The sequence below is a fragment of the Diaphorobacter ruginosibacter genome (assembly GCF_014395975.1).
In the GTDB taxonomy this organism is placed as follows: Bacteria; Pseudomonadota; Gammaproteobacteria; order Burkholderiales; family Burkholderiaceae_C; genus Diaphorobacter_A; species Diaphorobacter_A ruginosibacter.
In genome coordinates this window covers 5060001-5116016 of the sequence record NZ_CP060714.1, presented here as the reverse complement: position 1 = coordinate 5116016, position 56016 = coordinate 5060001, and the positions used below count along the sequence as shown (strand labels likewise).

At 64.9% G+C, this 56016-nt stretch carries 55 protein-coding genes and 2 rRNA genes (2 of these 57 running past the window's edge); 19 read left to right on the top strand and 38 right to left on the bottom strand.

Features of this window, described 5'->3' with window-relative positions; translation table 11 throughout:
- Together H9K76_RS23075 and H9K76_RS23070 are read left to right on the top strand one after the other, a co-directional pair.
- On the top strand, positions 1 to 179 hold the final stretch of the coding sequence (locus H9K76_RS23075) for an arginase family protein (RefSeq protein ID WP_187597561.1). It extends 733 nt beyond the left edge of the window; 179 of the gene's 912 nt are visible here — the last part of the coding sequence; the start codon falls outside the window, past its left edge; the stop codon is at positions 177 to 179.
- Between the two features lie 27 nt (positions 180 to 206).
- A complete protein-coding gene (locus tag H9K76_RS23070) occupies positions 207 to 1493 on the top strand; it encodes an SAM-dependent methyltransferase (protein WP_187597560.1) in 1287 nt (428 codons plus the stop codon).
- Here the strand turns inward: H9K76_RS23070 and H9K76_RS23065 are convergent.
- From H9K76_RS23065 to H9K76_RS23025, 9 genes are read right to left on the bottom strand one after another with little or no spacing between them, the layout of a single operon-like run.
- Positions 1429 to 2661 carry a DegT/DnrJ/EryC1/StrS family aminotransferase gene (locus H9K76_RS23065; RefSeq protein WP_187597559.1) on the bottom strand — a complete coding sequence of 411 codons (1233 nt, stop codon included), beginning with the start codon at positions 2659 to 2661 and terminating at the stop codon, positions 1429 to 1431. The genes H9K76_RS23070 and H9K76_RS23065 overlap by 65 nt on opposite strands.
- The gene (locus H9K76_RS23060) at positions 2662 to 3093 is read right to left on the bottom strand and encodes a DMT family transporter (RefSeq protein ID WP_187597558.1); all 432 of its coding nucleotides are present in this window, start codon (positions 3091 to 3093) and stop codon (positions 2662 to 2664) included.
- Positions 3090 to 3464 (bottom strand): DMT family transporter, encoded by a 375-nt coding sequence (locus tag H9K76_RS23055; protein ID WP_187597557.1) that lies wholly within the window; start codon positions 3462 to 3464, stop codon positions 3090 to 3092. Before H9K76_RS23055 ends, H9K76_RS23060 begins: the two co-directional genes overlap by 4 nt.
- Entirely contained in the window at positions 3454 to 4380 is a 927-nt protein-coding gene (locus H9K76_RS23050) for an alpha/beta hydrolase (RefSeq protein WP_187597556.1), read from the bottom strand. Before H9K76_RS23050 ends, H9K76_RS23055 begins: the two co-directional genes overlap by 11 nt.
- On the bottom strand, positions 4377 to 5075 hold the full coding sequence (locus H9K76_RS23045) for an MtnX-like HAD-IB family phosphatase (protein ID WP_246475209.1): 699 nt from the start codon (positions 5073 to 5075) through the stop codon (positions 4377 to 4379). The genes H9K76_RS23050 and H9K76_RS23045 overlap by 4 nt, the downstream gene beginning before the upstream one ends.
- Complete coding sequence (locus H9K76_RS23040) at positions 5068 to 6003, bottom strand: efflux RND transporter periplasmic adaptor subunit (RefSeq protein WP_187597555.1); 936 nt, start codon at positions 6001 to 6003, stop codon at positions 5068 to 5070. Before H9K76_RS23040 ends, H9K76_RS23045 begins: the two co-directional genes overlap by 8 nt.
- Complete coding sequence (locus H9K76_RS23035; RefSeq protein WP_343066359.1) at positions 6000 to 6773, bottom strand: ABC transporter ATP-binding protein; 774 nt, start codon at positions 6771 to 6773, stop codon at positions 6000 to 6002. The genes H9K76_RS23040 and H9K76_RS23035 overlap by 4 nt, the downstream gene beginning before the upstream one ends.
- Positions 6774 to 6786: 13 nt before the next feature.
- On the bottom strand, positions 6787 to 7932 hold the full coding sequence (locus tag H9K76_RS23030; protein WP_187597554.1) for an FtsX-like permease family protein: 1146 nt from the start codon (positions 7930 to 7932) through the stop codon (positions 6787 to 6789).
- Positions 7929 to 9359 carry an efflux transporter outer membrane subunit gene (locus H9K76_RS23025; protein WP_246475207.1) on the bottom strand — a complete coding sequence of 477 codons (1431 nt, stop codon included), beginning with the start codon at positions 9357 to 9359 and terminating at the stop codon, positions 7929 to 7931. The genes H9K76_RS23030 and H9K76_RS23025 overlap by 4 nt, the downstream gene beginning before the upstream one ends.
- A gap of 281 nt (positions 9360 to 9640) precedes the next feature.
- Here H9K76_RS23025 and H9K76_RS23020 point away from each other — a divergent pair, with 281 nt between their 5' ends.
- The 5 genes from H9K76_RS23020 (at position 9641) to H9K76_RS23000 (ending at position 14979) form a co-directional block, all read left to right on the top strand.
- Complete coding sequence (locus H9K76_RS23020; RefSeq protein ID WP_187597553.1) at positions 9641 to 10363, top strand: response regulator; 723 nt, start codon at positions 9641 to 9643, stop codon at positions 10361 to 10363.
- Entirely contained in the window at positions 10348 to 11514 is a 1167-nt protein-coding gene (locus tag H9K76_RS23015; RefSeq protein ID WP_187597552.1) for a sensor histidine kinase, read from the top strand. The genes H9K76_RS23020 and H9K76_RS23015 overlap by 16 nt, the downstream gene beginning before the upstream one ends.
- 133 nt (positions 11515 to 11647) lie before the next feature.
- Positions 11648 to 13327, top strand: a complete 1680-nt coding sequence (locus H9K76_RS23010) for an acyl-CoA dehydrogenase family protein (RefSeq protein WP_187597551.1) — start codon at positions 11648 to 11650, stop codon at positions 13325 to 13327.
- 100 nt (positions 13328 to 13427) lie between these two features.
- Entirely contained in the window at positions 13428 to 14627 is a 1200-nt protein-coding gene (locus H9K76_RS23005) for a threonine ammonia-lyase (RefSeq protein WP_246475206.1), read from the top strand.
- Positions 14628 to 14814: 187 nt separating this feature from the next.
- Positions 14815 to 14979 (top strand): hypothetical protein, encoded by a 165-nt coding sequence (locus H9K76_RS23000; RefSeq protein WP_187597549.1) that lies wholly within the window; start codon positions 14815 to 14817, stop codon positions 14977 to 14979.
- A 146-nt stretch (positions 14980 to 15125) separates the two neighbouring features.
- Here the strand turns inward: H9K76_RS23000 and H9K76_RS22995 are convergent, their stop codons facing one another.
- On the bottom strand, positions 15126 to 15344 hold the full coding sequence (locus H9K76_RS22995; protein WP_187597548.1) for a hypothetical protein: 219 nt from the start codon (positions 15342 to 15344) through the stop codon (positions 15126 to 15128).
- A gap of 14 nt (positions 15345 to 15358) precedes the next feature.
- Here H9K76_RS22995 and H9K76_RS22990 point away from each other — a divergent pair, with 14 nt between their 5' ends.
- Positions 15359 to 17230, top strand: coding sequence for a phosphoenolpyruvate carboxykinase (GTP) (locus H9K76_RS22990; RefSeq protein WP_187597547.1), 1872 nt, complete (start codon positions 15359 to 15361; stop codon positions 17228 to 17230).
- A 337-nt stretch (positions 17231 to 17567) separates the two neighbouring features.
- Here the strand turns inward: H9K76_RS22990 and H9K76_RS22985 are convergent, their stop codons facing one another.
- The 15 genes from H9K76_RS22985 to H9K76_RS22915 all read right to left on the bottom strand — a co-directional run bounded on the left by H9K76_RS22985 (position 17568) and on the right by H9K76_RS22915 (position 33346).
- On the bottom strand, positions 17568 to 17927 hold the full coding sequence (locus H9K76_RS22985) for a hypothetical protein (protein WP_187597546.1): 360 nt from the start codon (positions 17925 to 17927) through the stop codon (positions 17568 to 17570).
- 233 nt (positions 17928 to 18160) lie between these two features.
- A complete protein-coding gene (locus H9K76_RS22980) occupies positions 18161 to 19285 on the bottom strand; it encodes a porin (RefSeq protein WP_187597545.1) in 1125 nt (374 codons plus the stop codon).
- Between the two features lie 237 nt (positions 19286 to 19522).
- The gene (locus H9K76_RS22975; RefSeq protein WP_187597544.1) at positions 19523 to 21322 is read right to left on the bottom strand and encodes an LVIVD repeat-containing protein; all 1800 of its coding nucleotides are present in this window, start codon (positions 21320 to 21322) and stop codon (positions 19523 to 19525) included.
- A 47-nt stretch (positions 21323 to 21369) separates the two neighbouring features.
- Positions 21370 to 22416: a porin gene (locus H9K76_RS22970; RefSeq protein ID WP_187597543.1), complete on the bottom strand. Its 1047-nt coding sequence runs from the start codon at positions 22414 to 22416 to the stop codon at positions 21370 to 21372.
- A gap of 717 nt (positions 22417 to 23133) precedes the next feature.
- Complete coding sequence (locus tag H9K76_RS22965; protein WP_187597542.1) at positions 23134 to 24135, bottom strand: amidohydrolase family protein; 1002 nt, start codon at positions 24133 to 24135, stop codon at positions 23134 to 23136.
- The gene (locus H9K76_RS22960) at positions 24132 to 24731 is read right to left on the bottom strand and encodes a 3-hydroxyanthranilate 3,4-dioxygenase (RefSeq protein WP_187597541.1); all 600 of its coding nucleotides are present in this window, start codon (positions 24729 to 24731) and stop codon (positions 24132 to 24134) included. The genes H9K76_RS22965 and H9K76_RS22960 overlap by 4 nt, the downstream gene beginning before the upstream one ends.
- A gap of 26 nt (positions 24732 to 24757) precedes the next feature.
- The gene (locus tag H9K76_RS22955) at positions 24758 to 25189 is read right to left on the bottom strand and encodes a RidA family protein (protein ID WP_187600806.1); all 432 of its coding nucleotides are present in this window, start codon (positions 25187 to 25189) and stop codon (positions 24758 to 24760) included.
- Between the two features lie 41 nt (positions 25190 to 25230).
- Positions 25231 to 26016 carry a 2-keto-4-pentenoate hydratase gene (locus H9K76_RS22950; RefSeq protein WP_187597540.1) on the bottom strand — a complete coding sequence of 262 codons (786 nt, stop codon included), beginning with the start codon at positions 26014 to 26016 and terminating at the stop codon, positions 25231 to 25233.
- Between the two features lie 17 nt (positions 26017 to 26033).
- The gene (locus tag H9K76_RS22945; protein WP_187597539.1) at positions 26034 to 26837 is read right to left on the bottom strand and encodes a 2-keto-4-pentenoate hydratase; all 804 of its coding nucleotides are present in this window, start codon (positions 26835 to 26837) and stop codon (positions 26034 to 26036) included.
- 22 nt (positions 26838 to 26859) lie between these two features.
- Positions 26860 to 27243, bottom strand: coding sequence for a RidA family protein (locus tag H9K76_RS22940; RefSeq protein ID WP_187597538.1), 384 nt, complete (start codon positions 27241 to 27243; stop codon positions 26860 to 26862).
- A 2-nt stretch (positions 27244 to 27245) separates the two neighbouring features.
- Positions 27246 to 28736 carry a 2-hydroxymuconic semialdehyde dehydrogenase gene (locus tag H9K76_RS22935; RefSeq protein WP_187597537.1) on the bottom strand — a complete coding sequence of 497 codons (1491 nt, stop codon included), beginning with the start codon at positions 28734 to 28736 and terminating at the stop codon, positions 27246 to 27248.
- A gap of 113 nt (positions 28737 to 28849) precedes the next feature.
- Positions 28850 to 30208, bottom strand: coding sequence for an MFS transporter (locus H9K76_RS22930; RefSeq protein ID WP_187597536.1), 1359 nt, complete (start codon positions 30206 to 30208; stop codon positions 28850 to 28852).
- A gap of 128 nt (positions 30209 to 30336) precedes the next feature.
- Positions 30337 to 31308 (bottom strand): LysR family transcriptional regulator, encoded by a 972-nt coding sequence (locus H9K76_RS22925; protein WP_187597535.1) that lies wholly within the window; start codon positions 31306 to 31308, stop codon positions 30337 to 30339.
- Positions 31309 to 31417: 109 nt separating this feature from the next.
- Entirely contained in the window at positions 31418 to 32401 is a 984-nt protein-coding gene (locus H9K76_RS22920) for a pyridoxal-phosphate dependent enzyme (RefSeq protein WP_223196267.1), read from the bottom strand.
- 51 nt (positions 32402 to 32452) lie between these two features.
- Positions 32453 to 33346, bottom strand: coding sequence for a GntR family transcriptional regulator (locus H9K76_RS22915; protein WP_187597534.1), 894 nt, complete (start codon positions 33344 to 33346; stop codon positions 32453 to 32455).
- Between the two features lie 158 nt (positions 33347 to 33504).
- Between H9K76_RS22915 and H9K76_RS22910 the strand changes: the two genes are divergently transcribed.
- The 4 genes from H9K76_RS22910 (at position 33505) to kynU (ending at position 37720) form a co-directional block, all read left to right on the top strand.
- Positions 33505 to 34494, top strand: coding sequence for an ABC transporter substrate-binding protein (locus H9K76_RS22910; RefSeq protein ID WP_187597533.1), 990 nt, complete (start codon positions 33505 to 33507; stop codon positions 34492 to 34494).
- Between the two features lie 95 nt (positions 34495 to 34589).
- The gene (locus H9K76_RS22905) at positions 34590 to 35369 is read left to right on the top strand and encodes an ABC transporter ATP-binding protein (RefSeq protein ID WP_187597532.1); all 780 of its coding nucleotides are present in this window, start codon (positions 34590 to 34592) and stop codon (positions 35367 to 35369) included.
- Positions 35370 to 35374: 5 nt separating this feature from the next.
- On the top strand, positions 35375 to 36319 hold the full coding sequence (locus tag H9K76_RS22900) for an ABC transporter permease (protein WP_187597531.1): 945 nt from the start codon (positions 35375 to 35377) through the stop codon (positions 36317 to 36319).
- A gap of 126 nt (positions 36320 to 36445) precedes the next feature.
- A complete protein-coding gene (gene kynU / locus H9K76_RS22895; RefSeq protein WP_187597530.1) occupies positions 36446 to 37720 on the top strand; it encodes a kynureninase in 1275 nt (424 codons plus the stop codon).
- Positions 37721 to 37750: 30 nt separating this feature from the next.
- Here the strand turns inward: kynU and H9K76_RS22890 are convergent, their stop codons facing one another.
- From H9K76_RS22890 to H9K76_RS22880, 3 genes are read right to left on the bottom strand one after another with little or no spacing between them, the layout of a single operon-like run.
- A complete protein-coding gene (locus tag H9K76_RS22890) occupies positions 37751 to 38179 on the bottom strand; it encodes a RidA family protein (RefSeq protein ID WP_187597529.1) in 429 nt (142 codons plus the stop codon).
- Entirely contained in the window at positions 38176 to 39093 is a 918-nt protein-coding gene (locus tag H9K76_RS22885) for a dihydrodipicolinate synthase family protein (RefSeq protein ID WP_187597528.1), read from the bottom strand. Before H9K76_RS22885 ends, H9K76_RS22890 begins: the two co-directional genes overlap by 4 nt.
- A gap of 40 nt (positions 39094 to 39133) precedes the next feature.
- Positions 39134 to 40069 carry an alpha/beta hydrolase gene (locus tag H9K76_RS22880; protein WP_187597527.1) on the bottom strand — a complete coding sequence of 312 codons (936 nt, stop codon included), beginning with the start codon at positions 40067 to 40069 and terminating at the stop codon, positions 39134 to 39136.
- Positions 40070 to 40162: 93 nt separating this feature from the next.
- Between H9K76_RS22880 and H9K76_RS22875 the strand changes: the two genes are divergently transcribed.
- Together H9K76_RS22875 and H9K76_RS22870 are read left to right on the top strand one after the other, a co-directional pair.
- A complete protein-coding gene (locus tag H9K76_RS22875; protein ID WP_187597526.1) occupies positions 40163 to 40579 on the top strand; it encodes a VOC family protein in 417 nt (138 codons plus the stop codon).
- Positions 40576 to 41553, top strand: coding sequence for a 2-hydroxyacid dehydrogenase (locus H9K76_RS22870; protein WP_187597525.1), 978 nt, complete (start codon positions 40576 to 40578; stop codon positions 41551 to 41553). Before H9K76_RS22875 ends, H9K76_RS22870 begins: the two co-directional genes overlap by 4 nt.
- Before the next feature lie 208 nt (positions 41554 to 41761).
- On the opposite strand, the gene H9K76_RS22865 is transcribed toward H9K76_RS22870, so the two are convergent.
- The 6 genes from H9K76_RS22865 to H9K76_RS22840 all read right to left on the bottom strand — a co-directional run bounded on the left by H9K76_RS22865 (position 41762) and on the right by H9K76_RS22840 (position 46468).
- A complete protein-coding gene (locus tag H9K76_RS22865) occupies positions 41762 to 42316 on the bottom strand; it encodes a VOC family protein (protein WP_187597524.1) in 555 nt (184 codons plus the stop codon).
- 51 nt (positions 42317 to 42367) lie between these two features.
- Positions 42368 to 43309 carry a fumarylacetoacetate hydrolase family protein gene (locus tag H9K76_RS22860; protein WP_187597523.1) on the bottom strand — a complete coding sequence of 314 codons (942 nt, stop codon included), beginning with the start codon at positions 43307 to 43309 and terminating at the stop codon, positions 42368 to 42370.
- An 87-nt stretch (positions 43310 to 43396) separates the two neighbouring features.
- Positions 43397 to 44368, bottom strand: coding sequence for a Bug family tripartite tricarboxylate transporter substrate binding protein (locus tag H9K76_RS22855; RefSeq protein WP_187597522.1), 972 nt, complete (start codon positions 44366 to 44368; stop codon positions 43397 to 43399).
- A gap of 118 nt (positions 44369 to 44486) precedes the next feature.
- The gene (locus tag H9K76_RS22850) at positions 44487 to 45071 is read right to left on the bottom strand and encodes a malonic semialdehyde reductase (RefSeq protein ID WP_187597521.1); all 585 of its coding nucleotides are present in this window, start codon (positions 45069 to 45071) and stop codon (positions 44487 to 44489) included.
- A gap of 141 nt (positions 45072 to 45212) precedes the next feature.
- Complete coding sequence (locus tag H9K76_RS22845; protein WP_187597520.1) at positions 45213 to 46046, bottom strand: GntR family transcriptional regulator; 834 nt, start codon at positions 46044 to 46046, stop codon at positions 45213 to 45215.
- Positions 46047 to 46204: 158 nt separating this feature from the next.
- The gene (locus H9K76_RS22840) at positions 46205 to 46468 is read right to left on the bottom strand and encodes a hypothetical protein (protein ID WP_187597519.1); all 264 of its coding nucleotides are present in this window, start codon (positions 46466 to 46468) and stop codon (positions 46205 to 46207) included.
- A 213-nt stretch (positions 46469 to 46681) separates the two neighbouring features.
- Here H9K76_RS22840 and H9K76_RS22835 point away from each other — a divergent pair, with 213 nt between their 5' ends.
- The 3 genes from H9K76_RS22835 (at position 46682) to H9K76_RS22825 (ending at position 49083) form a co-directional block, all read left to right on the top strand.
- A complete protein-coding gene (locus H9K76_RS22835; RefSeq protein WP_187600804.1) occupies positions 46682 to 47647 on the top strand; it encodes a LysR substrate-binding domain-containing protein in 966 nt (321 codons plus the stop codon).
- Positions 47648 to 47683: 36 nt separating this feature from the next.
- Positions 47684 to 48535, top strand: coding sequence for a metallophosphoesterase (locus tag H9K76_RS22830; RefSeq protein WP_187597518.1), 852 nt, complete (start codon positions 47684 to 47686; stop codon positions 48533 to 48535).
- 125 nt (positions 48536 to 48660) lie between these two features.
- Positions 48661 to 49083: a universal stress protein gene (locus H9K76_RS22825; RefSeq protein WP_187597517.1), complete on the top strand. Its 423-nt coding sequence runs from the start codon at positions 48661 to 48663 to the stop codon at positions 49081 to 49083.
- A 10-nt stretch (positions 49084 to 49093) separates the two neighbouring features.
- Here the strand turns inward: H9K76_RS22825 and H9K76_RS22820 are convergent, their stop codons facing one another.
- Complete coding sequence (locus tag H9K76_RS22820; RefSeq protein ID WP_187597516.1) at positions 49094 to 49648, bottom strand: SMI1/KNR4 family protein; 555 nt, start codon at positions 49646 to 49648, stop codon at positions 49094 to 49096.
- Between the two features lie 69 nt (positions 49649 to 49717).
- Here H9K76_RS22820 and H9K76_RS22815 point away from each other — a divergent pair, with 69 nt between their 5' ends.
- Positions 49718 to 50497 carry a hypothetical protein gene (locus H9K76_RS22815; protein ID WP_187597515.1) on the top strand — a complete coding sequence of 260 codons (780 nt, stop codon included), beginning with the start codon at positions 49718 to 49720 and terminating at the stop codon, positions 50495 to 50497.
- Positions 50498 to 50524: 27 nt separating this feature from the next.
- On the opposite strand, the gene H9K76_RS22810 is transcribed toward H9K76_RS22815, so the two are convergent.
- Entirely contained in the window at positions 50525 to 51436 is a 912-nt protein-coding gene (locus H9K76_RS22810; RefSeq protein ID WP_187597514.1) for a LysR family transcriptional regulator ArgP, read from the bottom strand.
- An 87-nt stretch (positions 51437 to 51523) separates the two neighbouring features.
- Here H9K76_RS22810 and H9K76_RS22805 point away from each other — a divergent pair, with 87 nt between their 5' ends.
- Positions 51524 to 52867, top strand: coding sequence for a D-amino acid dehydrogenase (locus H9K76_RS22805; protein ID WP_187597513.1), 1344 nt, complete (start codon positions 51524 to 51526; stop codon positions 52865 to 52867).
- A 293-nt stretch (positions 52868 to 53160) separates the two neighbouring features.
- Here the strand turns inward: H9K76_RS22805 and rrf are convergent.
- A 5S ribosomal RNA gene (gene rrf / locus H9K76_RS22800) occupies positions 53161 to 53273 on the bottom strand.
- A 136-nt stretch (positions 53274 to 53409) separates the two neighbouring features.
- Positions 53410 to 56016, bottom strand: a 23S ribosomal RNA gene (locus H9K76_RS22795) (it continues 272 nt past the right edge of the window).

Below are 56016 nucleotides of genomic sequence, written 5' to 3'. Positions count from 1 at the left end.
TCTCCTCCTGGCGCTACGCCACCTGGTGGAAGCGGCTGATGAGCGCGGGCGACGGGCAGGAAACGCACGTGCCGCCACAGGCACTCGCCGCCGCGCAGGCCGGGCAGCATGCGTTCAACGAACGGCTGGTGGAGCGCATCGCACGCTGTCATATTGGGCCACTAGCATCGGATACGTAATTTCAGTTTCAGACGGGAGTTTCTGCCATGTTCGATGCACTGACCGACGGCCTGCTGCAGCGCGCTTTCGAGCCGTTGGTGAAAACCGGTCGACTCGATGTCGTGACTCCCGCCGGCAAGGTGCTTGCATTCGGTGACCAGGGCCTGCCGCAGGCCCGCATCCGCTTCACCGACCAGCGCGCGGTGATCCATCTGCTGCGCGACCCGGACCTGAACTTTGGGGAGATGTACATGCAGGAGCGCATCGTCGTCGAACAGGGCTCGGTCTACGATGTGCTCGAACTCGTGCTGCGCCACGCCAGGCAGGTTCCCGACAGCAGGATGGTGCAGTTTCTCGATGCCGTGCGCATGAAGCTCATCCCCCTCTGGCAGAACAACCTGCGCGGCAAGTCGCGTGCGAACGTGGCCCATCACTACGATCTGGACGACCGGCTCTACCAGCTGTTCCTGGACGAGGACCGGCAGTATTCCTGCGCCTATTTCGAGAACGGCAACGAGAGCCTCGAAGCCGCGCAGCTCGCCAAGAAGCGCCACATCGCCGCCAAGCTGCTGCTGGCGCCAGGCCAGCGCGTGCTCGACATCGGTTGCGGCTGGGGCGGCATGGCACGCTACCTGGCCGAGATCGGCGAGGCGGGGCACGTGAAGGGCGTGACGCTGTCCACCGAGCAGCTCGAAGGTGCCCGGCGGCGCGCATTGCAGACGCCGGTCGCCGACCGCCTGGAATACGCGCTCGAAGACTACCGGGACACCCGGGGGCCTTTCGACCGCATCGTGAGCGTGGGCATGTTCGAGCACGTGGGTTCTCGCTTTCACGACGCCTTCTTCCAGCAATGCTTCGAGCTGCTGGCCGAGGACGGCGTGATGCTGCTGCACTTCATCGGCAACTTCGAGGAGCCCGCATTCAACAACCCGTGGATCGAACGCTACATCTTCCCCGGCGGCAACCTGCCATCGATGTCGGAGTTCACGCCCGCCATCGAGCGCTCGGGCCTGCTGGTGAGCGACATCGAGGTGCTGCGCCTGCATTACGCCAGCACGCTGCGCATCTGGCGCGAGCGCTTCCTCGCGCGGCGCGAAGAAGCCCGGTTGCTGTATGACGAGCGTTTCTGCAGGATGTGGGAGTTCTACCTGTCGATGTCGGAGACCGCGTTCCGCTACCAGGACATCGCCGTCTTCCAGGTGCAGCTCGTGCGCAACCAGGAAGCCGTGCCGCTCACGCGCAACTATGTGGCACCGCGTGAGGCAGCGCTCAAGGCGCGCGAGCGACTGTCTCCGCGATATGCGCACATAGTCGATCAAACTGCGCATCGGTGAGCCATTCGCTGTTGCTCACGGCCACGAGGCGTTGCGCCCAGTCGCGTGCCACCATCACGCTGTCGAGCACGCCGCTGCCGAGCAGGGGCGCATAGCGCACGTAGTCGGAGACGATGTTCACGAATGGCAGCGACAGCCCCAGGTTCGATGCCCAGTGCGCACGCATCAGCACGTCGCGCGAGGCACGGTCGGGCATGCGCAGCAGAATCACGGGCCAGGTACCTTGCGCCTCGGGCGCGGGGTCGCGCACCACCTCGATACCGGGAATCTGTGCCAGCCGCATCATGCGCCCCTGCGCCCGCGTCTGAGCCTCCTGCAGGTGCGGCGAGAGCCGCTTGAGCGCACGCACCGCCACGCGCCGGCGCCAGGTTCCCAGCGTGTGCCGCGGAATGAAAGCGTCGAAATCATCGCCCGCAGCGGCAATCCAGTCGTCTTCGGCCAGGCTCCTGCGAAGCGACGCCCCGTACGCCCAGTCGAGCGTCGCGGGCCGATACACGGCCGCATAGCCGAGCAGTTCCGCGCTGCGCAGCAGCTCCCATCCGAAGCTGAAGCCCACCGTGCGGCCGTGCATGGCCCGCAGGCTGCTGCGCATGCCGGCCTCGCGTGCGACCAATACGCCGCCCTCATAGGTGGTGAGCCCCTTGCCGACCGCAAGGCTGAACAGGCCGACGTCGCCCTGCATGCCCACGGACTGGCCATTCACACGCGCGCCAAGAGCCTGTGCCGCATCCTCGATCACATAGGCGCCCACAAGCCGCGCGAAATGCAGCGCCACGCGCACATCCGCCACACGGCCGCCCAAGTGGGTGGGCACGATGGCCAGCGTGTGCTCGCTGCACAGGCCCCGCAGCATGGACTCATCCATGTCGAGCGCGTCAGGGCTCAGGTCGCACAGGCGCGCCTGCAGGCCGCATTGGGAGATCGCCATCGCCACCAGCGGGCAGGTGTACGCCGGCATGATGACCTCGCGCCGCGCGGGAGCAAGCTTGTGCAGCGTGCGCAGCGCCACCATGAGCGCCGAGGTGCCCGAACATTCAAGCTGAACCTCGGGCACCTGAAGCCATGCGGCCAGCGCGTCGTCGAAGTTCGCGTCGCCCCATGGCAGCAGGTCGCCCAGGCGAAGCGGAAGGCCCGCGGTAGGAGGTACGGTGATGCGTGCAACTTGCATTCACGCATTGTCGACGATGCGCGCGGCACCGGCCGTGCCGCTGGGGTGCTCTTCACCCGGCTCTTCGGTCTCGCTGAGCGCCAGGCAGATGATGCCCGCGATGATGAACAGGCAGCCCACGATCTGCGGCCAGCCGATGTCCTCGCCGAAGAGATAGTGCGACAACGCGAGCACCGAGATGATCTCCAGGTGCGAGGCCGCGAACGCCGGGCCGATGGGCGCGCGTTTGAGCAGGCTCATCCACGTAAAGAACGCCCCGATATAGCCGACGAAGGCGCCGTAGATCCAGGGCTGGCCGAACACGCGCGCCAGCCATGCGGGCGAGAGCTCCAGCGGCAACGCCGCATTGCCGGCCTGCTTGAAGCTGAGCTGGGCCAGCGTGTCGAACGCCATGAGCACCAGGAAACCGATGAGGTAGAAGCGCCTGCTCATCCCGCGAGCCCCACGACGGCAACACCGATGGAGACCAGCAAGATGCCCGCGACGCGCAGCGGCGCAAGCCGTTCCTTGAACAGGATGCGGCCCGCGATCATGATCGCCACGATGTTGATGGAGCCCAGCAGCACGCCGTCGGACAACGGTACGAGCGACAGGAACGCGAGCCAGAACACGAACTCCGCCACGTAGCAGCCCATGCCGATCCACAGCCATGGCTTGCCGAGCATGAAGCGCCAGCGCGCCACACCGTCAAGCTCATGCGGCGGCTGGCTCGCAGCGGCCTTGAAGGCAAGCTGCCCGCCGCTGTCCACCAGAATGTTGAGCACCCACAGCGTGATGACCAGCGGCGAGAGCTCACTGCCCATGGCTTGGCGGCTCCGATGCATGCACCGAGGCAATGCGCGCGAGGAAATCGTTGATGCGCGCGATGACGGTACGGCGCTCGCGGTCGATGGTGATCATGTGATAACAGTTGTCCAGCAGCACCAGTTCCACCTGGGCGTTGACCGCGCCGCGCGCGATGTCGTACGCATTGGAGACCGAGGAGATGTCGTCTTCGTTCGCATGGATCACCAGGCACGGGGCCCGCACATCCCCCAGGTGCGACTGCACGTGCGCCGAGAGCGCACGCAGTTCGATGATGGACCACCATGGATTGCCCGGCAGCCCGGCCGCCGCGCTGTCGCCGCTGTGCATCTGCAGGGCGATGCGTGCGCGCAGCGCTTCGTCCTTGATGCCGTAGGGCGGCGCCTCCATGAACACGCTCTTGCGACCGATGCCGAGCCAGCGGAACAGCGGCAGCAGGAACGCGAGCCTGGTGTAGCCTGGAATGCTCCATCCGTCGTAGCGGAAGGTGGTGGACAGGGCACACACGCCGGCCACCTTGTCGGCGCGCTTCTCGGCAACCGCGAGCGAGAGCAACGCGCCCATCGACAGGCCGCCGACCACAACCCGATCGACATGGGCCGAGAATCGCTCCAGTGCCGACTCAACGCTCGCGAGCCAGTCCTGCCAGCGCGTTCCCACCAGATCATCCATGCTGCCGCAATGGCCGGCAAGCTGCACCGCATACACCGTGAAGCCCTGGCGATTAAGCCCCTTGCCCAGTACGCGCATCTCCGCCGGCGTCCCTGTGAGGCCATGCACCAGCAGCACGCCGGTACGCGCTGCAGGACCGGAGCCGGGCATCACGAACTCATTGTCCGTGAGGCAAAGCGCAGACAGCGCGGCATGTTCGTCGCTTTGCTGCTGCATTGCGTGGAAACCGTCGGCGGCGTTCATGCCAGAACCTCCAGCCCCAGGGCCACCTTTTCGAGCAGGCCCGTGGCCTCGACGAAGGTCTCGAATGGAGCGTGCGCAATGCCGTGCTGCTCGCAATGCGCGATCAGCTTGTACTTCGCGAGCACGAAGTCGGCCTTGTGCGAGACGCAGAAGTCCGAGGTGCTGTCGCCCACGTAAAGCACGCGTCCATGCAGCCCCTGCTGCTCGGCCAGCCGCTCGCACTTGCAATTGCCGCTGGCGCGCTGGCAGCGTGCGCTGGCCCAGGGGGATTCGAGGCGCCAGCGGCGCCCGTCCACCTGCACGAGTCGATTGGCGACCACATCGAGATGCCCCAGGCCGTGGCGCTGCAGTACATGGCGGATCGCATAGCCGATGCCGTCGCTCACCACCTGCACCTGGATGCCGTGGGCACGCGCGGTGTCGACGAAGCCCGCAAAGCCGGGATCGATCTCGATGGTGTCCAGGTGCGCGCGCAGCTCGTCCTCGCTCATGTCGAGCAACGCCACCTGTCCCTTCATGCATTCGCGCGAACCGATCTCGCCGCGCTCCCATTGCTCCTCGAGCTCCACCCAACCGGGCATGCCGAAGCGCGTGAGCAGCGTGTCGGTGACGTCGAGCACGCTGATGGTGCCGTCAAAGTCGGACTGCACCATCCAGCCGGTGTGCGCGGCAAGAAATTCAATTCGGTCATTCATGGAAGGTCACCCTCACGTTCTGGCCCACGCGGGCTCCGGCCGGCGGCTGGTCGAAGGCCAGCACGCATTCGATGACGCGCACGGGGCCGCGCTGCACGTCGTCCTGCAGGTGCGCAGCGCCGAAGACCGGGCTGATGCGCAGCACCTTCGCCTGCGGCAGGGCTGGCACGGAGCCGCCCGCATCGCCGTCGAACACCACGGTCGCACGCATGCCCTCGCGCACGGCGTTGGCAAAGCTTTCGTTGAGCTCCGCCCGCACGACGAGCGGCCTGCCCGGCAGCAAGATGATCACCGGATGCGCCGGTGCGGCCTGGCTGCCCACATGGGTGCGCACGCGCACGATGGTTCCGCCCTCCGGGGCATGCACCTCGAGGCGCTTGCGCAGGGCACGCAGCTGCTCCACCTTGGCCTGTGCCACCTGTACCTCGGCCTGTGCCACCTCGGCCTCGGACTGCGCATCGCGCAGCTGCTGCGCGGCCTCCTCCACGCTGTGCGCATCGGCCGCGCCTTCGCGCGCCGCCGTCTGCCAGCGCGCGAGCATGGCCTTGAGCTGCGGCAGCCGGGCCGCCTTGGCCTTCTGGCGCACCTGGGCAAGCCGCCACTCCGACTCAGCCACGGACAGGTCGGCGCGCGAGGCATCGTCCGCCATGCGCAGCAGCAGCTGGCCGCGCTGCACACTCTGGCCCTCCTTGACCGGCAACTGCTGCACGGTACCTTCGACGCCGGGGCCCAGTTCGAGCAGGCCTCCGTCCACTTCGATCTTGCCGCGCGCAACGGCAGCCGGGCCGCTCTGGGCCGGGGCCGCGACGGCGGCATGGGCGGGCGAGGACAAGGCGTCGCCGCCCGATGGCGAACAGCCGGCCAGCAGCACAGCAGCCAGGGCAGCCCCTGCAAAGCCGGCCGATGACAGACGCGGGGTTGGTTTCATGAGTCGTTTCCTTGAGCGCTCTCGAGCGGCGAGTTCTGGCGCCAGTCGCTGCGGATGGCCCCGTCCTCCATGCCGAGCACGCGGTCCGCGTGACGCACCAGGCGCGGGTCATGGCTCACGCACAGCACCGTCGTGCCATGCGCGCGCGCCGCGCGGTGCAGGATGTCGATCACGCGCTGGCCGCTCTCGGCATCCAGCGCGCTGGTGGGTTCGTCGGCGAACAGCAGTTGCGGCTGCTTGGCCATCGCGCGGGCGATCGCCACGCGCTGCTTTTCACCTCCTGAGAGCTCGGCCGGCCGCATGTGCGCACGATGCGACAGGCCGACCTCGTCCAGCGCCTGCTGCGCACGCCGCTGCGTCTCCGACGCGCGGATGCCCATGTAGCCGAGCGGCAGCTGTACCTGCTCCAGCGCCGTCAGGGCGGGAAACAGGTTGAAGCCCTGGAACACGAAGCCGGTATGGGCGAGGCGAAAGCGCTCGAGTTCACGCACGCTCATGCGCCCCAGGTCTTCTCCCAGTGCAAAGGCCTTGCCACGGTCGGGCGTGAGCAGGCCCGACATCAGCGACAGCAGCGTGCTCTTGCCGCAGCCCGAGGGGCCTGAGATCAGCGACAGCTCGCCCGCGTACAGCGCCACGCTGAGGCCTTGCAGCACCTGCACGCGCACCACGCCCGAGAGGTAGGATTTCGTGAGCTCCATCGCCTGCAGGCTGGGCCGGGCGGAAGCGTCCCGTTCCGGAAGAGCGACCGCCACAGATGGCTCCATCGTCATGTTCATGCCGCGATCACCTCAGCAGCGTGGCCGGATCGGCCCGCAGCAGGCCGCGCATTGCGCCGATGCCCGAGAGCAGCGCGAGCACGGCGATCAGCACCGCGCAGCCCAGCATGGCCTGCCCGTTGAGCGCCACCGGCACGCGGTATACGCGCGCCACCGACATCAGCCCCAGGCTGGCCAGCGCGGCCAGCAGCAGACCCAACCCACCGATCCAGAGCGCCTGCTCGACAACCACCCGGCCCAGCGCACCCCGGCTCACGCCCAGGGCATTGAGCACGGCATACTCGCGCGCCGATCCGGTCACGACCGTCTTCAGCGACTGGCTGGTGACCACGGCCCCCACGAGACACACGACGATGGCCATGAACAGCACCCCCGCGCCCGCGCCCGTGTCGAACATCCAGTAGAGCTGCGAGCGGTGCGCGAAGGCCTGCGCAGTCCACGCCTCGTGCGGGCCGAAGCTCGCGCCGCCGCGATTGAGGCGTGCACCCACGGCCTCCACGTCGGCCCCCTTGCGCACGCGTGCGACGAGGTAGGTGCTGCCGTGGCTGGCGGATTGCTCGGAAATTTCGCGCGCGCTCTCCAGCGAAGCGATCACGTTCACGCCACCCAGGCCGCGCAGGCCGTCCACCGCCGCGACGATGCGCACGGGATGGTTGTTGATCCAGGCCGCACCGCCTTCGGCCGATGCGAGCGTGGGCAGATCCGCACGGTCGACGATCACCGCCCCCGGCTCGCGCAGCAGCCGGCGCTGCCAGGGAGCGAGCACACGGTCGAACATCATCGCGTCGGAGGCGGTGGAAATGCCCGACAGATAGATCGACACCCCGCCCACGGCCTGCGCGACCGCGCTCCTGGCGCGCCAGTCGCCATCGACCCACACGTAGGGCTCCACGGCGGCGATGTCCGCGTCCATGCGCAGGCGCATTTCCACGTCCGGCCCGATGTTGCGGCCGAAATTCACGCTCTGCGTTCCGGGGTAGCCGATCCACAGGTCGGCCGACGTGGCGCTCACGTAGATGGCCGCCGTGCTGAAGATGCCCAGCACCAGCGCCGCCTGCATTACCAGCAGCACGCCCGCGAATCCGACAGCGAACACCGACGGCACGAAACGGCGCCATTCGTAGGCCAGTGTCTTGCGTGCGAGTGCGATCACGGCATAGCCCCCTCGCCGGACTCCGCCGGCAAGGGCGCACCGCCCAGCGCCTTGAACAGCGCGACGTACGACAGCGCCTGCGCGCCACGGGCCACGTTCTGGTCGGCGAGATTGGACAGCCGGGCGCGCTGTTCGGCCAGCCGCGCATGGTCGCTCGACAGGCCCAGCTGCTGGCGCCGCGCCAGTTGCCCGTCGCGCGCCTGGATCAGCGCCTCGGCCTCCCGCAGGGCGGCCATGCGCTCGCGCTGCGCGTTCAGGCCCGTCAGCGCGCCCTCCACATCGGCAATGCCTTCCAGGATGCTCTGGCGGTAGGCCGCGACCGCCACCTGCAGGGCCGCCTCGTCGGCATCCGCCTGCGAGCGCCTGCGACTCCAGTCGAACAGCGGAATGTCGATCGCCGGCCCGATGAGCGGCATCTGGTCGAACGTGGTGCGCCGGTTGCGCGTGAGGTTGTAGGAATACAGCAGCGAGCCCGTGAGCTGGAAGCGCGGGTACAGGGCCGAGCGCGACAGCCCGAGCGTCCCCGCGGCCCGCTGCACGGCCGCCTCGGCCGTCTCGATGTCGGGCCGCGTGCGCAACAGGTCGGCGGGCAGCACCTGCAGCTCGAAGTGCTGCGGATCGGGCAGGCGGGCATCGGCACTCTCGGACAGCCATGCGGGATCGGGTGACGGCTGGCCCAGCAGCACGGCGAGCGCGTGCGCGGCGCGGCGCTGCTGCTCCGTGATGTCGATGAGCTGGCCGCGGCTTTGCTGCAACTGCATGCGTGCCTGGTGCACAGCGTCCGCGCCGTCGATCTGTTGCGCAAGCCGCACTTCGCTCAGCCGCACCGCACGCTGCTCGAGTCCGATGCGCTCGCGCAGCAGGACCCGCTGGTGCTGCGCGATGCGGATGTCGAGATAGCGGCGCACGGTATCGGCCACCAGATTGATGCGCGCGCCCCGCCACTGTGCCTCTGCGCTCAGCAGCTCGCCGCGTGCCGCGGCGCGTGTGGCCTCGCGCGCGCCGAACAGGCCCAGGTCCCAGGTGACGTCGATGCTGGCATGGAAGTACGAATCAACGGCGGCCACGTCCTGCAGGGTGCGCACGCCACCGCTCACTTCGGGCTGGAAGCTGGCCTCGGCGACACCCATCAGCCTGCGCTGCTGCCGGAGCCTTCCCATGGCCTGCGCAAGATCGAGGTTCTGCGCCAGGGCACGGTCCACCAGCGCGTCGAGCTCCGGATCCTTCCAGCGCTTCCACCAGGTCTGCAGGTCGGCCGCGGTAAGTTGTGCCGCGCGCTGTGCATTCTGTGGTGTGACATCGTCGCCGCCCGGTGCAGGGGCACGGCCTCCCTGCTCGATCCAGGCGGCCGGGACGGAACGGTCGAGTTCCGGCGCGGGCACGTTCGCGCACCCCGCCAGCAGTGCCGTCAGGCCGAGACTCGTCACGATACAAAACGAAGAGGCGATTTTCACTCTGGAGAAGAAGGCAGCCTGGCGCGCGCCCATGTCGATGCGCCGGCAGAAAGAGGCCGAAAACACAGGGGGTTGATGGCATTGGAGCGCCCCAAGCTTGCGCGAGCTTGGACGATTGATGGAGGAAATATGGAGACGCGTGCAAACCGGCTCCCGCGTTCATAATGGCCCGGGGGAGCGAACGTCCGCACGGCCATTGCAGTGCGATATGCGATGAGCGATGTGCGATTCGCGCCTTGCCCCGACCGCCTGTCATGAACATGAACCACGCATCTCCAGCGGCCCCGCAGATCCTTGTCGTCGAGGACGAGCCCGGCATCGCCACCATCCTCCATGCCTACCTGGAGCGCGACGGCCTGCGCACCCTGACCGCGCATGACGGCCCGGAGGCCGTCCAGGCGTTTCGCCAGTTCCATCCCGACCTGGTGCTGCTCGACATCCACCTGCCCGGCATGGACGGCATCGACGTGCTGCGCGCCATCCGCGACCAGGGCCAGACGCCGGTGATCATGGTCACCGCCATGGCCGACGATGTGGACAAGCTGGTGGCGCTGCGCCTGGGTGCCGACGACTATGTCGTCAAGCCCTTCAATCCGGCCGAGGTGGTGGCGCGCGTGCGCGCCGTGCTGCGGCGCACCCAGGCCCGCCCCATGCCGATGGCCGCGCCGATCCGCGTGGGTGCGCTTGAAATCGACTCCGAGGCCCACAGCGCCGTGGTCTACGACGCAGAGGGCCAGGCCCAACCGCTCCCGCTGACACTCACCGAATTCCGCCTGCTGGCACTGCTCGCCTCCCAGCCGCGCCGGTGCTTTTCCCGCCTGCATCTGATCGAGCACTGCCTGCCCGAGAGCGACGCGCTGGAGCGCGTGATCGACTCGCACCTCTCCAAGCTGCGCCGCAAGCTGCAGCTTGCCGGTCAGGAGAACCTGATCGACACCGTGCGTGGCATCGGATACCGCCTATGGCCCGACGGCTGAACCGCATCTGGGTCCGATTCGGGCTGTGGATTGCCGGCACGGTCCTGAGCACCATCGCGCTGCTGTCCTTTTGCGCCTGGGCCTTCTCGAGCGTGCAGTACTACCAGTTCTACAAGACGCTGCCCGACGAGGTGCGCGTGGAGCTCGACGAACTCAACGCCAACGATCTGGAAGACAGCCCCCGCGCCATGCAGATCTACGGCCAGTACTGGCGCGGAGACACGCTGTTCGGCGAGCAGATGTCGCTTCTCATCGGCCTCATCGTGTGCCTGCCATTCGGGCTGACCGTCGGGTTCTGGGTGTCGCGCTACGTGACGCGCCCGCTCGCCTCCATCGTCGAGGTGGCCAAGCGCGTGGAACAAGGCGACTTCTCGGCGCGCGCCGTTGCCACCGGCGCGCATGGCGAGATGGGCGAAGTCGTGCACACCTTCAACAACATGATCGACTCGCTCGACGAACTCGAGGCCGAGCGGCGTGCCACGGCAGCCTCCATCTCCCATGAGCTGCGCACGCCGCTCACCGTGCTCAAGGCTCGCCTGCATGCCGTCTGCGACGGCGTGATCGTGGCCGATGAGGCGGAATTCCGCGCGCTGCTCGCGCAGGCAGAACACCTGGGGCGCCTCGTGGACGACCTGCACACGCTGTCCATCGCCGAGGCCGGCCAGCTCTCGCTGAAGAAGCAGCGGCTGTGCCTCTGCGCACTGCTGGGCGAGGCCCTGTCGCACCTGCAGCCGCAGCTGCAGCAGGCCGGCATGGAACTGGAGCTCACGCTGCCCGTGGACGAGGCCGAGAGCGACATACGCGCCGATCCCGACCGCATGCGGCAGATCATCGCCAACCTGGTGAGCAACGCCATGCGGCATGCGGTCCAGGGCCGGTGGCTGGGCGTGGACGTGCAGTCGCTGATCGACGAGAACGGCGAAGCCTGGGTGCAGCTCGGGATCAGCGATGCCGGTCCCGGCCTGCCGCAGGAGCTCAGAAACCACCCCTTCCAGCGCTTTGCCATGGCGCCCGGCAAGCGCAAGCGCGAGGGCTCTGGGCTGGGCCTGTCCATCGTGCGTGCGCTCACGGAGTCGCAGGGCGGCACGGTGCGATCCATCCCGTCGCCACGTGGCGGCACGCGGTTCATCCTGCGCTTCCCGCGGGCATGACGGGGCGCCTCTGGTACCGGGCATCGCCCGATCCACGGCGGGGATGTGCAAGTCGGCGAAATCCAGAATGGATGAGCCGGGAGCCTCGGCCTAAACTGCTCGTTCACGCAGCGACGAACGAGCGAGGCCCGACATGTCCACACGCCCCACCGCGGAAGCCCCCAACCAGTTCCCCGACTGGACCGGCTACAACCTGCTGGCCACCGATCCCGCACTGCAGGAGTCGCTGAGGCGCGCCGGCGCGGCCTGGGCCGACCCCCAACTGTCCAACTATGCCCAGCAACTGGGCAACCCGCAGAGCTTCGAGCTCGCGGAACTGGCCAACCGCCACACGCCCGAACTGCACGGCTTCGACTCCCGGGGCCGGCGCATCAACAGCGTGGAATTCCATCCTGCCTGGCATGCGCTGCTCGGCATGTACCGCGAGCACGGGCTGGTTTCGCTGCCGTTCGAGGACAGGCAGAAGCGGGGCCGCTGGACCGCATGGGCCGCCGGCTTCTACCTGCACGGCCAGGTCGAGCAGGGCACGCTCTGCCCCTCGACGATGACGCAGGCCAGCATTCCGCTGCTGCAGCGCGAGCCGGCGCTCTGGAACGCCCTCGGCAACAAGCTGCTCAGCCATGAGTACGACGCGCGCGACGTGCCGCTCGCCGAGAAGAGAAGCCTCTTCATCGGCATGGGCATGACCGAGAAACAGGGCGGCTCCGACGTACGCGCCAACACCACGCTGGCCCGCGCCGTGGGCACGGGCGGACGCGGCGCGGAGTACCGCATCGATGGCCACAAGTGGTTCTATTCCGCCCCCATGAGCGATGCGCATCTGGTCGTTGCCCGCATCGAGCATGAGGACGGCCCGCTCGGCTGCTTCTTCGTCCCGCGCTGGCGGGACGACGGCACGCGCAACGGCGTTCATGTCGAGCGCCTGAAAGACAAGGTGGGCAACCGCAGCAACTCCAGCAGCGAGGTGAAGTTCGTCGCCGCCAGCGGCATCCTGATCGGCGAGGAAGGGCGCGGCATCCCCACCATCATCGAGATGGCGACCTACACGCGGCTCAATTGCGTGGTGGGCAGCGCGGCGATCCTGCGCTCGGCCCTGGTACAGGCCATCGCCTATGCGCGCAGGCGCTCGGCCTTCGGCAGGCCGCTGGCCGAGCAGCCGTTGATGCGCTCGGTACTGGCCGACCTGGCCCTGGAGAGCGAGGCCGCGCTGCAGCTCGCGATGCGGCTCGCGCAGGCCTATGAAGATGACGACTCCGCCGCCCCGGACCCTCTTGCCAGCGCCTGGAAGCGCGTGATGACGCCGGCAGCCAAGTTCTGGGTCTGCAAGCGCGGAGTGGAGCTGACCGGAGAAGCGATGGAGGTCTTCGGAGGCAACGGTTACGTGAACGAGAGCATCGTCGCGCGCCTGTTCCGCGAGGCCCCCGTGAACTCGATCTGGGAAGGCTCCGGCAATGTGATGTGCCTCGACGTGCTGCGCGCGCTCTCGCGCGAGCGCGATGCGCTGGAGCTGCTGCATGCCGACTTCAGCAATGCCGCGCTCGACGAACCTCGCATCGCCAAGGCGCTGCACGAGCTGCGCTCGCTGTTCGCCACGCCCCCCGACCAGCTCGAGGCACTTGCACGCCTGCTCGTGCAGCGCCTGGTGCTGGTGGCGCAGGCCTGCCTGCTCAAGCGGCACGCGCCGGCATTCGTGGCCGATGCGTTCATCGCCACGCGGCTGGCCAGCCCCACAGGACAGAGCGGGGTGGTGGGCGCCATCGACGTGCGGGGCATCGATGTGGACGCCCTGCTCGCGCGCGCCCTGCCTGCCTGACACAGGAACAACAGGAACACCCTCCCGCGGGAAAACCAATGCCGGCCATGTCGTCTTGTCACGCGGCCCATGGCGTGCTGCGTCACAATCCACGTCCATCATGCTTCAGCTCCAAGACATCCAAGACGCCGCCGGCCGCCTCGGCGGCCAGGTGCTCGACACCCCCTGCGTCGAATCCAAGACGCTCTCGCAGATCGTCGGCGCGCAGGTGTTTCTCAAGTTCGAGAACCTGCAGTTCACCGCCTCGTTCAAGGAACGTGGCGCGTGCAACAAGCTCGGCCAGCTCTCGCCCGAGGAGCGTGCGCATGGCGTGATCGCGATGAGCGCGGGCAACCATGCGCAGGGCGTGGCCTACCATGCGCAGCGCCTGGGCATGAAGGCCGTGATCGTCATGCCGCGCTTCACGCCCGGCGTGAAGGTGGAGCGCACGCGCGGCTTCGGCGCCGAAGTGGTGCTGCACGGCGACACGCTCGAGGAAGCGCGCTCCCATGCCTACCAGCTGGCCGACGAGCGCAAGCTGACCTTCGTCCACCCCTATGACGACGAGCAGATCGCCGCCGGGCAGGGCACCATCGCCCTCGAGATGCTGGCCGAGCAGCCCGATCTGGACACCCTCGTCATCGCCATCGGCGGCGGCGGCCTGCTCGCGGGCATGGCCACGGCGGCCAAGGCCCTCAAGCCATCCATCGAGCTGATCGGCGTGCAGACCGCACGCTTCCCGTCGATGGTGAACGCGGTCAAGGGCACGACCCACGAACAGGGCACATCGACGATCGCCGAGGGCATCGCCGTGGCGAGCCCGGGCCGGATCACCCAGGAAATCATCGCGCGCCTCGCGGATGACCTGCTCATCGTCCAGGAGGGCGACATCGAGCAGGCCGTGCTGATGCTGCTCGAAATCGAGAAGACCCTGGTCGAGGGTGCAGGCGCGGCAGGCCTTGCGGCGCTGCTACGCTATCCGGAGCGCTTCAAGGGCAAGAAAGTGGGCCTGGTGCTCAGTGGCGGCAACATCGACCCGCTGCTGCTCGCCGCCATCATCGAGCGCGGCATGGTGCGCTCGGGGCGCCTGGCGCGCATCAAGGTCAGCGCCCGCGACGTTCCCGGCGTACTCGCGCGCATCACCGCCACCGTCGCCCAGGCGGGAGCGAACATCGATGAAGTCCACCACCAGCGCGCCTTCACCCTGCTGGCCGCGCAGAACGTGGAGATCGAACTGGTCCTGCAGACCCGCGGCAGGGAACATGTGCAGCAGGTGCTGGAGCAACTGCGCGCCGCCGGAATGGAAGCCGACCTGATGTGATCCCGCGGGGAGGCGCCGCCGGGCGCCGGACCTCGGGACTTTCCCGCCACCGCGCCCCACCGGATGCCCAAATCCGCGCCATTGGCTTAAACTCGCGGGATAGCTATCCACCAGGCAAGGCAGGCGCTCGCGCCCGACCCGCTGCCGCCATCACCGTCATTTCACGGAACTGCACGAGGAGACACCCATGGCCCACGATCACGACCACATTGCCCCCAACCGCGCCGACGTCGAGGCCGCCCACGCGCAGGACGTCACCGAAACCGTGGTGCCCGTCATTCCCGTGGTGCTGCCGGTGGTGGGCGCGCTGATGATGTTCCTGCTGGCGTTCATCGCCGTGCACATGGCCTGACTCGCGCTCCGGCACCCGCCAACCCCGGTCTTGTGGCCGGGGTTTTTTTTTGCCCGGAAAGAAATCACCTCCACAGCATAACGCATAACCTCATGCATCGTTTGCATAGTTTTCCTGACGAAAAACAAGACAAATGGAAGACGGGTTCATAAAATCGACATTCCAGCCGACGCACGCATCAATGTTTTTGAGCGATTGAACGCCAACGCCAGACACCATGCGCCACCGCCGACGGAGCGACAAGCCGTTTTTTCAAAGGCAGTGCTCAGCAGACTTTTCGGACACGCGCCTTGTTTGACGCTCCGCCCGGTGATGCAGTGGTCTGCGCAATCAGCGCTTCCTTTGAAAAAATCGTTTTTCATCATTAGGAAGCTTTTCAATGAACGCACCCGCCATGCAAGGCCTGGAGATTCAGGCACCCGCATACGTCAAGAACGCCAAGCTGATCGCCTGGGTCGCCGAGATGGCCGCCCTGTGCAAGCCCGCGAAGATCCACTGGTGCGACGGCTCGCAGCAGGAATACGAGGCCCTGTGCCAGCAGCTCGTTGACGCCGGCACCTTCAAGAAGCTCAATCCCGCCAAGCGCCCAGGCAGCTACCTCGCGTGGTCCGACCCCTCCGACGTGGCGCGCGTGGAAGACCGCACCTACATCTGCTCCGCCCGCAAGGAAGACGCCGGCCCCACCAACAACTGGATGGATCCGGCCGAGATGCGCGCCACGCTGAACCCGCTGTTCGACGGCTGCATGGCCGGCCGCACGATGTACGTGGTGCCGTTCTCGATGGGCCCGCTGGGCTCGCCGATCGCCCATGTGGGCGTAGAGCTCTCCGACAGCGCCTACGTGGCCGTGAACATGAAGATCATGACGCGCATGGGCAAGGCCGTGTACGACGTGATCGGCACCGACGGCGACTTCGTTCCCTGCGTGCACACCATCGGCGCCCCTCTGCAGGCCGGCGAGAAGGACACCACGAGCTGGCCCTGCAACAAGACCAAGTACATCGTCCACTATCCCGAAACACGCGAGATCTGGTCGTTCGGCTCGGGCTACGGCGGCAACGCGCTGCTGGGCAAGAAGTGCCTGGCGCTGCGCATCGCCTCGACCATGGGCCGCGAACAGGGCTGGCTGGCCGAGCACATGCTGATCCTGGGCGTCACCAACCCCGAAGGCAAGAAGTCGCACGTGGCAGCCGCTTTCCCGAGCGCCTGCGGCAAGACCAATTTCTCGATGCTGGTTCCTCCCGCCGCGTTCGACGGCTGGAAGGTCACGACCATCGGCGACGACATTGCCTGGATCAAGCCCCAGGCCGACGGCAGCCTGCGCGCGATCAACCCCGAGGCCGGCTACTTCGGTGTGGCTCCGGGCACGAACTACCATACCAACCCCAACTGCATGGCCAGCCTGGACAAGAACGTGATCTTCACGAACGTCGCGCTGACCGATGACGGCGACGTCTGGTGGGAAGGCATGGAAAAGGACCACGACGGCAAGCTGCCCGATCACCTGATCGACTGGCAGGGCAAGGACTGGACGCCGCAGATCGCCAAGGAAACCGGCGCCAAGGCCGCCCACCCCAATGCCCGCTTCACCGTGGCCGCCACCAATAACCCGGCCCTCGACGACGCCTGGGACGACCCCAAGGGCGTGAAGATCGACGCCATCATCTTCGGCGGCCGCCGCTCCACCACCGTGCCGCTGGTCACCGAGGCGCGCGACTGGAACGAAGGCGTGTACATGGCCGCGACCATGGGCTCCGAAACCACCGCTGCCGCCTTCGGCGCACAGGGCGTGGTGCGCCGCGATCCGTTCGCGATGCTGCCGTTCATGGGCTACAACATGGCCGAGTACTTCCAGCATTGGCTGGACATGGGCGCCAAGATCGAGAAGATCGGCCAGGCTCCCCTGCCCCGCATCTACACCACCAACTGGTTCCGCAAGAACGCCGAAGGCAAGTTCGTCTGGCCCGGCTACGGCGAGAACATGCGCGTGCTGAAGTGGATGCTCGATCGCATCGAAGGCAAGGCCGAAGGCCGGGAAACCGCATTCGGCGTGGCTCCGACCTACGCTGAAATCAACTGGACCGGCGTGGACTTCACACCCGAGCAGTTCGAGAGCGTGACCAGCATCGACAAGGCCGCCTGGACCGAGGAGATGAAGCTGCACACCGAGCACTTCGACAAGCTGGCATACAAGCTGCCCAAGGAAATGCTGGAGATCAAGCAAGCCCTGGAAAAGCGCCTGTTCGCGTAATCCACCCGGCTCTTCCAAAAACCGCGCATGCCCTGCGCGGTTTTTTTATGGTTCATCGCGCATTGTCGGGACAAGCAGAGGCTTTCCAAACAACAGCCTGAGCAGCGCGCGCCCCGTATGAACTGGCCACCTCAATGCTGAGATGGCCCCTCAGACGCGACGCAAAGGTGCAGACAGTACTTTGGGTACGGCAAGCCTTTGCAACAAAGTATGAGGGGCCATATCAGCACCTCCAAACGAAGACTCTCACAGCAAACGCTCAACGTCCATTCGTCACGCGACCCCATTCGACACGGCATTCCATAAAAACCCAGAACACCCGGGAACCCCCAAAGACTCAATCCAGCCGGCTGTCGTCTTCGGTGCAGGCACGCTTGAGCGCCTTGGCGGAATAATCGATCGTCTGCTTCATGGCTCCGCCCAGCAACCTGGCATCAATGTGCAGCTGGAAGTTGGCACCCGTGTTGACCTGGTAAGCCTCTGCGGTCAGCATGCCGCCGCATTGCACGGACCACTCCTTGCGGTTCTTGTTCACCAGTTGGCTGCTGCGCACGCGGCACTGCTTGAAGTGCTGGGAGAGCAACTGGTCGGGATACAGGAATCCATCCTTGTCCACCTGTTCCTTCTCGAAGCAGCGGTTCTTGGTGCGCGGGGGCTTGGCGGGCCGGTTGCCGATGGCGGACTTGGTTTCGGTCACTTCGAAGGCGCCGGTTTTTGCGGCAAGGCAGGGCGCAGCACCGGCACAGGCCAGGGCCGCAAGGAAAGCGCAGAGCGACGGGGATCGGAGCGGTGAACGAATCGGCATGGACTCGAAAATAACAGGTTCTGCACGGCCGTGCTGTCGGTGCAGCGCTCAAGCCGACCCCGGCCATCCGCTCTCGTGCCGCTCCCCGGGGCTGCGCGCCTCGTTGCGCAACCCCCGTACAGTCGTCAGAACCTGTGCGTGATGCCCAGGCCGATGCCCGATGGATCCTGCCCCGGCTTCATGCCCGCGATCGAATTGGCCGACAGGTTGTAGTTCGACGTGGCGCCGTTCGTGATCTTCGTATAGGCCGCCCACAGGTCGGTGCGCTTGGACATGCGGTACACGTAGCCCAGCGACACCTGGCTCGCATCCGCATCCGTGCCCGGAATGCCGATGCCGCCCAGCGCCTTGGTGGTATTGCCGCGCGGCGATTGCGCACGCACGTACGACGCCATCACCTCATGCTGCGGCGTGATCTGGTGCGTCACGGCGATCTGCCAGGCGTTGCGGGTCAGGCTCTGGCCGCGTTCGGGCTCGTAGCTCAGGCGCTCGAAGCTGCCGCGCAGCCGGGTGGCGCCGAACGAGTAGGCCGCAGCGATGCGGTGCGCATCGTCGTTGCTGCCGCCGTAGAAGTACGAGCGATGCTGCTCGTAACCCCAGGCCGCATACAGGGGGCCGTTCTTGTAGGTCACCAGCCCGCCGAACATGCTCGGGTTCCTGTCCGCGGTACGCTCCTCCGGCATGGCATAGGCCAGCCGAAATTCGAAGCCATTCAGGTTGGGCGACCAATACTGCAGCAGATTGGGCTGCCGGCGATCGAAGGAGGTCGGCGATACGGCATTCGCACCGGTGGCAAAGCCATTGCCCATGATGGAATTGGACGCAAAGATGCCCGCGGTGAATGGGTCGATCGCATAGACCGAGACAAAGCGCAGCGGTGCCTCCCACTGCCCCATGACGACCTGCCCCGCACGGGTCGACAATCCGATGGCCGTGTTGCGGCCGCCCCAGGGGCCCTCGCCGTTGTCCACCCGCGCATTGGTCTCGAACTGCGCCCACACCGACGTGCCGCCGCCCAGGTCCTCCTTGGCACGGAACCCCAGCACCGACAGGTTGTTGGACAGCCGGTTGGTCGACAGCGAGGGAGCGCCCCCTCCGCTGGCCCGGACATGCTCCACGTCGGCCTTCAGAAAACCATAGATGGTGACGGAGTCTCCGCCGCCTGCCTGCGCCCATGCCAGGGCCGGCGCCGCGGCGCACAGCGCCGCCACTCGCGGCCAGCCGCGTCTGCTCGTGGTGAGTTTTTTCATGTTTTCCCTTGATTTGAAATAAAGAACACAAAACAACTTATTGGTATACCAAACAAGTATTTGGGATTCAATAACAAATCAAGGCACTAATGTCTGGGGGTTTCACCTCATTTACGTCCTCTTCCAGGGCATTCGCCCCAAAAAAAGAGCCGCACGACCCAGGTCGGTGCGGCTCAAGCCCATCATTCCGCCACTGCCTGCGGAGCCGGCAGCGGTGGAACCATCGATGTCATCCCGTCAGCGCGCGGGCCATGGCTTCTTCGGCAGGCCCGTCAGGGGCTCGCCCAGCAGCGGCGACGACAGTGCGTAGGCGCCGTTTTCGGTGAAGGCCCACATGATGTTGCGGTCGTATTCCGTGTACATCGCGAGCACGCCCTTGCCCAGCGTATAGCCTGGCAGCTGGGTCTGGTCCGCCAGCGGCGGCACGAAGTAGCCCGCGATCTTCGGCTCCGCCGGATTGCTCACGTCGAACATCTGCACGCCGGCGTTGTAGAACGAATACGGAATGATGTTCTGGCGCCAGCCGCCAGGCTGCCCGATGGCATTGGAGCGCTTGGGCCCGAAGTTGCCGCCGCGCTGGCAGAAGTCGGTGTAGGGCGCGCCTTCCGGTGGCTTGGGACGTGGCAGCGTGGTCGCCACCTTCATCCGGGCCGGATCCTTCGCGTTCACCACGAAGATGTCCTTGTAGGGCTCATAGCAGTCGCGGTTCATCGGATAGCCGCTGGTGAACACATAGCCCGTGCGCTCGTACTGGCTCACGTCGGCGTTGTCGTACTCGGTGCCGGCAAACGATGGCGGCGTGTTCACGTTGCCAAGGATCTTCGGATGGGCCGGATCGCTCATGTCGAACGACCACAGCCCCAGGCCGCCCATGGCGCCGAAGCCGACCTTGCCGCCGTCCTCGAGCGGCTTGGGCAGGAACATCGGAATGCGCGCACCCATCCACGATGCGCGGTTGCCGGCGCGCGGGTTCTGCAGGTACGCGAAGATGCTGTCCTTGTCGTCCACCACCTGGCCGGGCACGGTCACCTGCGAGACGAACTTCGGATCGGCCGGATCCGACATGTCCCAGACCTGGTAGCCCGGCGAGTACAGATAGTTCGGATACTCGGTAAGCGCATAGCTGTCGTTGGGCGCCGCCGCAAGGATCATGTACTTGCCGCCGTAGTACTCGGGCGAGTCGAGCGAGCCCGAGCCCTGCTGCTGCCCGATCGGTGCATCGGGATGCTGGTAGTCGGTGGTGCGCGTGGCGATCAGCTTCCAGTCTCCCGGCAGCGGGCCATTCATCTCGTAGACCTTGAAACCCTTGAGCGAGCTGTAGCTGCGCTGCGCCGCCACCTTCTCGGGCTCCTTCATCTTCTCGTTCATCAGGCCATAGCGACCGATCTCGTACGAGGCCACCATCACCGGCTTGTTGAGCTTCTTGCTCCAGGCGATGGTCGCGCCGCCCAGGTAGTCGGTCACGGTCGCTGCGTTCCAGCGCTCGCTCGGCCCCTTCGGACCCCAGACCGCGCCCTTGGAGAACACCACCTTGGCGTTCGCCGGATCGGTCACGTCCATGATCCGCAGGTAGTCGCGGTCGTGGATGTACAGATAGCGCTTGCCGTCGAAGTCGATGATGTTGTTCCAGGCATGGAAGGGCGAGCCGACGCCCTCATAGAACGCCAGCACCTTGACGTTCCTGGTGAACGTGGTCTTGTCCCAGTGGTCCAGCATGCCGGGGAATTTCTGGCCCTTGTGCACTTCCGGCGTGGCCTTGGGCCAGACGAACTCGCCGGTCTTGGGGTTCATGCCGTAGTCGACACCCGCCTTCAGGTCCTTGGGCGTGCGGTCGGGCGTGGCGGCCAGCCATTTGGCGAGCCAGGGATCCTTGATGTCCGGGGTGCCGGGCACGAAGTCGGGATCGACGGCTGCCGCGGGCACTGCAGGCGCAGCGGCCTTGTCCTGCGCAAAGGCGGCTGCGCCGAGTGCCGCCAGCAGCAGGGCGGCGGCCGCCGGCTTGCTGAGGGTGCGGGGTGTGCGAATGCTCGATGTCATGGTGTGAATCTCTTGGAAAGCAAAAAATGCTGGAGGGCGCCGCGCGATCAGAACGCGTGGCGGATGCCGAAGGCAATGCCTGTCGGGCTCTGGCCCGCGGAGGGGCTGGCGCTCCAGCTCACGGGGTAGGCCAGCGCCACGTCCTTCTTGTTCTTCACGTGCGATGCGAGGATGTAGACATCCGTGCGCTTGGACAGGCCATGCGTCACACCCAGCGTCAGGCCGTCGGCCGTGCCGATGTCCACGTTCTTGTCGTCCTTGCGGTGCACGTAGCTGGCATGCACGCGCGTGCGGTCGGTGATGTTCCAGCGCACGCCCAGTTGCGTGTCCCAGCCCTTGGAGGTGAAGCCGACGTAAGGCGGATAGGCATAGTAGCCATCGTAGGTGTGGAAGACGAAGGTGGGCTCGACGCTGCCGATGCGGTAGGTGGCCGACAGGTAGTTGTCGCGCGCGCTGCGCATTTCCGTCTTGTTGAAGACGTCGCGCTGGTACATCTTCTCGGCGGCGAAGCCGACGAACAGCGGGCCGCTGCGGTACTCTGCCGCCGCGCTCATGAAGCGGCCGGCCTTCGAGCCGTCTTCCTTGCCGAAGGCATACATGAAGCGCCCCGTCAGGCCCCCGAAGTTCGGTGTCCTGTACTGCAGGGCATTGTCGACCCGGTACGAGGCGTAGAAGAACTGCATGGCGTTGACCATGCTGTAGGCCGATGCCCAGTTCGGATCGGCATATCCCGCCACCCAGAAGGACGGCGTGAACTGGCGACCCATCGTGACATCGCCCCAGTCGCCGCGCAGGCCGACGAACGATTGGCGGAACTGGGAGTTCATCTCGCCCGTGTCAGCCGAGAACATCGGCTCGATGGTGAAGTAGGCGCGGCTGTTGCCACCCAGGTCCTCGATGCCGCTGATGTTGAAGCGCGAGTTGTTCAGCCCCCCGCTGCTGATGCGCTTGAGCGAACCGTTCTTGCCCGAATCCTTCAGGTATTCCAGATTCAGGTCGACGAAGCCCGAGAGCGACACCTTCGATTGCGCGAATGCCGCGCCGCCCACGAGCAGCAGAGCCGCGGCCGCCACCAGTCTCTTGTTTGTCTTCATGTGTGATAAGTCTCCAGTTGAATGATTTTTCTGTTCGTCCGGCACGTCGGGGAACGCGCGGGAGCCTGTCCTGTCTTGTGTTGTTCCGTCTTTCCGTCTTTCCGTCTTTCCGTCTTTCCGTCCGGCCTTCCGATGCTCCGGATGTCTCGCAATGCCTGTACTCCGTTCACCTGTGTCGATGTGTCTTCCATGGTCCGGCTCACCCTCTTGCGAGGGCCGCATCCGGCTTCCTTACGGATGCGTGAGACGGCAGATCAGGCGATCAATCCATCAAAAAATACATCAACAGTGTTAGGTATACCAACAAAATATTCTTCATGCAATCAGATATCGTTGGAATGAAGAATATCTACGTGAAAACGAGCATGAAATTCCATGTCAAACGCACCGGGTAGCGTCTCTTTTCGGCATCGGATGGCACGTACCCATGCAGGTCATATCTCCCCGAAAAGTGCTTTTTTCAAGGCACTTTTCCGCGTTCCAGGAGCCATCAGAGGCATTCATTCGGACTGCGTTCAAGCACACGGCGACGGCACGCTCCATGGCACACCTGGAGGCACAATGAATCAGGAAAAGAAAGGTAGCCCAACTTGGTATACCAAGTCGAAATCCATCATTGCAATGAACGGGGCGAAGCAGGCCGGAGCACCTGGTGGTGCCCGGCACGGGGTCGGCGCACGGCAGGGAAGGCCCCGCCGGTGCGAACCTCGGGCCTGATCAGGCGGGGTCGAGGCCGAAGAATTTGCGCGCGTTGCGCTCGAGGATGTCGTCGCGCTGCGCCGCGTCCAGGAAGGAAACATCCTTCACCAGCTGGCCGATGCGCTGCTCGCCGAGTGGATAGGGATAGTCGGAGCCCAGCATGATGTTGTCGGTGCCCATCACGTCCACCAGCAGCCTGAGCGCCCCTGGATCGAACACGGCCGAGTCCACGAACATGCGGCGTGCGTACTCCGAGGGCGGACGCGGACAGTCCTTGCGCACGATGTCACGGTGCTTCCATGCGTTGTCGGCCCGGCCCAGCAGATAGGCAAAGCTTCCGCCGCCGTGGGCAAAACAGATCTTCAGCGATTCGGGAATGCGCTCGAAGGCGCCGGAGAGAATCAGCGACATCATGGACAGCTGCGTCTCCGCTGCCATCGTCACGAGCCACGGCAACATCCAGTTCTTCATGCGCCCGGGGCTTCCCATCATGTCCCACGGGTGCTCGAGGATCGGGATGCCGTTCTCGGCGCAGTGGATCAGAAAGTCGACGATGTCCGGATGGTCCATGTCCTTGTCGCCGACGTGATTGCCGATCTGCACGCCCACACAGCCCGCCTTCATGGCACGCGATGCCTCGTCGCAGGCGAGCTTCAGGTCCTGCAGCGGCACCTGGGCCAGCGGCTTGAACCGCGTGGGGTGCTTCGCGCAGAACTCCACGGCCTTCTGGTTCATCCGTGCGGACCAGTCGGCGGCCTTCGCGGCCTCCCACGAGTAGCCGAACATCACCGGCGTCGCGCAGACGATCTGCACGCTGATGCCCTGTTCATCCATTTCCCTCAAGCGGAAATCCGGATCCCACAGCGCCTCGTACACGGGGCGAAACGGCTTGTCGCCCACCATGATCTGGCCTTCGGCAGCGCCGGGCTCCACTGCGATCCACGGTGCCAGCTCGGCATCGACCGCAGCGGCTTCCTGCCGTGTGATCAGCGGGAAGAAATGCGAATGCATGTCGATCATGCGGAGGCTCCTCCGGCGTTCCCGGCGGCGGTATTGACCTTCGAGGTCGCGAGCTGCCTGTGCCACTCCTGGTACCCGCGTCCCGGATGCACCGTGCCGCAGCCGGCGCATGTGCGCTCCTGCTCGCTGGTGGCGTAGAACTGTTCATACACCGGCGGCAGGTCCAGCACGATGCTCTGCAGTCCGAACTCGTAGCGCTTGATGAGATGACCGCAGCAAGCGCAGTTCCATTGCAGAGCATCATGTTCCTCGGGGCGGCGCGTGTGCTCCACCACAAGGCACAGGCTGCCGGCCTCGGGGCGCTGGGGCGAGTGCAGCACATGCTTGGGCAGCAGGAAGATGTCGCCCTCGCGCAGGTCCACGCGCTCGAACTTCCCGCGGTCGAGAATCACCAGGTGCGCGTTGCCCTTGAACTGGTAGAAGAACTCCTCGATGGGGTCGTCGTGGAAGTCAGAGCGGCCGTTGGGTCCGCCCACCACGGTCACCAGGAAGTCGCCGTCCTTCCAGACCTGGGCATTGTTCACGGGTGGTTTGAGCAGGTGCTCGTTCTCGTCGATCCAGCGCTTGAAGTTGAGCGCGCGTCCGTACTTGAGCATGGTGTCTGTCTCCTTGGGAGTGCGGTTCACTTGGCGAGCGGGCGATAGGCCACGCCCTTGATCTCGATGAGCAGGTGCGGGTGCGGCAACTGGTGCACTGCCACCGTGGTACGGGTAGGGCCGCTGAAGTCGAAGTATTCCGCCCAGACTTCGTTGTAGCCGCCAAAGTCGTTCATGTTCACAAGGAACACGCCGCACTCCACCAGGTCGGCCAGGTCCGCGCCCTCGCTCTTCAGGATGTCGCGGATGTTCTCGATCACCGCACGCGTCTGCGCTCGGATGTCGAGATTGGTCACGCCCATGGCATCAACCTGCACGCCCTCGAACGTGTTGTCCGTGCGGCGCGAGCTCGTGCCCGAGATATAGAGAAAATCGCCTGCCCGCTTGATGTGCGGAAACTTGCCGCGCGGTGTGGCCTTGCCCTGCACCACCGTGGCCTTGATCTGGTTGTCGGACATCTTCATGGTCTCCTTCGGTACCGTGTCTGCTGCCGGCCGCGTCAGGCGGCCGCCGTGTGGAACATCACCGAGCCGAGCGACGTGGCACCGCTGCCGATGTGGCATTCCACGGTCACGCCGGGCGCCAGCGCCTCCGCGGCCGTGGCGGCGCCGGCCATGATGAGCGAGCCGGCGGGCAGGCTCATTTCGGCATCGTGCAACAGCCGCGAGGCCTGCACGATGGAGCGTAGCGGCTGCCCCAGAATGGCCGCGGTGGAGCCCACCTGGACATTCCGGCCATTGATCTGCATGCGCACGCCGGCATGGGACAGCGCATCGAAGTTGCGCGACCACGGGCCCACCACCAGCCCGGCCGACGAGCAGTTGTCCGCGACCACGTCCTCGAGCGTGAACTTGAAGTTGCGGTAGCGCGAGTCGATGAGCTCCATCGCGGGCGCGACGGCCTCGAGATAGTCCACGGCCTCGAGTGCCGTGAGCGGCCCGTCGATCACGCGGCGCGTGACGAAGCAGACCTCGGGCTCCACGCGGGGATGGATGTAGCGCGCAAGGTCCACCACTGCGCCCTCCTCCTCCACCATGCGATCGGTGAGCAGGCCCCAGATCAGGCTGTCCACCCCCATCTGGATCATCTTGGCGCGACTGGTGAAGCCGAGCTTGATGCCCACCATGCTCTCGCCGCGCTGCACGCGCCGCTCTATCGACGCGCGCTGGATGCGGTACGCCTCCTCCAGCGTGAAATGGCCTGCTGCAAACTGGTCGACCTCGGCCGCATGGCGCGCGGCGTCGTCCAGCACCTGCGCCACTTGCGCGATCTTCTGGTTGCTCATGGTCTGGCTCTCCACTGTCATTGCTGGTTGCCGAACACGGCGCTCACGGAGCCGAGTCCCTCGATCTGCGCGGTGAACACATCACCCGGCCTGGCCACGACCATGGGCCCCAGCGCCCCCGTCATCACCACATCACCGGCACGCAGCGGCGTGCCCATGCGCACCATGGTGTTGGCCAGCCAGACGGCCGCATTCAGCGGATTGCCGAGGCACGCCGCCCCGACACCCACCGACACCGGCTCGCCGCGACAGTCCATGCGCATGCCGCAGGCGGCGAGGTCCAGCCTTGCGAGCTGCACGGGGCGCGTTCCCATCACGAACAGCGAGGAGGACGCGTTGTCGGCCACAGTGTCCGTCAGCCGGATGTCCCAATTGGCGATGCGGCTGCCGACGATCTCGATGGACGCCACCGCATAGGCCGTGGCGCTCATGATGTCGGCCACCGTGTGGCGCTCGTGCGTGAGGTCGCGCTCGAGCACCAGCGAGATCTCGGCCTCGGCCTTGGGCTGCATGAGGCGGCTCCAGGCGATCTCCTCGCCGTCGCCCACGGCCATCTCGGCGAACAGCGCGCCGAAGTCGGGTGAATCCACTCCGAGCTGCTTCTGCACCGCCCGGGATGTGAGACCGATCTTGCGCCCCACGAGCCTGTGTCCCTGCCGCAGGCGGCGCGCGGTGATGTCCTGCTGCACGGCATAGGCCGCCGCGATGCTGTCGCCGCCCAGCGCCGCGATGTCGTCACGGATCGGCGCGATCGGCGTTCCGCTCTGCTCGGCCTTCCACAGGCGGTCGGCAATGGATTGGAGTTGTTCGTTCGTCGGCATGGAGTGTTCTCGTCAGGAGGCGTCAGCCTCGGTGAAACATGAATTCGATCTCGATCTGTGCGGAGAGCGGCAGCGCGCTCACGCCGACCGACGTGCGCGCGGGCGGCGGGGTGTCGGCGAACTGTCTCTCCCACACCGCGTTGATGCGCGGGAACTGGTCCATGCACGTGGTGTAGATGCGAGCGAGCACCAGGTCCTGCATGGCAAAGCCATACTCGGGCAACGCGAGGAGCAGGTTGTCGAAGATGCGCTGCGTCTGCGCGGCCACGTCGCCATCGATCAGCGTGCCGCTGTCGGGGTCCAGCGCGACCATGCCCGAGACGATGCCCATCGGGCCGCTTTTCACACAGGGCGTATACAGGAAACGCGGCTGGGGCCCGCGGGTGGCGGTGATCCGCTCGATCATGCTCAGATCGCCACGCAGATGTTGGTGGTCTCGGAGTAGAAGTCGAGCGAGTAGCGCCCTCCTTCACGACCGATGCCCGAGAGCTTGGAGCCGCCGAACGGCGTGCGCAGGTCGCGCGAGAACCAGGTGTTGATCCACACGATGCCCGCGTGGAACTGGCGCGAGACACGGTGCGCGCGCGAGAGATTGGTCGTCCACACGCAACCCGCAAGGCCGTATGCCGTGTCGTTCACGCGGGCGATCACTTCTTCCTCGGTGTCGAACGGACTCAGGTGGCAGACGGGGCCAAAAACTTCCTCGCGCATGCAGCGCGCGGTATCGGGAAGGCCGGTCCAGATCGTGGGCTGGACGAAGGCGCCGTTGTCGCGCGCGTCGCCGAACTTCGGCACGCCGCCCCCGGTCACCACGGTCGCGCCCTCCTCCACCGCCAGGCGGTAGTACGACAGCACCTTGTCGCGGTGCTCGTGGGAAATCAGCGATCCCATGAACACGCCCTCCTCGTCGGGCCAGCCGATGGAGAGCGCCTCCGTCCGGGCCTTGAGCGCGGCGACGAACCGGTCGAAGATCGAGCGCTGCACGAACACGCGCTCGGAGCACAGGCACACCTGGCCCGAATTGGTGAAGCTCGACTTGACGATGCCGTCCACGGCCTTGTCGAAATCGCAGTCCTCGAAAACGATGGCGCCGTTCTTGCCGCCGAGCTCGAACGAGATGTCCTTCACGCCATCGGCCACGGCCTTCATGATGGCGGCACCGGTGCGCGATTCACCGGTGAAGGTGACGGCATCCACGCCGGGGTGCTGGGTCATCGCCTCGCCCGCGGAGCCCGGGCCGAAGCCGTGCACCAGGTTGAAGACGCCGGGCGGCACGCCGGCCTCGTCGAAGGCCTCGGCCAGCAGCGTGGCGGACGACGGCGTCTCCTCCGAGGGCTTCACGACCATGGTGTTGCCGCAGATGAGGGCCGGGCCGGCCTTCCATGTCATGGACAGCAGCGGCAGGTTCCATGGGCAGATGCTCGCGACCACGCCGAGCGGTTTGCGCACCGTGTAGTTCATCAGGTCCTGGCCGTTGGCAAGGCGCGTCTCGAAGTACTCGCCGTTGGCGACCTTGCCCAGGTCCGCGAACGTGCGCAGATTGGCCATGCCGCGGTAGATGTCGAGGGCGCGCGCCTGCGCGATCGGTCGGCCGGTGTCGGCCACCTCGGCGGCGACGAACTCGTCGAAACGGCGCTCGATCACATCGGCCACCTTGTACAGCAGCTGTGCGCGCTCCTGCACGCTCATCGCGCCCCAGGGCCCGTTCAGCGCCTTGCGCGCCGCCTTCACGGCACGGTCCACCAGCGCCGCGTCGGCCTCATGCACCTTGGCCAGCAGGGTGCCGTCGAGCGGGCTGACGTTGTCGAAGGTCTTGCCGGTCTCGACGAACTGGCCGTCCACGTAGTTGCGCAGCGATGCCAGGGTACGGGGCAGGCCAAAGCGCGGGGCTTGCGTCATGTTTCTTCTCTCCACGAAAACGGTCCGATGCCTTGCAGTCTAGGCAGGGCGGGGGCGGCTGGATAATGAATTCGATTCGCCAAAATATTCCTGAAAGGAATACATGCAGGGATTCAACCCATGGCACTGCCCATACGGCTGCGCACCAGGTCGGACCGGCCGTGCTGCACCAGCAGGATGCTGCAGGCCGCCACGATGGCCGGGATCGCGATCGCCATGAAATTGCTGGCAAGCGGCAGGTCCATGTTCACGATCATGCCGATCACGATGGGTGCCAGGATCGCACCGACCCGGCCCACTCCGAGCATCATGCCGACGCCCGTCGAACGCGCCGTCGTGGGATAGAACTGGCTGCAGTAGGCGCATGTCATGGTCTGCGTTCCGATCGTGCAGGCGCCCGCGATCGCCACCACCAGGAACAGCGCGGGCGTGGGCAGCCTGTGGCCCATCAGCGTGATCGCCACGGCAGCCATCACGAACATCAGGAAGGTCACCAGCTTGATGTGCAGGCGGTCGGCCACCCAGCCCGCGCACACGGCGCCCACGGTGGCGCCCACATTGAGCACCAGCACGAAGGTCAGCGCCGAGCCCAGGCTGTAGCCGGCCTGCGCCATGAGCTTGGTCAGCCACGAGTTGAGCGCATACACCATGAACAGCGCCATGAAGCAGGTCAGCCAGAACATCAGCGTGCTGAAGGCCCGCCCCTGCGAGAACAGCTCGCCGAAGGCCGACTGCCGGCCGGCACCCTCCTCCGCGGCGCCCGCGGCCGCACCCGACAGCACGAACCGGTCGTCGTCCCGGGGCGCGTAGCCAGGGTTCATGCGGGTGAGCACGCGCTTGAGCTGTTCGGTCTGCCCCTTGCGCAGCATGAAGCCCAGCGACTCGGGCATCTGCAGCCAGATCAGCGGAAGCAGCACCACGGGTGCGGCGGCCGCAAGGAACACCGTCTGCCAGCCATAGGTTTCTATCAGCCCCTTGCCGAGGATGGCCGCCAGCATGCCCCCTACCGAGTAGCCGCTGAACGTGAGCGTGATCAGCGTGCTGCGCATGCGCAAAGGCGAATAGTCGGTCATCTGCGCGATCACGTTCGGCATCACGCCGCCGATGCCCAGGCCCGCGATGAAACGCATCATGCTGAACGAGACGGGATCGCGCATCAGCCCCGCCAGCGCCGTGAACAGGCTGAAGATCGCGATGCACAGGCACATCACCAGGCGGCGTCCGTAGCGATCCGACAGGCCGCCGAACACGACGTTGCCGAACATCATGCCGAACAGCGCGGAGCTGGCCATGAAGCCGGCCTGCGTGGCATCGACCCCCATGTCCTTCATGATCGATGGCAGGGCAATGCCCACCACGGCCAGGTCGTAGCCATCGAACACGATGGCCAGTGCGCACCAGATCAGCACGATCCAGTGAAAACGGGTGAACGGCGCCTCGTCCGAGGCGCGCTGCAGGTCGATCTGTCGCATGTCTGTCTCCTTGGACTCCCGCGCTGCGCCGGGCGGTCCGATGAGGAGACTGTATTCAGCGGACGTCGGCCTGGATAATGAATTCGAGGCGCGTTGTTATAAACCGCAGGAATACAAACACCGTGTTGTCATTCCTGGGCAGATGCTTCGCGCAACGCACGGATGAAGCTCTGCACGATGACGCTCTGCTCACGGTCGGAGCGGATCGTGTATCCCATCGACGTGGCCTCGCTCAGGTGGTCGAACGCGAGCACCTTCACCAGCCCCAGCGCCTCGAAGCGGCGCGCCACCGAGCTCGGCATGATGCAGACCATGTTCCACTGCACGATCAGCTCGAGATTGGTGAGGATGGACACCGACTCGATCACATGCTCGGGCATGGGCAGCTGCTGTTCGCGAAAGAACTTGAGCACCGCGCGGTAGGTGGCCGAATCGCGCGTGGGAACGATCCACTCCAGATCATGGAGCTCGGCCAGCGACACCGGCCTGCGCCGCCGGGCCAGCGGATGCTGGGCCGACACCACCACGTTCAGCCCTTCCTCGTAGAGCGGCACGTGGCGCAGCGAGCTCAGCCCCCGGCGGTCGGGCAGGAACACGCTGGCATCCTCGGGAAGAATGCCCAGGACGATGTCCACGTCGCCCTTGAGCAGCATCGGATAGAGCGTGGAGTTTGCCCCCACCTTCACCGTCACCACCACCTGCGGGGCGATGCGCCGGAGCATGCCGAGCGCATTCGGCAGCATGGTGGCCGACGCGGCGATCAGCGTGCCGACGATCAGGTGCCCCGCCGTGCCGGACTTCCACGAAGCGAGGTCTTCCGAGAGATAGCGCAGCTGGGACAGCATGAGCTTGGCATGGTGCTCGAACTGCCGCCCCACGTCGGTGAGGGCCATGCCCTTCTTGCTGCGCTCGAACAACGTCACGCCCAGTTGCTGCTCGAGGTCCTGGATCGACTTGCTGATGGCGGGCTGCGTCATCGCGAGCTCGCGCGAGGCCGCCAGCACCGATCCGGACTCGATCACCTTGGTGAAGATGGCCAGTTGCTGGAGCCGCAGGCGCCGCGCGAGCGCCAGGCCGGATTGGAGTTCAGGATCGTGCATGTGCGTGGGAAGGCAGGTGCATGCAAGCGTAACCGATTCCGCGCATGCGCCATGTGGGCGGGGCCGGCCCGGCCCCGCACCACCTCGCATCGTCTCGCGTCCTCTCGTATTACCTCGCGACAGGCACCTGTCCGTTCAGGACCGATACATAGTCCGCCGCATCGATGTTGCCGCCCGAGATCACGCAGACCACGTCGCCCTTCACGCGCGGATCGTGCAGGGCCGCTGCCAGCGAGGCGGCGCCAGCCCCTTCCGCCACCACCTTGGCCTTGGCGAACAGCAGCTGCATGGCCTCCACCACCTGCGCCAGCGTGACCACGCTGGTGCCATCGATCAGATCGCGCACGATGGGCCACAGCGCGGGCACCACCGACGGGCCGCCGATGCTCTTGATGAACGAGTTGCGGGCTTCCACCTGCACCACGCCGCCAGCGGCCAGCGCGGCGGTGGCCGGCACCGCATGCTCGCCCTCCACCGCCAGCACCTTCACACCCGGCTGCAGCGCGCGAATGGCCGATGCGATGCCGGTGGCAAGGCTGCCGCCGCCGATCGGCGTCAGCACCCAGTCGGGCCTCGGCAGGTCTTCCAGGATCTCCAGGCCGATGGAGCCGTTGCCTGCCAGCACGCCGTTGTCGGTGACCGGGTTGATCAGCAGCTCGGGCGCGTCGGGCGCATCCTCCTCGGTGATGTAGTCCCACCAGGTCTCGCCGGTGATGAAGCGCACGTCGCCGCCGAGCCTGCGCACCCCCTCGATCTTGGTGAGAGGCGCATCGGCCATCATGTAGGCCGCCATCGGAATCCCCAGCTGCCGTGCGGCCCATGCCGTGCCGTAGGCCATGTTGCCCGAGCTGGCGACGGCCACGCCCCGCGCCAGCGCGTGCCGTTCGCGCGCCAGCAGCGCGGACAGCGCCGGGCGCAGCTTGAACGCGCCGATGGGCTGCAGGGTCTCCAGCTTGACGAAGACGCGCCGGTCCGCGAGCGGCAGGCCCAGGTCGATGAGCGGGGTGCGGCGCACGTAGGGCGCGATGCGCTCGCGCGCGGCGGCCATCTCCGCCATTGTGGGACGCCGGGGCTGGTTGCGTTGTGGCTTCACGGGCCTGTCTCCTGTCCGATGTTCTTCTTCGTCGCGGCCGCCGCAGCCGCTTTACGCGGCGCGCTTTCTGCGGGCCGCCGGGGTAGCTGTCGCCGGCCTGGCTGCCACCACCTTCTTCGCCGCCGGCGCGGGTGTTTTCGTCGCGGCCTTCATGGCCTTTGCCGCCTTCCCTCCGGCAGGCCTGGCGGCCGGAGCGGCGGTTGTCTCCTTGCGCCGCGCAAGCTGCTCCTGCACGGCGCTGGTGCGTTCGAACACGTCCATGGTCGTACCCGCGTGCTCGGCCATCAGCATGAGCGCCCGGTCCACGTCGCGGTCCAGCACGGCCTGCAGCAGCTCGGTGTGATGCTCCGGGCTCATCGCGTTGCGCAGCGCATCGAATGCCTCCTGCGCGTTGGCCTCCTTGTTCCGGAACACCGGCAGGATCGCCAGCACGCGGTGGTGGCGCTGCAGCTGTTCATGGATCTGCGCCTGGAAGCGCAGCAGCCACTTGGAGACGGCCGCGCTCAGCAGCGTCTGGTGGAAGGCCGCATGCAGGTTTTCCCACTGGCTCAGGGTTTCATCCGAGGGATCGTCCACCGGCAGGGTGCAGCGGATCAGGCGATGGTGCGCCGCCACCAGCGTGGCCTCCCATTCCGCATCGCCGTTCTCTATGGCTTCCTTCAGCAGCGGCAACTCGATGGCCTGGCGCGCGCGCTGCAGGTCGTCGAGTTCCTCGCTCGACACTGGGGCGACGGCGAATCCGCGATTGCGCCGGTAGACCACCAGGCGCTCCGCCTCCAGCCGCGCCAGCGCCTCGCGCACCGGAGTCCAGCTCAGCCCGTAGGTGGCCTTGAGCGCGGTGGGGCGCAGCGCCGTGTCGGCAGGCAATCTGGCGGCCAGGATTTCGCGGCGCAGCAGCTGATAGGCCGCGTCGGTCTTGGAATCTCCTTCATGGGTCGTCGCCATTGGCATACCTTTCATCCGAGGGTAAATACCAAGATATATATCTGGTATGTAACTTAATATCCGATGCCGCAAACTATATATTATTTTTGCATTGCACGTTCCTCCCATCCAACCCTAATAGCCCGCCACCTCGAACCCGGGCAACACAGGAGACAAGCATGACTCGAACCTCCCGCGCCACCTTCAACAAGGCCCTGATCGCCGGCGCCCTGGTCACGGCCTTCAGCGGCAGCGTCTGGGCCGATCCCATCAAGATCGCCATCGCCAACTTCGGCGACCACCCGCAGCTCAACGAATCCGTCGACGGCTTCAAGAAGCAGCTGGCCAAGGAAGGTTACGTGGAAGGCAAGGACGTGGTCTACGAACTGAGCCACACCAACTTCGACGCCACGCTGCTGCCGCAGATGATCGCCAAGCTGCAGGCCGGCAAGCCCAAGCTGATGCTGACCATCACCACGCCGGTCTCGCAGGTGGCCAAGAAGGCGCTGGCGAACTCGGGCATTCCCATCGTGTTCAGCGTGGTGACCGATCCCGTGGCCGCCAAGCTCACACCGTCGTGGGACAAGGGTGACAACGGCATCACCGGCTCGTCCGACCTGCAGGACATGGGCGCCGTGATGCAGTTCGCGCACAAGCTGGTGCCCAATTCCAAGAACTTCGGCATGCCCTACAACCCCGGCGAGGCCAACGACGTCGCGCTGCTCGAGAAGGTCAAGCAGGTCGGCGCGGGCAACGACTACAAGATCGTCTCGGTGGGCGTGGACAACGCCAACGACATCCAGCAACGCATCACCTCGCTCAAGGGCAAGGTGGACGTGCTCTACAACCCCACCTCCAACCTGCTGCAGCCCGCCACGCCTGCCGTGTCCGCCGCGGCGCGCCAGATCGGCGTGCCGTTGATGGGGGCCGACCCCGAGCCGGTGCACAAGGGCCTGGTGGTGGCCGCCGTGGCGGTGCGCTACGAGAAGGTCGGCGAGAACGCCGGCAAGCTCGCCGCGCGCATCCTCAAGGGCGAGGACCCCAAGAACATCGCGCCGATGAAGCCCACGCTGGCCGACCACGAAACCGTGGTGTCGCGCTCCGCGCTCAAGGCCTTCAAGATGACCGCGCCACCGGCCATCGCCGATTGCAAGTGCTTCGTGGATTGATGCCGGCTGGCCAACGATCAAGAGCAACGTGATTCCGGCCGGGTGGCGGCGACGACGCACCCGCCCGGCCAGGACTACGAAGAAACAGGACAGTCATGCTGGAAGTAAGAAACGCACGCAAGGTCTTCTATCGGGGCAAGCCCGATGAGAAGATCGCACTCAACGACCTGAACCTGAAGCTGGGCACCGGCGAGTTCGGCATCATCATCGGGACCAACGGCGCGGGCAAGAGCACCATGCTGAACGCCATCAGCGGTGCGCTGGCACTCGATTCGGGCTCGGTGGTGGTGGGCCACGAGGACGTCACCGACCTGCCCGTGCACAAGCGTGCGCAGCGCATCACCCGCGTGTTCCAGGACCCGATGAAGGGCACGGCCGCCAGCATGACGATTGCGGAAAACATGCTGCTGGCCGAGCTGCGCGTGCAAAAGCGCACGCTGCGCCCGGGCCTCACGGCCGCCCGCCGCGCGCTCTACAAGGAACGCCTCTCGGTGCTGGGCCTGGGCCTTGAGGACCGGCTCGACGCGCGCGTCGACCTGCTCTCGGGCGGCCAGCGCCAGTCGCTGTCGCTGGTGATGGCCGTGAGCACGTCGCCGCAGCTCCTGCTGCTGGACGAGCACACGGCGGCGCTGGACCCCCGCACCGCCGACCTCGTGATGGCGGCCACCGTGAAGGCCGTGGAGGCATTCCAGCTCACCGTGCTGATGGTCACGCACAACATGCAGCACGCCATCGACTTCGGCCACCGCGTCTTCATGGTGGACGCGGGCCGCGTGAAACTGGAGATCGGCCCCGAAGAGAAAAAGGGCCTCACCGTGCCCGACCTGATCTCCCACTTCTCCACCAAGAGCGACCGCATGTTGCTGGCGAGCTGACCACCATGACCGAATTCATCCAGACCACCTTCTCGACGTTCTACGCGCTGATCCCCGTCACCATTGCGCAAAGCCTGATCATGGGCTTCGTGGTGCTGGGCATCATGCTGCCGTTCCGCGTGCTGAACTTCCCCGACATGACGGCGGAAGGCGCCTTCCCGCTGGGCGGCTGCGTCTGCACCGTGCTCATCATGGCGGGAATGAATCCCTGGCTCGCCGTGGCGATCGCCATTCTCGCGGGCTTCATCGCGGGCTGCTGCACCGCCTACATCCACCTGCGCTTTCGCATCCACACGCTGCTGGCCGGTATCCTGATGACCACGATGCTCTACAGCATCAACCTGCGCATCATGGGCCGCTCCAACATTTCGCTGTTCGGCAGCGACAGCATCCTGGACATCATTCCGGTGGCCGACTCCGGCTCGCCGTGGAACAAGATCGCCATCGTCGGCGCGCTGCTGGCCGTGGCCTTCGTCGCGTTCAACTATTTCTTCAAGACCGAGAAGGGCACGGCCATGCGCGCCGTCGGCGCCAACCCCGACATGTCGGAGGCCCAGGGCATCAACGTGTGGACCGCCACCATCGTGGGCATCGGCATCGCGGGCGGCTTCTCGGCCATGGCCGGTGCGCTGATGGTGCAATCGCAGGGCTTCGGCGACATCAACATGGGCCTGGGCGTGCTGATCAACGGCCTTGCGGCGCTCATGATCGGCGAGGCGATCATCGGCAACCAGACGGTGTTCCGCCAGCTTCTCGCGCCCATCGTCGGCGCGCTGATCTACTATCAGCTGATCTCGCTGTGCCTGGCTGCCAACATGCCGCCGCCCGACCTGAAACTGGCCACCGGCCTGTTCGTGCTGTTCATGCTGGGCCTGCCTTCGCTGCGCGGGGGCCGCAGGCGCGGCAGCGCCCCTGGCCGCGAGAGCATGCGCGAACGCCCGGCCGGCTGAGGAACGGCACGCGTGCATCGACCAGGTGCACGCTGCCGGACCACAGACACCCTTCAACACCGTTTCCCATCTCCTGGAGTGCCCCCATCCGGCCCTCCAGCGGATCTCTTCTCGACAGGACTCTTCATGACATCCAAGACACTGACCCTCGCCGACTGCCGCGCCATGGACGCGAGCGACCCGCTGGCGAAACTGCGCGACCAGTTCGACCTTCCCGCGGACGTGATCTATCTCGACGGCAACTCGCTGGGCGCCATGCCCAGGTCCTCGGCCCGGCGCGCGCAGGACGTCATCACGCAGGAATGGGGCGTGGGCCTGATCCGCAGCTGGAACACGGCCGGCTGGTTCGACATGCCGCGCAAGCTGGGCAACAAGCTGGCGCGCCTGGTGGGCGGCAACGACAACGAAGTCGTCGTGACCGACACCACCTCCACCAACCTGTTCAAGGTGATGGCCGCCGCGCTGCGCCTGCAGAAGGACAAGGCACCCCAGCGCCGCGTGATCGTCTCCGAGCGCAACAACTTCCCGACCGACCTGTACATCACCCAGGGCCTGATGGACCTGCTCAGTTCGCTGGGCAGCGCCGACTATGAGCTCCGGCTGGTCGACGGCGTCGAGGGCCTCGAGGCCGCGCTGACCGAGGACGTCGCCGTGGTGCTGCTCACCCATGTGAACTACCAGACCGGCTACATGTACGACATGGCCGACATCACCGCCAAGGTGCACAAGGTGGGTGCCGTGACCGTCTGGGACCTGTGCCACTCCGCCGGCGCCGTGCCCATCGACCTGAACGGCGCGAACGCCGACTACGCCGTGGGCTGCACCTACAAGTACCTGAACGGCGGCCCGGGTTCGCCCGCCTTCCTGTGGGTCCATCCACGGCACCAGGAAAGCTTCTGGCAGCCGCTGTCGGGCTGGTGGGGCCATGCCCGCCCGTTCGCCATGGAATCGCAGTACGACCCGCACCAGGGCGTGAAACGCTACCTGTGCGGCACGCAGGCCATCACCTCGCTGGCGCTGGTGGAGAATGGCCTCGACACCTTCGCCGACACCAACATGGAGGAGCTGCGCGAGAAGTCGCTCAAGCTGACGTCGCTGTTCATCGACCTGGTGCACCAGGAGTGCGCCGGCTTTCCACTCACGCTGAACACGCCGCTCGACACCAAGTACCGCGGCAGCCAGGTCGGCTTCGAGCATCCCCACGGCTTCGCCGTCGTTCAGGCCCTGATCGAGCGCGGCGTGATCCCCGACTATCGTGAGCCCAGCATCATGCGCTTCGGCTTCACGCCGCTGTACATCGGCTTCGAGGACGTGTGGAACGCCGTCGCGGTGCTCAAGGAGATCCTGCAGAGCAACAGCTGGGACCAGCCGAAGTTCCACCAGCGCGGAACGGTGACCTGATCGATCGCCCGCTCGGCGGACCGGCGATGATCAGCTTCCGTTCACGCGGGCGATGGCCTTGATTTCGACGGCCATGTCCGGGTGGGGGAGTCCCCTGACCACCACGGTCGTGCGCGTCGGCGGTTCCTGCTCGCCGAAGAATTCGGCCCATGTCGCATTGAACGCCGCGAAATCCTTCTGGTCGACGAGATAGCACGTCAGGTCGAGGCAATCGGCCAGGCTGGCCCCGGCCTCGCGAAGAATGCCTTCGATGTTCCGCAGCACCCTGCGCGTCTGCGCGGGCACGTCGTACGCCACCTCGCCCTGCGCCGTGCGTACCACGCCGTCGATGCCGCCGTCGGGCATGCGCGCGCTCACGCCCGCGACGTAGATGGTGTCGCCATGCCTTCGCCAGCGCGCATAGTTGCCAAGCGGCCTGGGCAGTGCCTGCGCAGGCGTGCTCGAATGAGCGTCGCTCATTGCCCCGCGCCCATGTCGAAGCGGGCGTCCCTGAGCTCCGCCATCAGGCCTTCGGCCCAGGAGGCATCCGCCGCCACGAGGGGCGGGCGCACATGATCCCAGCCGGCATCGCCGAAAGCCTTGGCCACCACGTGCTTGAGGGCGGGAATCATCGGCTTCGCCTGGAAGATACCGCGGACCACCTTGAGCTCGGCCTGCAGCGCATCGAACTCCGGCGTACCCCATGCCTTGAGCGCACGCGCGATCGTGTTCGGCTGCACGTTGGCGGTCGCGGAGATGCATCCCGCGGCCCCCAGCGGCAGCGCTTTCTCCAGCAGCGCCTCGGAGGCCGGATAGACCTCGAAGCCCGGGAACTCGCGCAGCATGCGTTCGGTGTTCTCCCAATTGCCCGAACTGTCCTTGATGCCGACGACAGTCTTCGGATAGGCGGTGATCAGCCGCTCGATCAGCGCACAGGTGATGGGCACGCCCGTGAACTGCGGGATGTGATAGAGGTACAGCTTGAGGCGATCGGATCCCACGGCCTCGATGATCTGCGCGTAGTAGGCGAAAAGCCCGTCGTCCGAAGCCGGCTTGAAGTAGAACGGCGGCAGCGTGAGCGTGCCCGCACAGCCCAGCGCCACGGCGGCACGCGTCAGCGCAATCGCCTCCGGCAAGGCGCACAGGCCCGTTCCGGGAATCATGCGGTCTGCGGGGATGCCCGCTTCCGCGAGCCTCTCCAGCAATGCGATCTTTTCCTCGAGCGCGAGCGAGTTGGCCTCGCTGTTGGTGCCGAAGACGGCCAGCCCCGCGCCTTGCGAAACCAGCCAGCGACAGAAGCCGATGAAGGCCTCGGAGTTGACCGAGAGGTCGGCGTTGAAGGGCGTGAGCGCGGGCGCGAAGACCTGGGGGCTGCGCTGTGCGATGTCGGTCATGTGTCTGTCTCCTGGTCGTTGAAATATCGGGAGGCCGCGTTCAGGCATCGCGCATGAACGCGATGAGTTCGGGGCCCAGCGTCTCCTCGCCGCTGTTGAAGTGCGCGACGATCGACGTGTGGTTGTGCCGCGGCAGCGCGACAAAGCGCGAGAGCGCATCGCGAGGCGGCCGCTGCGCGGCCTCGAAGAACTCCCGGCCATAGCGGTCCAGATGCGTGTTCTCGTGCTCCGCCACGGCCACCAGCACGGGAACGTTGCTGCAGCCCACATGGGTCGACGGCGAGCGCTGCACATACAGCGACTCGTCGTCGCCAAAGTAGGCGCGCACGCCGTTGGCATTGGGGTTGTCGGGCAGCACATCGGCCGTCAGGCGCGCGCTGATCAGCATGGCGCCGCGGATGTCCTGCTCCGAGAGCCTGTCGCTCACCGCGGGATCGAACAACGCGCTGGCCACATGCGATCCACCGGCCGAATGGCCCATGAGGAAGATGCGCGCGGGATTCCCGCCATGGGCAGCGATGTGCCGCTGCACCCAGCGCACGGCGGCGATCACGTCGTCCGCGCCGCCCGGGTAGGGTGCATCGCCCGCCAGCCGGTATTCCACATTCACGGCCACGCAGCCGCGGTGTGCGAACCAGTAGGTGACGTTGTCGTAGATGGCGCCATTGGCACTCTTGTTGCCGCGGATGAAGGCTCCGCCGTGAAAGAACATCAGCACGTCGCGCGGCGCGGCCTGCGGCCCGCGCCATTCGGCCCTGCTGTAGACATCGAGCCGCTGGCGCTCGGCTTCTCCGTAGCGGATGTCGCGCTCCACTTCGATGCCACCGTTGTCCGTGCGCAGCACCAGCGGTGAATAGGTCTTCACCACCAGATCGCGGTGCGCATTGATGTTGCTGGCCCAGATCGCGCCCGCTTCGTCCAGCAGCGCCTGCTGGTCGGCGTCGAGCGAGCCGAATGGTTGGGATGAATGACTCATGCCAAAAATTATACACATTCATTCTTTGGTATACCAAATAATGATTTCATCGATATAATTTGCCCACCAATACACTAGCTAGGAGACTCTGGTATGGAAAAACTCAGGCACATTGCACTTTCGGTCAGCGACCCCGAGGCCGCTGCACAATTCTTCGAACAGGCTTTCGGCATGACGCGCGCAGGCCGTGCAATGCGCGGCTGGTACATGACGGACGGCGTGATGAACGTCGCCCTGCTGAACTTCAAGGACGAGACCGTGCCCGGCTACGAAAAGCTCAAGGACGTGCGGGGCGTGATCCACTTCGGCATGTGGGTGGACAACCTGGAGGAAGCCGAGAAGAAGGTGCTCGCCGCCGGTGGAACCTATCTCACGGGCCGCAAGGAAACCGATCCCAACGTGTTCTATGAAGTGAAGTACCGCACGCCCGACGGCATCGTGTTCGATATCACCGAATCGGGCTGGAAGGGTGCGGTCAAGGAAGTCGAGCCCGTCGAGAACCAGGCGTGAGCGAGAACCGCCTTGCGACGGCCGATGTCCCACGGCACGTGCTGTCGCTGATCCCCATCCCCGCCGTGACCCGCGAGGCGCTCTCTGCACGCCACGCGCTGCACGAGGCCCCTCGAGGGCTGCGAGACCTCACCGCCACGGACGCCGGCAGCATTCCATTCGAGAAGATTGCAGCCGTCGTCACCAACGGCACGACCGGCCTCTCCGGCGAATGGATGGCCCGTATGCCCGCGTTGCGCGTGGTGAGCGCATTCGGCGTCGGCCACGAGAACATCGACCTGCAGGCGGCCGCGGCGCAGGGGGTGACGGTGACGAATGCCCCCGGCACCAACGACGAAACCGTGGCCGACCATGCGCTGGGCTTCATGCTCGCACTGAGCCGCGGCTACGGCACGCTCACCACAGCGGTGCGCGCGGGCCGCTGGGAATCCTCGCGCGCCGCGCGCCCCACCCTCAGCGGCGCCGCGGTGGGCATCATCGGCATGGGCCGCATCGGCCAGGGCATCGCACGCCGCTGCGAGGCCTTCGGCATGCGCGTGGCCTACTGCACGCGCAACCCGCGAAGCGACCTGCGGCACTACATCCACGAACCCGACCTGCAGGCCCTCGCACAACAGTCCGACTTCCTCGTCGCCGCCTGCCCCGGCGGACCGGCAACGCATCACCTCATCAACGCCAACGTGCTGAGAGCGCTGGGCTCCCTGGGCTACGTGATCAACGTGGCACGCGGCAGCGTGGTGAACACCGACGATCTTGTGCAAGCGCTCGAACACGGCGTGATCGCCGGCGCGGGCCTGGACGTGCTGGAGGACGAGCCCCGGGTGCCCGATGCCCTCGCGCAAAGGGACAACGTGCTGATCACACCGCACATGGCGGGCCGCTCGCCGGCCGCGCAACAGGCGCAGACCGACGTGCTGCTGCAAAGCATCGAGGACGCCCTCGCCGGGCGTGAGCCTCGGTACAAGGTGGGCTGATCAGGCTGGATGCTCGTCGCCTGCTCCTATCTCCAAGGGGCGGGCACGGGGCACGGGTACGGCGGGTTCTGCCTTGGTGGTCAGGAAGTCGGTTGGTGGGGTTGAGGGTGGAGGCCGGGGGCACTCCCGGCCTCTGCAAGCAACCCCGCAGCAAACACAAAAAAACTAAAAAGGGCCACAAAGGCCCCCCAAAGAATCCCATCAAAAACTACTGCTTTTCCCGCGTCTTGGACTCCACCAGATGCGCAGGCGGCGGCACCACGAACCGCTCGAGCCGATACTGATCGAAGCTCTCCAGATTCCGCTCCCACACCTCCGCCTGATGCCTGCCATCCTGCGGTATCTGCGTCATCTCGCAGTACACCTCGACATTGTTGCCATCGGGATCCTTGAACACCAGGAACAGGTTGTTGCCCGGACCATGGCGACCGATGCCACGCACGATCTCCACGCCGTGCTCCTGCAGCACCTTGACGGAGCGCTCCATCTCCTCCTCGCTATCGATCAGATAGGAGAAGTGCTCGAGCCCCGGACGCGAATAGCGCGGCAGATCGTTGTAGTCGGGCGAATCCTTGTCGGGCAGCTGGGCAAGGGCCAGATCGTGGTGATCGACTCCCGCACGCAGGAAGACCATGTTCTCGCCGATCCAGTCCGACACCTCCAGCCCCATCACCTCGGTGTAGAACTTCGCGGACTTCTGGATGTCGCGCACCATGAGCACCATGTGGCCGAGGCGGCGGGGCTTGAGCTTGCTGGTTGTCATCTCGTTTCTCCGGAAATGTTCATTCGCACAGTCAATCAATCAATCCATCGGTCAGGCCGACGCCGCGACGACGTGGTTCTCGATGGAGCCGATGCCGTCGACCGATGCGACCATCAGATCGCCCGGCTTGAGGAACACGCCCTTGCCCATGCCGACGCCCGTGGGCGTGCCCGTGGCGATCATGTCGCCCGGACGCAGCGTGAGAATGCTCGACAGGTACTCGATCTGCTCCGCGATATTGAAGATCATGCCTTCGGTCGATGCATCCTGCATGCTCTCGCCGTTCACGGTGAGGCGCATGCGCAGCTGCATGGGATCGCCCAGGCAGTCGCGTGGCACGAACCATGGGCCGATGGGCGCAAAGGTGTCGAAGCTCTTGCCACGGAACCAGTCGTGCGAGAACGGATAGTCGGAGCGGCGCGTGAGATCGCGCGCGCTGACATCGTTGATGACGGTGTAGCCCGCGATGTGCTCGTACGCGTTGGCGGCGCTGATGTTGCGGCCGCCCTTGCCGATGATGACCGCAAGCTCCACTTCCCAGTCGAGCTTCATGGTGTTCGATGGCATCACCACGGCCGTCTTGGTGGCGGTGATGCTGCTGTCGGCCTTGATGAAGATATAGGGCGTGCTTTCGCTGCGCGCGGCCAGCTTGGTGCCCATCTCCGCGGCGTGCTCATAGTAGTTCGACGCGGTGGCGAAGATGCGCGTCGGCGCATAGGGAATGCCCAGCGCGCCGTCCTGCACGGGCAGCTTGACCGCACCGCTGCGGATCGCCTGCCCGGCGGCTTCCAGCATGCCGAGCACGTCGCCCGAACGCTCCCAAGCGGCGAGCAGCGTGCCAAGGTCCGCGGGCAGCGCTGCCGTGTTGCCGACAGCGGCGGCCTTCACCGCATCGTGCGCGTCATAGACCTTCTCGTCGATCACCAGGCCCAGGCGCTCGCCCGTGATTCCGTTGATCTTGGCCGCGTAGGCGGCGATTCCAAACCATTGCATGTCTCTTCCTTGCTTTCTCTGTGCCCGATCGGTCGACCGGGCAATCCATGTTCAATCAGTTAATTAATTAGGCAGTGAACCCGTGAATCAATCGGTACGGATGCCGGAGTTCTTCAGGGCCTTGCCCCACATGTCGACCTCGCGCTGGATCTGCACACCGAAGGCCGCGCGCGTCGCAAACACTGGCACCACGCCCATGTCCTCCAGCTTCTTGCTGATGCCGGGGTCGTCCTTCATCTTCGCGACCTCGGCTGCGATGCGATCCAGGATCTCCGGAGGCGTGCCGGCCCGCGCCACCAGGCCGTTCCAGGTGCTGACCTCGTAGCCGGGATAGGTCTCGGCGATGGTCGGGACGTTCGGCAGCTCCTTCAGGCGCGTGGGACTGGAGATCGCGAGCAGGCGAAGCTTGCCGGTGCCCATCTGCGGAATCACTTCCGACGGGCTGGCAGAGTACATGTCGATCTGCCCGCCGATCAGATCCGTGATCACCGCCGCCCCGCCCTTGTAGGGCACGTGCGTCATGTCCAGCCCGGCGCGCCTCGCGAACATGTAGGCCGACAGTTGCGTGAGGGCTCCCGCGCCGCCGCTGCCGTAGGTGATCTTGCCGGGCTCCTTCTTCGCCAGGTCGACGAATTCACCCAGGGTCTTCGCGGGCAGCGAAGCACGCGTGGTGATCACGAACGCGTTCGCGCCGATGTTGGCGACGGGCGCGAACTCCTTGAGCGGATCGATGTTGAAGCTGGCGTTCACGAAGGGGGCCGTCACCACCTGCGTGGCCGTCGCCATGAACAGGGTGTGGCCATCGGCCGGCTGACCCAGCACCTGGCGTGCCGCGATCAGGCCCGAGGCTCCGGGCTTGTTGTCCACGATCACGGAAGTGCCGAGAGCCTTGGTGAGATGCGTGGCGGTCAGGCGCGCGATCACGTCGGTGTTTCCACCCGCGCCGAACGGCACGACGATGGTGATGGGCTTGCTGGGCCAGTTGCCCTGCGCGGAGGCTGCGGTGGCGACACACAGCGCAAGGGTTGCTGCGGCCGCAGCGGCGATGGCTCGGTACATGTCTTGTCTTCCTTGGTTTATTTTTTGGTATACCAAGAATACATAAGAAAATACAAAATATCAAGAGAGCTCACCATGAGGGATGAAACTCTCCGTTTCACGTACCCCGCCCACGTCTTCAAAGCACCCGGCAGGCTTCGTTGAAATCGAGTCGCGGCAACCTCGCGAACAGCTTCGACGGGTCTCCGTGGCCGAGGTTGCACAGGAAGTTGATGCGGTATCTGCCGTCAGGGAAGAACGTCTCGTTCACCAGGGCCTCGTCGAAGCCGGACATCGGCCCGCAGTCCAGGCCCACCGCCCTGGCCGCCAGCAGGAAGTAGCCCGCCTGCAGCGTGGCGTTGCGAAATGCCGTGCGATCCGCATGCACGGCGTTGTCAGCGAACGTGCGATAGAGCTGGGGGTTGTGCGGGAAAAGGCGCTCCGCGTGGGCGTGGAACCGCGTGTCCCAGGCCAGCAATGCCGTCACCGGTGCGGATGCGGTCTTTGCGACATTGCCCGGACTGAGCGCCGGCGTGAGGCGTGCGCGTGCCTCTGCCGTGGTGAGGAACACGACGCGCATCGGGCTGCAGTTGGCGCTGGTGGGGCCCATTTTCATGAGGTCGTAGAGGCGGCGCAGCACGTCCTCCGCCACGGGCGTGTTCTGGAATCCGTTCTGTGAACGGGCGTGATTGAACAGCGTGTCCACGCTGAAATTCTCTGGCATCACAGGAGCACCTTGTTGGTCGATGAAGGGAGCAATCCACCTCGCAGGCGCCCTCAAGGCCGGCAATCCAGGCGATGGATTGCACCAAATTCTACTTCAGCATTGATTTTGGTATACCAAAATCAATTTAGGAATTCAAAATTAAGCAGCAGTGCGCTTGCGCGGTGCGGCCGCTGCGGAGGCGGCGGTCTTCGCGGGACGACCTCTGCGGGGCGTGGCGGGGCTCGCCGTGGCGCCCGGTGCGGCATTGGCCGCTGCGCGCGGTGTCTTGGCAGCCACGCGTTTGCGTGCGGGCCTGGCGGCCTCCTCCTGGGCGGCCTCGACGCCTTCGGCCTCCTTGGCCTGGCGCAGCGCGCGCAGGGCCGCATTGCCCAGGTGCGCGTTGTGAGCACGCATGGCCAGGTAGGCCGCCTCGCCGTTGCCGCCGACGATGGCGTCAACAATGTCCTTGTGCGCATCGTGCGAGGTGACAAGGCGATCCGTCTCGGCGGGATGGAACTGGCGATAGGGGCTCAGGCGATCGCGGATTTCTCCCACCATGCGGGCGATGACCGTGTTGTGCGCGCCTTCGAGGATCAGGCGGTGCAGCTCGCGATTGGCATCGAGGTACTTGTCCAGGTTGCCTTCGGCCACATACTCGTTGGTGCGCTCGTGGATGTACTGAAGCTCGGTCTTTTCCATGGCGGTCATGGATTCCGCCGCCAGGCGCGCGCACATCGCCTCAAGCTCGCAGTTGGCGTGCAGGATTTCCGTGAGGTCCTTCACGCTGATCTCGGACACCACCACGCCGCGCATCGGCAGCAGCTGCGTCAGGCCACGCGCCGCCAGCTGGCGCAGTGCCTCGCGCACCGGAGTGCGGGACACATTGAACTGCTGCGCAAGCTCGCGCTCATCCAGCCGTGTGCCTGGCCTGAAATGGCCACTGATGATTTGCTCGGATATCAGCGACTGGATCTTGGCAGCGATGGTGGGCATTGGTATTTCTTCAACTGAGGATGCACTGCATTCTAAGGATTCTGCATACCCGGGTTCCACAGCCGACGCACGGCCCTGGTGCCCGTCCCTATCCACCCGCCGACAAAAAAGGCACCTCGATAGGTGCCTTTCGCTGGTGGACGGCCCGGCCGCCCGGATCAGTCGTAACGGCGGATGTTGTCGACCGCCAGGCCGTTCATGGCACGGCTCAGGTCCGCGATCAGGCGGGCCTCGCGCAGGGCGCGGTTATAGTGGCGTTCTTCTTCGCGGGCGCGGCGACGTGCCTCGGTCCAGGACTTGGCGAAGTTGGCGACGAAGGCGAACAGTCCGGTGGAGGATGTGCCCAGGTGATCTGCTGCGCGCCGCACGCGCTCCACACCTGCGTGGTTGGTAATGGCGTCTGTACGTACAAAGCTTGTCATGATGTAAACCTTTGGTGCCTGCAGAGCTGATTTCCCCTGCAGAGTCCATATCATAGGGTTTTCCCTAGTGCTTTTCCAATTTATATGTTGAATCTCAGTCATTCATTGCGGTGATGATTGAGCGTGCCCTCCGTCCCTCCATCCTCCCCTTCGCACGCCCCGTTCAACTTCCGGTCTCTGGACCTGAATCTGCTGCGTGTGTTCGACGAGGTCATGGCGGAACGCAATCTGACGCGCGCGGCCAACAACCTGTCCATCACCCAGCCCGCTGTCAGCAACGCGCTGCGCCGCCTGCGCGAACTGCTCGATGACGAACTGCTGGTGCGCAAGGGCCACGGCGTGGAGCCCACGCCGCGTGCACTGGCGATCTGGCCGGTGGTGCGCCAGTCGCTCGCACGGCTGCAGGAGACGCTGGCCCCCAACAGCTTCGAGCCGGGCACCGCGCGCTCGACCTTCGTGCTGGCCATGGCCGATGCGACGAGCGCCACGCTGCTGCCACCGCTGGTCGGGATCACCGAGCGCGAGGCACCGGGCGTGTCGCTGCGCATTCTTCCGCTGACCACGCGCGATCCGCGCAGCCTGCTCGACGATGCCAGCGCCGACCTCGCCGTGGGGTACTTTCCCGCCGTCATCTCCGACATCACGGCGCAGGCCCAGTCCGACAACGTGATGACACACGAGAGCCTGCGCCTTTATGACGGCGAATATGTCTGCGTAATGCGGCGCGGCCACCCTCTGGCCGACGCACCGCTCACGCTCGATGCCTATTGCGCGGCACGGCACCTGCTGGTCAGTTTCTCGGGCAAGCCCTTCGGCTTCATCGACGAGGCGCTGTCGGGCCTGCAGCGCGAGCGGCGCATCGTGCTCACGGTGAACCAGTTCTTCACCGCCGGCCGCGTGGTGGTCAACTCCGACCTGCTGACCGTGCTGCCGCGCCATTTTGTCGGCGTGGCGAGCCTCGCGGACGACCTGATCTGGCGACCGCTGCCGATGCGGCTGCCCGCCGTGCACGTGGATGCCATGTGGCATCCCCACCGCACCCACGATCCCGCGCACCGCTGGCTGCGGGATGCCATCGCCCGCGCGGCGATCCAGACCACTCCCCAGCAGGCCATGCTCCTGCAGAACCAGGCGCACCTGATGAAAAAGGACGCTCCGCCATCCACGGACCGGAAATAGGAAATAGGAAATAGGAAATAGGAAATCCCAAGGCCCATGAAGATCCAATTGCTCTCCGACCTGCATCTGGAAACCCATCCCCAGTTCCAGCCCACGCCCGCGGCGGGCGCCGACCTGCTGGTGCTGGCGGGCGACGTGGGCTCCTATCAGCGGGGCTCGCGGCTTGCCGGCACCCACTTCGGGCTGGAGCGCTTCTCGCCGCTGCCGCAGTTCGCGCACTGGCCGACGCCGGTGATCTTCGTGCCGGGCAACCATGAATACGACAACCAGGACTTCGACGAGGCGCACGCGCGCCTGCGGCGTACCTGCGATGAACTCGGGCTGATCTGGCTCGAGCGCGAGTCGCTGTTGATGGACGGCGTCCGCTTCGTCGGCACCACCCTGTGGAGCGACTTCGATGCGCTGGCCGAGGACGATGCCGTGAGCCATCCCGCGCGCTATCTGCAAAAGCGCGAAAAGGCCTTTCGCGCGGCCAACTTCTACCTCAGCAAGACACAGGGCACGCGCCACGGCGAGCCCTTTCTGGCCGAACAGGTGCGCGAGCAGTCGCTGACCTGTCAGGCATGGCTGAAGGATGCGCTGACCACGGCACCCCACACCGGAGGCCCGACCGTCGTCATCACGCATTTCGCCCCCAGCCTGAAGAGCGCCGATCCGCGCTACGGCCTGGTGCCGGGAACCGCGGGCTTCTGCAATGTGATGGATGACCTGCTGCCCTACGCGGACCTGTGGATGCATGGCCATCTGCATGCCCCGAGCGACTATATGGTCACGGGGCCCCGGGCCGACGCAAGCGTGCACCGCTGCCGCGTGGTGGCCAATCCGCTGGGATATGCCGTCAAAGGGGAACAGGAAACGTTCCAACCCGCATTCTGCGTAGAGGTTTGATATGCCTCAGGACCGAAACCAGTGTAGATTGAGATCTCTCAACCGACAGCCAAGTTGACCCAAGTCAAGCCCCTGACGCTTGTCGGACCGTAACCTGACAGCACTCATACCTTTGGAGATTGTCGATGAAAGTCTTGCTCGCAGTTGACGGAAGCGCCTACACCAAGAAGATGCTGACCTATCTGGTCACCCATGACGCCATGATGAGCGACACGCTGGAATACACGGCGCTCACCGTGTGCCCCGAAGTTCCGGCGCGCGCACGCAAGGCCCTCGGCAAGGCCATGGTGGACCAGTACTACGCCGACGAAGGCGAGAAGGTGCTGGCACCGGTCATGAAATTCCTCAAGAAGCACGGCCTGCAGGTGACATCCCTGGCCAAGACAGGCCATGCGGGCGACACCATCGCGAAGATCGCCGAGACCGGCGGCTACGACCTGATCATCATGGGCACCCAAGGCGTGAGCGCGCTCAACAAGCTGGTGATGGGCTCGGTCAGCACCAAGGTGCTGGCGCAGTGCAGCGTGCCGGTTCTGCTGATCCGATAGGCCCCCGCGGTCAATCCTCCTCGATGTATTCCTGCGGCTCGGCCGCGATCTGCGTGGCCGAAACGGCGAGCAGGTTCGGGAAATCCTGGCTCACGAACGTCATCTGGTCGGGATCGTGCACGAACGCAATGATCTGCCCCGACCGGCCCGACGCTGCAGGGGATGCATCCGAGATCAGCATCATCACCGGCGCGGAAAAGCCCGCGAACGGCAGCCAGCCGTCCTGGAACCAGCCCTCGCGCAACCGGGCATCGCGCGGCTGCTCCTCGTCGTAGCCCGCATAGCGCGGGGCACGCTCGCGCATGTTGCGCCGCTGCCGGAGGGCCTCCTCGATCGGCAGGAAGTCGAATCCCGTATAGAAGTCGGGACGCGCGAACAACGGCGTCCAGCTTGGGGCGCCATTGGCAATGCGCCATGCCGCCTTGAGCGCCGGATCGATGGCGAATCCCAGCTCGTGCTCCGCCGCCGCGATCTGCTGCTCGGTCGCGGGCGCATTCAGTTCAAGCGTCGCACCGGCATCGGCGTACACGCCCTGCATCACCTCGATGAATCGGACAAAATCCATGGCAGCTCACTCGTGTTCCTGAAGCAAGGGTGCGACTATCTCACAAGCCACCCGCAAAGGAGCCATCGAGTGCCCTCTCCTCCGCCCGCCGTGCTCGCATTGTGGGTCGCGGCCGTCCAGACCGGCGACATGGCCTTGCCCATGCACTATCCACAGGCTGATCGCTGGGAAAGCCTGCAGTCGGGCTTCCGGTCGCACGGCATCACTGGCGAGAGCCTGACCGGCACCCAGGAGGGCGCCTGGCAGCCAGGCTGGCATGTGGTCGCGCTCAATGGGTTCGATGATCCGTTCTTCATCGACCTGGAAGAGGAGGCACTGGGCTTCCCCGTCTACTATGCACCGCATGGCGCGGGCCGGTGGGATGCCACGCCGGTTGCGCCCAGCCTTCAGCGCTTCGGGGACATGCTGCGGGCACTGGCCGCGTATGGAGAGGACGACGCAGCGGCGCTGCAATGGCTGCAGGCCCACACCGAGAACGGTCATCTCCTGTGGGATGAGGTGAAGCAGACCCGCCTCGAACGCATGGAATGCGCACGGCAGGACCACGATTCCGCGCTGGCGCCTGCCGAGGGACCGGCTCTGTGGCAACGTGGCGAGCTTGTCCTCCTCCAGGTCGGCCCCGCCAAACTCAAGGTCGTCCACGCACTCCGGCAGGCCCTGGAGCTGACGCCACAGCAGGCACTGCAGAGGATCGCCCATGCGCCCGCCCTCCTCGGGACAGAGACCCGTGGCCGCCTGCGGAGGCTTGAGACCACACTGGAATCGCTGGGCGCAGTGGTGGAGTTCAGGCCGGCGACACGACCCGACGCCCCAGCGGATACCACAGCGCCGTTGCCACCGATCCGCTGAGCCGCATCTCGCCCGTCCCGGCAGGCCTCAGTTCGACAGCGCCTTCCGGGCGGCTTCCGTCAGCGCAGTCGACAGCGCATCCAGCACCTCCGACTCGAGGTTCCAGGAGTGCCAGTACAGCTGGATCGGCAGCTTGTATCCCGGTGCCAGATCCACCAGCAATCCCTTGGCGACAAGGGGCGCGGCCATCAGTTGCGGCACCACGCTCACCCCCCAGCCAGCCGCCACGGCGCGCACCTGCCCCTCGGAGCTTGGAACAAAGACGCTGGGCAGCGACACCCGCTTCAGGCCGAAGCGACGCGCGACGAACTCGGCCTGCATGTCGTCCTTGCGGTTGAAGCAGACGAAGGTCACCTCCCGGAAGTTGTGCGCCGTGAGTCCGCCCGGCAGGTGCATTCTCGCGAACTCGTCGGATGCCACGGCCACATACTCCATCGCTCCCAGCGGCACGACCTTGCATCCGCGCAGCGGCTGCTTGAGCGTGGTCACGCAGCCCAGCACCTGTCCGGAGCGCAGCCATTCCTGCGTGAAGTCCTGGTCATCGGTGATGATCTCGATCGGCAGATTGCGGCGTGCAAGCGGCCCCAGGGCCTCGAGGGCCCAGGTGGCAATGCTGTCGGCATTGATCGCGATCGAGATACGCTCTTCATCGCGCGCACCCCCCGGTGCCCGCGGCGCCAGATCCTGCAGGTCGCGCTCCAGGTCTGCTCTCAGCAGGCGCAGTTGCTTGGTGTGCTTCAGCAGCAATTGGCCGGCACTGGTCGGGCGCAGCGGCCGGCTGCGCACGATCAGCACCGACCCCACCTGGGCTTCGAGTGCCCGAAGGCGCTGCGAAACCGCCGACTGCGTCACGTTCAGGCGCTGCGCCGCGCGCTCGAACCCGCCTTCCTCGACAATCGCCGCGAGACATTCCAAGGCCGCCGGATCGTAGGTGTTCATCTCATTCGAATATTAGTAAAACTGATGTTTTTCGATGAACTTTAATTTCACTTTTCATTTGAGGCAAGCCGTCGCACACTCCGCCCCATGAAAACCATCGTCCTCGGCGCCGGCATCATCGGCATCTCTACCGCATGGCACCTCCTCGAGCGCGGCCATGAAGTCGTTGTGGTCGACCGCCAGCCCGATGCGGCGCTGGAGACCAGCTTTGCCAATGGCGCCCAGATTTCGGTGAGCTACTGCGAACCCTGGGCCAACCGCGAGGCACCGCTCAAGGCGATCAAATGGCTGTTCGACAAGGAAGCTCCGCTGCTCCTGCGGCCGCAGATGGATCCTCACCAGTGGAGTTGGCTGCTCAAGTTCCTGGGTCAGTGCAACGACAAGGCCTTCGAGCGCAACGTGCAGCAGATCGTCGCCCTGGGCGCCTACAGCCATGCCGCCCTGAAGGACGTGATCAGCAAGACGAACTTCGAATTCGAGCGCCTTGAGCGCGGCATCGCCCATTTCTACACCGACCAGAAATCCTTCGACGCCGCCGGCGAGGCGGTTGACGTGATGCGCCGCTACGGTGTGCAGCGCCGCGTGGTCAGCAAGGAAGAGCTGTTCAGGATCGAGCCGGCCTTCAAGGCCTACGGTGACCACATCACCGGCGGCACCTTCACGAACACCGACGAAAGCGGCGACGCCCGCGTGTTCACCCAGAAGCTTGCCAGGCTCTGCGAAGAGCGCGGCGCGCAGTTTCTCTACAACCACGACATCGTGCGCCTGAACAAGGAGGGCGATACCGTCCGCTCCGTATCGGTACGCGCACGCACGGCCTATGACGGGGGCCCAAGCGCCTTCGACCTGAAGGGCGACGCCATCGTGGTGGCCTGCGGCAGCTACACCGCGCCCATGCTGCGCACCGTGGGCATTCGTGTGCCGATCTATCCTGGCAAGGGCTACAGCGCCACCTTCGACATCCTCAAGCCCGATGAGGCGCCGTTCGTCTCCACCATCGACGACGGCAAGAAGGTCGCCATCAGCCGCCTGGGCAACAAGCTGCGCGTGGCCGGCACCATCGAGCTCGGCGGCTTCGATCACGACCTGGATTCGCCTGTGGCACGCGCCCGCTGCCACATGCTCTCCCGCCGCATCGAAACCATCCTGCCCGGCGTATGCGACACCCGCACGCCTGAGGAAGGCGGCGATCCCCAATACTGGACAGGCCTGCGTCCTGCTACCCCGACGAACATCCCGCTGATCGGCCGCACCCAATTGAAGGGTTTGTGGATCAATGCGGGACATGGCACGTTGGGTTGGACGCATGGCGCTGGTTCCGGCAAGGCGATGGCGGAACTGCTGTGCGGAGAGCGTCCGGCCATGGCGTTCAATTTCACCGGGTATGAGACGGCCCAGCCTGCCATTCGGCACATGCCTCGCACGGCTTGAGCAGGCTGACGGCCTTTCCCCTCTGATGAATGGAAGAGCGGAGCACTTGTGTGTTCCGCTCTTTTTTTGTTGTGTTGTTTGCGGATGTGGTTTGTAGAAACACCTGCGTTGTTACTTGAGTTCAGAGGCCGGGGGCAGTCCCGGCCTCTGCGGTGTGGCCAGGTGAGGAGATGTTCTACAGGGCAGAGGGAGCCCTTTTCATGCCCCTGCAATGGAGTGCTGTGCGATTGTGGCGCCCCCAAAGCAAAACGCCCTCCGACTCTGTCGAGTGGAGGGCGGTTTGGGCTGTAAGAGCCTGACGATGACCTACTTTCACACGGGAACCCGCACTATCATCGGCGCAAAGTCGTTTCACTGTCCTGTTCGGGATGGGAAGGAGTGGGACCAACTTGCTATGGTCATCAGGCATAACTGGGTGCTTGGCAGTTCATTTGGTGAACTGCGTTGCGAATTCATAGAGTCTTCAATCAGCTCAATCGTATTGAGGTTAATTTGATTGCGTACTTGGCATAACTACAAGTCTTTGAACATATCAAAGTTATAGGGTCAAGCCGCACGGGCAATTAGTACTGGTTAGCTTAACGCATTACTGCGCTTCCACACCCAGCCTATCAACGTCGTGGTCTACAACGACCCTTCAGGGGGCTCGAGGCCCCGGCAGATCTCATCTTGAAACGAGTTTCCCGCTTAGATGCTTTCAGCGGTTATCTCTTCCACACATAGCTACCCTGCGATGCCACTGGCGTGACAACAGGTACACCAGAGGTGTGTCCACTCCGGTCCTCTCGTACTAGGAGCAGGCTTCCTCAAATCTGCAGCGCCCACGGAAGATAGGGACCAAACTGTCTCACGACGTTTTAAACCCAGCTCACGTACCTCTTTAAATGGCGAACAGCCATACCCTTGGGACCGACTACAGCCCCAGGATGAGATGAGCCGACATCGAGGTGCCAAACACCGCCGTCGATATGAACTCTTGGGCGGTATCAGCCTGTTATCCCCAGAGTACCTTTTATCCGTTGAGCGATGGCCCTTCCATACAGAACCACCGGATCACTATGTCCTGCTTTCGCATCTGCTCGACTTGTCAGTCTCGCAGTTAAGCACGCTTATGCCATTGCACTATCGTCACGATGTCCGACCGTAACTAGCGTACCTTCGAACTCCTCCGTTACACTTTGGGAGGAGACCGCCCCAGTCAAACTGCCTACCATGCACTGTCCCCGATCCCGATAAGGGACCTAGGTTAGAACCTCAAACACACCAGGGTGGTATTTCAACGTTGGCTCCATGAGAACTAGCGTCCTCACTTCAAAGCCTCCCACCTATCCTACACAGATCTGTTCAAAGTCCAATACAAAGCTACAGTAAAGGTTCATGGGGTCTTTCCGTCTTTCCGCGGGGAGATTGCATCATCACAAACATTTCAACTTCGCTGAGTCTCAGGAGGAGACAGCGTGGCCATCGTTACGCCATTCGTGCAGGTCGGAACTTACCCGACAAGGAATTTCGCTACCTTAGGACCGTTATAGTTACGGCCGCCGTTTACTGGGACTTCAATCAAGAGCTTGCACCCCATCATTTAATCTTCCAGCACCGGGCAGGCGTCACACCCTATACGTCCACTTTCGTGTTTGCAGAGTGCTGTGTTTTTATTAAACAGTCGCAGCCACCGATTTTTTGCAACCCCTTTGGGCTCGCTCTGTACGAGTCCACCTACTTGGGGCATACCTTCTCCCGAAGTTACGGTATCAATTTGCCGAGTTCCTTCTCCTGAGTTCTCTCAAGCGCCTTAGAATACTCATCTCGCGCACCAGTGTCGGTTTGCGGTACGGTCGTCAATAGCTGAAGCTTAGTGGCTTTTCCTGGAAGCAGGGTATCACTCACTTCGTCTGCAAGCAGACTCGTTATCACCCCTCATCTTAGCCCGGCGGATTTGCCTACCGGGCACGACTACAGGCTTGAACCAACATATCCAACAGTTGGCTGAGCTAACCTTCTCCGTCCCCACATCGCACTATTGATCGGTACAGGAATATTGACCTGTTTCCCATCAGCTACGCATCTCTGCCTCGCCTTAGGGGCCGACTCACCCTACGCCGATGAACGTTGCGTAGGAAACCTTGCGCTTACGGCGAGCGGGCTTTTCACCCGCTTTAACGCTACTCATGTCAGCATTCGCACTTCTGATACCTCCAGCATCCGTCTCCAGACACCTTCACAGGCTTACAGAACGCTCTCCTACCACGTGCAATAAATTGCACATCCGCAGCTTCGGTAACTGGCTTAGCCCCGTTACATCTTCCGCGCAGGACGACTCGATCAGTGAGCTATTACGCTTTCTTTAAATGATGGCTGCTTCTAAGCCAACATCCTGACTGTTTTAGCCTTCCCACTTCGTTTCCCACTTAGCCAATTTTAGGGACCTTAGCTGGCGGTCTGGGTTGTTTCCCTCTTGAGTCCGGACGTTAGCACCCGGTGCTCTGTCTCCCAAGCTGTACTCTGCGGTATTCGGAGTTTGCCTTGGTTTGGTAAGTCGCCATGACCCCCTAGCCAAAACAGTGCTCTACCCCCGCAGGTAATACTTGAGGCACTACCTAAATAGTTTTCGGAGAGAACCAGCTATTTCCAAGTTTGTTTAGCCTTTCACCCCTATCCACAGCTCATCCGCTAGTTTTGCAACACTAGTCGGTTCGGACCTCCAGTACCTGTTACGGCACCTTCATCCTGGCCATGGATAGATCACTTGGTTTCGGGTCTACACCCAGCGACTAAGACGCCCTATTCGGACTCGATTTCTCTACGCCTCCCCTATTCGGTTAAGCTTGCCACTGAATGTAAGTCGCTGACCCATTATACAAAAGGTACGCCGTCACCCCTTACGAGGCTCCGACTTTTTGTAAGCATACGGTTTCAGGATCTATTTCACTCCCCTCCCGGGGTTCTTTTCGCCTTTCCCTCACGGTACTTGTTCACTATCGGTCGATGATGAGTATTTAGCCTTGGAGGATGGTCCCCCCATATTCAGACAGGGTTTCTCGTGCCCCGCCCTACTTGTCTGCAGCCTAGTACCACCACTGTGTTTTCACATACGGGGCTATCACCCACTATGGCCGGACTTTCCATTCCGTTTTGTTAACACAATGACT

Excerpts from the sequence above, each read along its gene's own strand:
- H9K76_RS22905 (WP_187597532.1), top strand. The coding sequence starts at position 34,590 with ATGCTGGAAGTAAGAAACGCACGCAAGGTCTTCTATCGGGGCAAGCCC.
- H9K76_RS22995 (WP_187597548.1), bottom strand. The coding sequence starts at position 15,344 with ATGATGAAAAACGATTTTTTCAAAGGAAGCGCTGATTGCGCAGACCAC.
- H9K76_RS22805 (WP_187597513.1), top strand. The coding sequence starts at position 51,524 with ATGAAAACCATCGTCCTCGGCGCCGGCATCATCGGCATCTCTACCGCA.
- H9K76_RS22970 (WP_187597543.1), bottom strand. The coding sequence starts at position 22,416 with ATGAAGACAAACAAGAGACTGGTGGCGGCCGCGGCTCTGCTGCTCGTG.
- H9K76_RS22865 (WP_187597524.1), bottom strand. The coding sequence starts at position 42,316 with ATGACAACCAGCAAGCTCAAGCCCCGCCGCCTCGGCCACATGGTGCTC.
- H9K76_RS23050 (WP_187597556.1), bottom strand. The coding sequence starts at position 4,380 with ATGAACGCCGCCGACGGTTTCCACGCAATGCAGCAGCAAAGCGACGAA.
- kynU (WP_187597530.1), top strand. The coding sequence starts at position 36,446 with ATGACATCCAAGACACTGACCCTCGCCGACTGCCGCGCCATGGACGCG.
- H9K76_RS22885 (WP_187597528.1), bottom strand. The coding sequence starts at position 39,093 with ATGACCGACATCGCACAGCGCAGCCCCCAGGTCTTCGCGCCCGCGCTC.
- H9K76_RS22945 (WP_187597539.1), bottom strand. The coding sequence starts at position 26,837 with ATGCCGACGAACGAACAACTCCAATCCATTGCCGACCGCCTGTGGAAG.
- H9K76_RS23070 (WP_187597560.1), top strand. The coding sequence starts at position 207 with ATGTTCGATGCACTGACCGACGGCCTGCTGCAGCGCGCTTTCGAGCCG.
- H9K76_RS22890 (WP_187597529.1), bottom strand. The coding sequence starts at position 38,179 with ATGAGCGACGCTCATTCGAGCACGCCTGCGCAGGCACTGCCCAGGCCG.
- H9K76_RS22900 (WP_187597531.1), top strand. The coding sequence starts at position 35,375 with ATGACCGAATTCATCCAGACCACCTTCTCGACGTTCTACGCGCTGATC.
- H9K76_RS22835 (WP_187600804.1), top strand. The coding sequence starts at position 46,682 with ATGGCGGAACGCAATCTGACGCGCGCGGCCAACAACCTGTCCATCACC.
- H9K76_RS22850 (WP_187597521.1), bottom strand. The coding sequence starts at position 45,071 with ATGCCAGAGAATTTCAGCGTGGACACGCTGTTCAATCACGCCCGTTCA.
- H9K76_RS22855 (WP_187597522.1), bottom strand. The coding sequence starts at position 44,368 with ATGTACCGAGCCATCGCCGCTGCGGCCGCAGCAACCCTTGCGCTGTGT.
- H9K76_RS23010 (WP_187597551.1), top strand. The coding sequence starts at position 11,648 with ATGTCCACACGCCCCACCGCGGAAGCCCCCAACCAGTTCCCCGACTGG.
- H9K76_RS22915 (WP_187597534.1), bottom strand. The coding sequence starts at position 33,346 with ATGGCGACGACCCATGAAGGAGATTCCAAGACCGACGCGGCCTATCAG.
- H9K76_RS22810 (WP_187597514.1), bottom strand. The coding sequence starts at position 51,436 with ATGAACACCTACGATCCGGCGGCCTTGGAATGTCTCGCGGCGATTGTC.
- H9K76_RS22960 (WP_187597541.1), bottom strand. The coding sequence starts at position 24,731 with ATGCTCAAGTACGGACGCGCGCTCAACTTCAAGCGCTGGATCGACGAG.
- H9K76_RS22820 (WP_187597516.1), bottom strand. The coding sequence starts at position 49,648 with ATGGATTTTGTCCGATTCATCGAGGTGATGCAGGGCGTGTACGCCGAT.
- H9K76_RS23040 (WP_187597555.1), bottom strand. The coding sequence starts at position 6,003 with ATGAAACCAACCCCGCGTCTGTCATCGGCCGGCTTTGCAGGGGCTGCC.
- H9K76_RS22860 (WP_187597523.1), bottom strand. The coding sequence starts at position 43,309 with ATGCAATGGTTTGGAATCGCCGCCTACGCGGCCAAGATCAACGGAATC.
- H9K76_RS22990 (WP_187597547.1), top strand. The coding sequence starts at position 15,359 with ATGAACGCACCCGCCATGCAAGGCCTGGAGATTCAGGCACCCGCATAC.
- H9K76_RS22935 (WP_187597537.1), bottom strand. The coding sequence starts at position 28,736 with ATGACGCAAGCCCCGCGCTTTGGCCTGCCCCGTACCCTGGCATCGCTG.
- H9K76_RS23015 (WP_187597552.1), top strand. The coding sequence starts at position 10,348 with ATGGCCCGACGGCTGAACCGCATCTGGGTCCGATTCGGGCTGTGGATT.
- H9K76_RS22980 (WP_187597545.1), bottom strand. The coding sequence starts at position 19,285 with ATGAAAAAACTCACCACGAGCAGACGCGGCTGGCCGCGAGTGGCGGCG.
- H9K76_RS22925 (WP_187597535.1), bottom strand. The coding sequence starts at position 31,308 with ATGCACGATCCTGAACTCCAATCCGGCCTGGCGCTCGCGCGGCGCCTG.
- H9K76_RS22965 (WP_187597542.1), bottom strand. The coding sequence starts at position 24,135 with ATGATCGACATGCATTCGCATTTCTTCCCGCTGATCACACGGCAGGAA.
- H9K76_RS23035 (WP_343066359.1), bottom strand. The coding sequence starts at position 6,773 with ATGACGATGGAGCCATCTGTGGCGGTCGCTCTTCCGGAACGGGACGCT.
- H9K76_RS22955 (WP_187600806.1), bottom strand. The coding sequence starts at position 25,189 with ATGTCCGACAACCAGATCAAGGCCACGGTGGTGCAGGGCAAGGCCACA.
- H9K76_RS22950 (WP_187597540.1), bottom strand. The coding sequence starts at position 26,016 with ATGAGCAACCAGAAGATCGCGCAAGTGGCGCAGGTGCTGGACGACGCC.
- H9K76_RS22840 (WP_187597519.1), bottom strand. The coding sequence starts at position 46,468 with ATGACAAGCTTTGTACGTACAGACGCCATTACCAACCACGCAGGTGTG.
- H9K76_RS23005 (WP_246475206.1), top strand. The coding sequence starts at position 13,428 with ATGCTTCAGCTCCAAGACATCCAAGACGCCGCCGGCCGCCTCGGCGGC.
- H9K76_RS23000 (WP_187597549.1), top strand. The coding sequence starts at position 14,815 with ATGGCCCACGATCACGACCACATTGCCCCCAACCGCGCCGACGTCGAG.
- H9K76_RS23055 (WP_187597557.1), bottom strand. The coding sequence starts at position 3,464 with ATGGGCAGTGAGCTCTCGCCGCTGGTCATCACGCTGTGGGTGCTCAAC.
- H9K76_RS22975 (WP_187597544.1), bottom strand. The coding sequence starts at position 21,322 with ATGACATCGAGCATTCGCACACCCCGCACCCTCAGCAAGCCGGCGGCC.
- H9K76_RS22930 (WP_187597536.1), bottom strand. The coding sequence starts at position 30,208 with ATGCGACAGATCGACCTGCAGCGCGCCTCGGACGAGGCGCCGTTCACC.
- H9K76_RS22875 (WP_187597526.1), top strand. The coding sequence starts at position 40,163 with ATGGAAAAACTCAGGCACATTGCACTTTCGGTCAGCGACCCCGAGGCC.
- H9K76_RS22940 (WP_187597538.1), bottom strand. The coding sequence starts at position 27,243 with ATGATCGAGCGGATCACCGCCACCCGCGGGCCCCAGCCGCGTTTCCTG.
- H9K76_RS22910 (WP_187597533.1), top strand. The coding sequence starts at position 33,505 with ATGACTCGAACCTCCCGCGCCACCTTCAACAAGGCCCTGATCGCCGGC.
- H9K76_RS23045 (WP_246475209.1), bottom strand. The coding sequence starts at position 5,075 with ATGAATGACCGAATTGAATTTCTTGCCGCGCACACCGGCTGGATGGTG.
- H9K76_RS22830 (WP_187597518.1), top strand. The coding sequence starts at position 47,684 with ATGAAGATCCAATTGCTCTCCGACCTGCATCTGGAAACCCATCCCCAG.
- H9K76_RS23020 (WP_187597553.1), top strand. The coding sequence starts at position 9,641 with ATGAACATGAACCACGCATCTCCAGCGGCCCCGCAGATCCTTGTCGTC.
- H9K76_RS22880 (WP_187597527.1), bottom strand. The coding sequence starts at position 40,069 with ATGAGTCATTCATCCCAACCATTCGGCTCGCTCGACGCCGACCAGCAG.
- H9K76_RS22825 (WP_187597517.1), top strand. The coding sequence starts at position 48,661 with ATGAAAGTCTTGCTCGCAGTTGACGGAAGCGCCTACACCAAGAAGATG.
- H9K76_RS23065 (WP_187597559.1), bottom strand. The coding sequence starts at position 2,661 with ATGCAAGTTGCACGCATCACCGTACCTCCTACCGCGGGCCTTCCGCTT.
- H9K76_RS23060 (WP_187597558.1), bottom strand. The coding sequence starts at position 3,093 with ATGAGCAGGCGCTTCTACCTCATCGGTTTCCTGGTGCTCATGGCGTTC.
- H9K76_RS22845 (WP_187597520.1), bottom strand. The coding sequence starts at position 46,046 with ATGCCCACCATCGCTGCCAAGATCCAGTCGCTGATATCCGAGCAAATC.